Genomic DNA, 57,671 nt, shown 5'->3' with positions numbered 1-57,671 from the left:
CCGAGCTCGACATGGTACAGGTAATGTTTAAGGGTTCCTATGAGGCGGAAGCCAGCAAGATCAAATTTATACAGGCGCATTTTGACATTCCTGAAGTCATCGTGACCAAAGGTGAGTTTGGCGCCTCCTACTATAAGGGCGATGAAGCCCATCACATCTGGGGCAGCGAGATCAAGGTGACCGATACCATAGGCAGTGGTGATTCGTTCCTTGCAGCTTTCATTGCCAATCACAGCAAAGGTCTCCAGCCCAGGGAAATATTGAAGAACGCCGTAGCCATGGGAGGGTTTATTGCAACCAAAAAAGGAGGCTGTCCGCAATACCAGCTGTCTGAATACATCGAATTTAAAAACCAAATATTTAAACCATAATATAAACGATCATGAGAAAATTCTTCTTGTTATTTTACTTGCTGCTGCTGGCAGCAGGCGAGAGCTTTGGCCAGTCCAGGGTCATTAGCGGAAAGGTCACGGACAATGAATCTGTCCCGCTCGAGGCGGTGACGGTGATTGTGGAAGGCACGCAGAGATCCGTGCTTACCGACCAGAACGGTGGCTTCCGGATCAGTGCCGAAAACGGCCAGGTCCTGAAATTTGGCTATATGGGTGCTGCTCCATACAGCTATACCGTGACGGCAGATTCGCAGAATATCATCATTAAGCTGAATGTGGCCACCACCAGTCTGGACCAGATAGTAGTGACAGGTTATCAGAAAGAACGTAAAAAGGACATCACCGGCGCGGTGAATGTGGTAGATGTAAAAGCCATCAAGGACATTCCTACGGGAAATCCGGTGAAGGCTTTGCAGGGACGTGTGCCGGGGGTGTTCATCACCACCGATGGTTCGCCCTCAGGCGGTGCTACGGTAAGGATCAGGGGTATCGGAACATTGGGAAACAATGATCCGCTTTACGTGATAGACGGCGTGCCTACAAAAAGGGGCCTGCAGGAGCTGAACCCCAACGACATTGAGTCGATCCAGGTACTGAAAGACGCCTCTTCAGCTACCATCTATGGATCAAGGGCCGCAGCAGGCGTGATCATCGTCACGACCAAAAAAGGTAAGGCCGGCTATTCCAGGGTAGACGTGAATGTTTCAGGATCTCTACAGAATTATGCGACGAAACTGCAAACCCTGGATGCAGACGGAAGAGGCCGGGCCTACTGGCAGGCTTCAGTAAATGACAGGCTGAACCCCAATAACCACCAGATCTACCAGTTTGACTGGAACAACGATTTTAACAACCCATCGCTCAACAGCATCATTTATCCTGAATTTATTGATGCGGCAAAGACCATGAGACCTGCCAATACCTACTGGTATGACCTGATCTCTCAGAATTCAGTGATCCAGTCGTACGATGTAGCGGTAAGCAATGGCACAGAAAAGAGCAATTCGCTGTTTTCCCTGGGCTATTACCAAAACAAAGGTATCGTTAAATCTTCTAAAAACGACAAACTGACCAGCAGGATCAATTCGGACTACAACCTGCTCAATGCGAAGCTTAAGATTGGAGAAAACCTGACTGCAAGCTATATCAGGAATGCAATCCCGCCAATTAATGACATCCTGTTTACCTCATTGGTACAGCAGCCGATCGTTCCTGTACATACAGCAGACGGCGGTTGGGGCGGCCCTGCTTCGGGCATGACCGACAGGCAGAATCCCGTAAGGCTGATAGAAGACAACCGTCAGAATGCCAGTCATTTTTTTCGCGTACTCGGAAATGCATTTGCAGACTACAACATCATCCCGGGCCTGAACCTGAGGACAAGCGTGGGAATAGACTATGACGGAACGTATCAGCGGGTGCTGCGCAAGTCGTATACTTCAGGTTTCCTGTCGGACAAGACCAACCAGGTAACCAATAGTCAGGGCTATGGCGGAAATATCATCTGGCAGAATACGCTGAACTATAAGGTGACTGAAAAGAAACACCAGGTAGAGGCGCTTCTGGGGCATGAGCAGATCAAAAACATCAGCCAGGAATTCTCTGCCAGCAGGCAGGGCCTGGCACTGGAGAACATCGATTATGCTTACCAGAATGCAGGAACAACCAATATATTAAATGGCGGCAGCGGCTCGGGAAGTTCCCTGCTTTCTGTATTCGGAAAAGTAAACTATGTGTTTAACGACAGGTATATCGCTTCTGCCACACTGAGGCGGGATGGTTCATCCCGGTTCGGGCAGGACAACAGGTACGGAACATTCCCGGCATTTTCTGCGGGATGGCGGGTAAGCCAGGAGGAATTTATGAAAAAGATCTCCTTCATTTCTGATCTTAAATTGCGCTATGGCTGGGGAAAATCAGGCAACCAGGAGATTCCGGACAATGCCAACAGGGCTTTGTACCGGGCTATTTATGGCCTAGACCCTACCTGGGATTTCGATTCGGGAAGTGCGTACGACATCACCGGTGGCGGTTCGGGACAGCTTCCTTCAGGCTTTACCCTGATCCAAAGGGGCAACGATGCGCTGAAATGGGAATCACTTGAAGAGCAAAATATCGGTATAGATTTCGGCTTGTTTGCCAATAAGCTGACAGGATCATTTGATTATTTCATTAAGGAAACGTCAGATATATTGATCAGTCCAGCCTATCTGGCCGTGTTGGGTGACGGAGGTAATATTTACATCAATGGAGCAACCTTGAAAAATAAAGGATTTGATGCCTTGCTGTCTTACGACACTAAATTTTCTGAGGACTTCTCGATTAACCTGACCGGTAACTTTTCTAAATACCGCAATGAGGTAATTAAGCTGCCCAAAGAAGTACTCACCTCCTATCCGGGCAATGGTACGGACAAGAACATCCTGGGCAGACCGGTGAATTCATTCTTTGGTTATGTAGCAGATGGATTGTTCCAGGACCAGCAGGATGTGGATACACATGCTGAGCAACCGGGCAAGGGTATAGGACGGATCAGGTATAAAGACCTCAATGCGGATGGGCTGATCAATGATAAGGACAGGGATTATCTGGGTGATGCCGGGCCTAATTTTACAGCCGGTCTGAATGCCTCCTTTACTTATAAGAATTTTGATCTTAGCTTTTTTGTGCAGGCGATACAGGTTAAAGTAGTAAATGATTTTAAAACATATACTGACTTTTCTTCTTTGTGGACCGGAACAAACTGGGGCAGCAGGACTTTAGATGCCTGGACTCCGTCGAATTCTTCTTCAGACATTCCTGCATTGACACTGGTAGACAACAACAATGAAGGCCGGTTCTCCACTTATTTTATAGAGAATGGTTCCTACATTAAGCTGAGAAACCTGCAACTGGGTTACAACCTGAAAAACGTGTGGAAATCAAAGGTTCAGAACGCCCGGATCTTCCTGCAGGGCAGCAATTTACTAACCATTAAGCACAAGTCCTTTACAGGACCTGACCCTGAAATTCCAAATTATGGATTCCCGGTGCCGGTGATCGGAACGATCGGCTTGAACATAACCTTATAGACCAAATAAATAACAGAATATGAAACGATTAGTATATATACTGGCAATATTCCTTGTAGGCTTCAGCAGTTGCAAAAAGGCATTGGATGAACCTGGACAGGGTGTGATCTCGGGAGATGACCTGAACACACCTGAAAATGTAGACAAACTGGTTATTGCGGCCTATTCTTCTTTGGGCAATGACCATTATACCGCTCCTTACTCAAGTATGTGGCCTTATGGCAGCGTGCGTGGTGGCGACACTTACAAAGGTGGCGACGGGCCGGGTGATCTTTCGGAATTTCATTTGTTTGAAACCTTTACCGCAAACCGTGTAGACAATGGGCTGATTGACCAGCTATGGTTCAGGCTGTATGTGGGTGTAGGCAGGACCAATGAAGCGCTGCGACGGGTAAATGCCATTGCAGATGCAGATTATCCCAAAAAAGCGGAACGTCAGGCCGAATTAAGGTTCTTAAGGGGGCATTTTTATTTCCTGCTGAAGATCCTGTTTAAATATGTGCCTTATCTGGATGAAACTATTGCGAAGGAAGATTACCCCACGATATCGAACAAGGCCCTGAGCAATGAGGAACTCTGGACAAAGATCACCGAAGATTTTACGGCGGCAGCGGCAGCCCTGCCACCAAGCCAGACTGATGCAGGGAGACCGAACCAGTATGTGGCGAAAGCTTACCTGGCAAAGGCCCAGCTCTACCAGGCCTATGTACAGGACGAGAACAATGGGGTAACTTCGATTAACAACAACCTGCTGAACGAAGTACTGAAGCAGTGCGATGCCGTGATCGGTTCGGGTAAATATAGCCTGAGTGATGATTTTGCTGATAACTTCCTGTCGGCCAAAGAGAACGGCCCGGAGTCGGTCTTTGCCATACAGTACTCCAAAGACGATGGTACGCCAATGGGCAGGCTGGATTATGGCCATGTATTGAACTATCCGATGAACCAGGACTATGGCTGCTGCGGCTTTAACGTACCGAGTCATGACCTCATCAATTCATTTAAAACGGATGGAAGCGGCTTGCCCATGTTCAGCACCTACAACAATGCAGATGTTGCGGCTTCCCTGGATTTTAAAACCGGGACATTTGATCCTCGACTGGACCATACGGTAGCCAAACCAGGAGCTCCTTTTAAGTACAAGACCGACTTCATTTTTGAACGTTTCTGGGCCAGGGCACCAGCGGTATATGATGCTTTTGCCAGTTTGAAAGAAGCCGTGACACCGAATGATCCTGCATTTAAAAAAATCCCGCCCTTTATGTCGAGTTCAAAGAACTGGCAGATCATGCGCTATGCAGATGTCCTGCTTTGGAAGGCTGAGGCACTGATAGAGCTGGGCAGGCAACTGGAAGCAGTTCCCCTTATCAATCAATTAAGTGCGCGTTCAGACAAAAGCAAAGCCCTGCTGGTGATGGCAGACGGGAAACCGACTTCTAACTATAATGTGAAATTGTATGTACCCGGAGTGAATTGCGACTGGACCCAGGACTATGCACGAAAGGCCCTGAGGTTTGAAAGGAGGATTGAATTTGCTACCGAAGGTTACCACTTTTTCGATCTGGTACGCTGGGGTATTGCTGCTTCAACAATGAATGCCTACTTTAATATAGAAAAAACAAGGGCGACACATTTGTCGACCGCTAAGTTTACTGCTGCCCGTGATGAATATTTCCCAATTCCGCTAAATCAAGTTAACTTTAGCTCTGGGCTGTATGAACAAAACAAAGGCTGGTAATCTCTCCCTTTTTAATTAAAACACGAAAACTAATAGATAGCAAATGAAACCAACGATAAAAGTAATCCTGACCGCAGCACTGATATTATGCTGCAATATCGGCACCCAGGCGGCCGACATTACCATTAAAATCACCAAACGTTACCTTAATTTCCCGATATCCCAAAAGACAGACCGGAAGGTCATGAAGTTTGAGATTGGAGGGAAAGAAGCGCGTGAATTCAAAATAAGACTGGCCGGAGATACGCCAGAGTACTGGGTGTTTTCTGACATGACGGCCTATAAGGGAAAAACCATTAAGATCAGCTATGAGGGTGATGCTGCCGGACTGAGCAAGATCTATCAGGACGACAAGATTGCAGGACAGGATTCCCTGTACCAGGAACACAACCGTCCTCAATACCATTTTACTACAAGAAGGGGCTGGATCAATGACCCGAACGGGATGGTCTTTTATGAGGGTGAGTACCACTTGTTCTATCAGCACAACCCTTATGAAAGGGAATGGGAGAACATGTCATGGGGTCATGCGGTAAGCAAAGACCTGGTACACTGGGAGGAACTGCCCGTAGCATTGCACCCTGATAAAGTAGGCACTATGTTTTCGGGCTCGGCTGTGATCGACTATGACAATACTTCGGGATTTGGAAAACCTGGAAAACCTGCTATGGTAGCGCTTTATACTGCAGATAATCCCGACAGAGAGGTACAATGTGTAGCCTACAGCCTGGATAAGGGACGTACTTTTACCAAGTATAATGATGGTAAACCTGTAATTGATTCTAAGGAAAAATGGAACAGCAGAGACACCAGAGACCCGCGTGTGTTTTGGTATAAGCCGGGTAAACACTGGGTAATGGTACTGAATGAGCGCGACGGCCATTCCATTTATACCTCCGCAAACTTAAAAGAATGGAAATATGAAAGCCATACCACTGGATTTTGGGAATGCCCTGATCTGTTTGAGTTAACCATAGATGGAGATCAGAACAATAAAAAGTGGGTGATGTATGGTGCTTCAAACACTTACATGATCGGCTCCTTTGATGGGAAAACTTTTAAGCCGGAAAGTGGGAAGCATTATTTCTCATCCGGTACGCTTTATGCCGCCCAGACGTTTACAAACATACCTGACAGTGACGGCAGACGCATCCAGATTGGCTGGGGCAGAGTAGCACAGCCGGGCATGGCTTTCAATAACATGATGTTGCTGCCAACAGTCCTGACTTTACGCAGTACAAAAAATGGCCCCCGACTGTTCAGTGAGCCGGTCAAAGAAACGGCCCAGCTGTTTGAGCCGGCAAAGCAATGGAGCAACCTAAAATCAGATGATGCCAACCAAAAGCTAAAGGAATTTTATAACGCAGACCGCCTGCGCATCAAAACTACGTTTAAGTTATCGCACGCCACTGAGGCAGGGTTTAACCTTTTTGCACAGCGCATGGTGGGTTATGACATGAACTTCAACATGCTGAATGGCATGTTTTACTCGCCCGACGACATGACCAGCATGGAGATTACGGCTGATATCTACATCGACAGAACCTCTATCGAAGTGTTTATAGATGGCGGTGCTTTTTCCTATTCCATGGAACGTAAACCCGACCTTAATAATAAGGAAGGCTTCCACTTCTGGGGCAATAACATTGACATCAAAAATCTGGAAGTGTTTACCGTGAAATCTATTTGGAAATAACCTGTCCGGGATTTCCCGATGGGATCTTATAAAAAAGGAGGTATGATCATTGTCATACCTCCTTTTTTTATAGAATTCTTTTTAAGTACTATCCGCACTTAGAGGATCCGCAGTCCTTGCAAGTCAAACAGCCTTCCTGATAATGCAGGTTGGTAGAATTACAGTTTTGACATTGCTGCTTTTTGGCTTCGGTACCATCAGGCACATATCGTTTTAAAGCACGCGCCACCCCGTTCTTCCAGGTATTGATGGCTTCGTCCAGTTGGAGGCTGTTGATCAGATCTACCACTTTTTCTATCGCCATGCCATGTCTCAGCGTGCTTGAGATCAGCTTGGCATAGTTCCAGTATTCAGGGTTGAATTTATAGGAGAGTCCTTCAATGGTAGTTTTATGGCCACGTTTGTTCTTATACTGAAAATCATACCTTGAGCCGCCGTCAGCATCTCGGTTTTTGATGATCACACCGTCATTGACCCATCTGGGGATCAGGATTCCATCCTCGTCATCCGCAAATCCGGTAAATATCTCATAAGGCTTGCCTTCTATTAAGCCTATGAATGCAATCCATTTGTCCTTGCTATTTTGAAAACGGACTACGTCTGCTTCCAGTACCGTTGGCCTGGTAGTAGGAAAATCAAGCGTAGTGTTTTCGTCTTCCGCCTCTGGCTTGTTTTCGGTGTTTGCAATCAGCACCCCGGACCGTGATCCATCACGATATACTGTCACTCCTTTACAGCCGGATTTCCAGGCTTCCATATAAAGTTCACCTACCACTTCTTCGGTTACATCGGCAGGCATATTGATCGTTACGCTAATAGAATGGTCTATCCACTTTTGGATAGCACCCTGCATTTTTACCTTTTTGAGGTAATCAACGTCGTTGGATGTCGCTTTATAATACGGAGATAAGGCCACGAGTTCATCCAGCTCTTTCTGGGTATAATTTTTTGTTAGATCTTTACCATTTACTTCCATCCACTGTTTGAAACGGTGATGGAATACCACATATTCTTCCCATGAATCACCTACCTCATCCACAAAGTCTACACGAACCTCTTTATCGTTCGGATTTACCTTCCTTCTCCTTTTGTAAACAGGCAAAAACACCGGTTCGATCCCTGAACTGGTCTGGGACATAAGGCTGGTTGTTCCCGTAGGTGCTATAGTCAGCAAGGCAATGTTTCTCCTGCCATGCTCCAGCATTTCGTAATACAGTTTCGCATCTGCTTCTTTTAAGCGCAGGATGAAAGGATTGTTCTTTTCGCGCTCGGCATCAAAAATACTGAATGCGCCTCTTTCCTTTGCCATATTAACAGAAGCCCTGTAAGCCTCAATAGCAATGATCTTATGAATTTCAATAGCAAATTCCGAACCTTCGTCACTTCCGTACCTCAGCCCCATTGCCGCCAGCATATCCCCTTCGGCAGTGATGCCTATTCCTGTCCTTCTACCTTCGTTGGCTTTAGTCTGGATATTTAACCATAGGTTTTTCTCTGTACGTTTTAACTCCTCATCTTCAGGATCATCGGTGATTTTTTGAAGGATGGCATCTATCTTTTCCAGTTCCAGGTCGATGATATCGTCCATGATACGCTGTGCTGCGTGGATGTGCTTTTTAAAAAGCTCCCAGTTGAAGGAGGCCTTGGCAGTGAAAGGCTGGTCTACATAAGAGAACAGATTGATGGCCAAAAGGCGGCATGAATCGTAGGGACAAAGTGGTATCTCACCGCAGGGATTAGTGGAGACCGTCTTGTACCCAAGATCTGCATAGCAATCTGGCACCGACTCGCGGATAATTGTGTCCCAGAATAATATACCCGGCTCAGCAGAGCGCCAGGCGTTGTGTACAATTTTTTTCCAGAGAACGGAGGGGTCAATGTCTTTTTTATATAACGGATTGGCGCTTTCTATTGGATATTGTTGCTGGTAAGTTTTTCCGGCCTCTACAGCTTTCATAAACGCGTCGTCTATCCTGACAGAAACATTGGCACCTGTTACCTTGCCCTGCTCCATTTTTGCATCAATGAAATCTTCAGAGTCGGGATGCTTGATCGCTACAGAAAGCATGAGTGCGCCTCTTCTCCCATCCTGGGCTACTTCCCGTGTGGAATTGGAAAACCGCTCCATAAAGGGAACGATCCCTGTTGAGGTGAGCGCTGAATTTTTGACAGGAGATCCTTTAGGACGGATATGGGACAGGTCGTGACCCACACCTCCGCGCCGCTTCATCAGCTGCACCTGTTCCTGATCGATCTTCATGATCCCCCCATACGAATCAGAATCGCCATCATTACCAATTACAAAGCAATTGGAAAGTGAAGCGATCTGGTAAGGATTGCCAATACCGGTCATCGGGCTCCCTTGTGGGATAATATATTTAAAGTCTTTGATCAGTTCGAAAATTTCATCTTCTGATAATGGGTTGGCGTATCTCTGTTCAATGCTGGCCACCTCGCTGGCTATCCTCCGGTGCATGTCATCCGGGTTCTTTTCAAATATGCTCCCATAAGAATCTTTGAGTGCATATTTATTAACCCAGACCCTTGCGGCCAGATCGTCGCCTTTAAAATAAACCAATGATTCCTTATATGCCTCATCAGCAGTATAAGTAACCTGATTTTTAGATTGATTAATGATTTCCATAGTCAAAAGATGAATGAACCCAAATCTAATAATTTGTGAACTCTAAATGGTCATTAATAAATAAAGTTTACAGGAAATAAATACAACTAACTGATATTATGCATATTAAAATAAAAGTATTACTGAAAAGTTCACAAATTTTAAAATATTAAAAATGCTATATTATCATCATTATCCGTGTTTAAGCTGTGCAGCAGCGTTTTGTAAGCGGAAGATCTCTATTTGGGTATTTCGCAGTGAATGGCTATGTTTATGGAAATATAGCGATGCATAAAAAAGAAATTGAAACTTTTTGTCCGGCAAACCGGGAAGAGTGGAGGCAATGGTTAATAGAAAACCACGATTCGAGCCAGTCTGTTTGGCTGCTCCAGTATAAACAGAAATCCGCTAAACCAAGTTTATCCTGGAGTGACTCGGTAGATGAAGCGCTTTGCTTTGGATGGATTGACAGCACAAGAAAAACTGTCGATGCCGAAAGTTTCATACAATTCTTCGGGAAACGGAAGCCAAAGAGCAACTGGTCGAAGATCAACAAAGCAAAAGTTCAGCGGCTGATAGAAGAAGGATTGATGACAGAGGCAGGGTACAAGAGCATTGAGATAGCAAAGGAAAATGGTTCGTGGTCTATTCTGGACACAGTAGAAGAGTTATTCGTTCCGAAAGATCTCGAGAATGCATTTCATTTACATCCAGGTGCCAAAGATTATTTCGACAACCTGAGCAAGTCAGCAAAAAAAATGCTTCTTCATTGGGTTGTTGCAGCCAAAAGACCGGAAACCAGGGAAAAAAGAATTGCCGAAATAGCTGAGCTGGCAGGGCAGCGCCTAAAGCCAAAACAGTTTCGATAAATCGCTATCTTTGCGGGATGTCCGGCATCTACATACACATCCCGTTTTGCAAAAAGGCTTGTACTTATTGCGACTTTCATTTCAGTACTTCATTGAAGTATGTCGAGGAGATGACAGATGCAATTTGTAAAGAAATCATCCGCAAAAAAGACAGGATCACCGATCAGGTAGGAACCATTTATTTTGGCGGAGGAACCCCTTCGGTATTACCTGCAAAGCATTTTGAACGGATATTTGATACCATAACACATCATTTTTCCGTCGCCGAAAACGCGGAAATCACTATTGAGGCCAATCCAGACGACCTGGATGCAAAGAAGATAGCGGAGCTAAGGAAACTCCCAGTCAACCGCTTCAGCATCGGCATACAGTCTTTTTTTGAAGAAGACCTGCGCTGGATGAACCGGGCGCATACTGCGACAGAAGCCGAAGACTGCATCAAGCGGAGCCAGGATGCTGGCTTTGAAAACCTAAGCATAGATCTAATCTATGGCTACCCATTACTGACCGATACCAAATGGCTGCAAAACATAAATAAAGCTATTGAATTTCAAACACCGCACATCTCCGCTTATTCACTTACCGTAGAGCCACGGACGGCATTGGCCCATGCCATAAAAAAAGGCAAACAGGTTCCTGTAAATGATGAGCAAAGTGCTGCGCAGTTTATAATACTGACAGATAAATTTAAGGAAGGTGGCTTTGAGCATTATGAGATCTCTAATTTTGCAAGGCCCGGCAAGTATGCTGTGCACAATACCAACTACTGGCGCGGCGTGCCGTACCTGGGTATCGGACCTTCCGCACATGGATTTGACGGACAAACGCGCTATCTGAACATTGCCAATAATGCGGCTTACTTAAGTGATCTTCAAGAGGGCAGACTGGCGGAAACAATTGAAGAGCTGAGCCAGTACGATCGCTTTAATGAATATATCATGACTGCGCTGCGGACCATGTGGGGCGTTTCACTGGATAAGATCGGATCAGATTTCGGACAGGTTTTTTTAAAAGACACACTTAAAAACATGAAGATCTTTGTAGAAAGGAATTGGCTGACCAATGAAAACGGATATTTGATATTGACAATGGACGGTAAGCTTTTTGCCGATTATATCGCTTCTGAGCTATTTATTACAGAAGATGATTATCTTTAAGAAAAAAGACCATGAATTTTATATTAACATTGCTCATCAACGCAGGGATATTATTGGGAATGACCTACATACTCCCTTCTGTAATCATTAAGAATTATAAAACAGCTATTTTGGTGGCACTGGTAATCGGTCTGCTCAATGCTACGCTTGGCTGGATCATCCGTTTTCCGCTAAACATTGTTACTTTCGGATTGCTTTCTTTTATCATCCACTTGTTTGTGACGGCGGTGATGATCAAACTGGCCGACATCCTCTTCTCTGATTTTGAGATTAAAGGATTTGCCCCCGCCATCATCATCGCTCTAGTAATGACTATTGCAGGTGGTTTGCTTGCTATATTTTAGTTACGCAAACGTTTGTCCGCTTTTTAACCGCATATGTTTTTAAGTGTTTTTATATCTTCAATTAATCAAGACAATTAAAGATGAACAAACCTTTATACCTGCTAGCCATATGTTTTCTACTTAGCAGCATTTCGTATGCGAAAAAGAATTCCTCTGTAGAACCGGAAAGCATTACCATACCCCTTGGTGGAAATGCGTGGATAAACAATAATTCAAAGACCAGGATCAATAAAAATGGTGTCAGCAATTGGTCGGCCGACAGTGATGTGATTAGCATTTACTTCAGGACTGAAGCTGCCGGCAAAGCCCAACTCTCTCTCAGGCTCAGTGTCCCGGAAGGAAAGACTAAGATAAGTCTTACTGCTGGCGGAAAAACCCTGGAAAAAGAAGCAAGTAACATGGCTGCAGCTGTGGTAAATATCGGAGAAATTGACATCAGGCAAGCCGGTTATGTAAAAGTTGAGCTAAGAGGAATCTCAAAAACAGGAAATGTCTTTGCAGAGGTATCAGATCTTATCGTGGGTGGAACTTCGCTTTCAGCTGGCACTTCTTATGTAAAGAACAATGAAGGAAATTATTTCCATTGGGGCCGCAGGGGGCCGTCGGTACACCTGAACTACAAAATCCCCAAAGAAGCAGAAAATGTAGAATGGTTCTATAATGAGCTCATGGTACCGGAAGGTGAAGATAAACTGGGCACATACTTTATGGCAAATGGTTTTAGTGCCGGATACTTTGGAATGCAGGTAAACTCGCCTACCGAACGAAGAGTACTGTTTTCCATATGGAGCCCTTTTAACACGGACGATCCTAAAGCTATTCCCGACAGCCTGAAAATTATATTGAAGAAAAAAGGGAGTACCACAAGAACGGGCGAGTTTGGCAATGAGGGTTCAGGCGGACAAAGTTATCTTTTTTACCCATGGAAAGCAGGCAAAAGTTATGCCTTCCTGATCCGCGCGCAAGCAGAGGGAGAAAAAAGAACAACGGTATATACTGCTTATTTTAAAGATATAGAAAAAGGTGAGTGGCTGCTGGTAGCGAGTTTTGAGCGTCCGCAGTCGGGCATGTATTTAACAGGGCTACATTCTTTTCTGGAGAATTTTTCTCCCGCTACTGGCGACCAGTCCAGAAAGGGCACTTATACCAATCAATGGGCAGTCGACAACAAGGGTGTATGGCATGAAGTTACCGCAGCAACATTCACCGCAGACGCTACTGCCAGGATCAACTACAGAAAAGACTATGCAGGCGGGTCAGAAGGCACTTCATTCTTTTTAAAGAATTGTGGCTTCTTTAATGACTCTACGCCTATCCAAACGCTATTGGAACGCAAGTCTTCAGGCAGGAAGCATCCGGAGATAGATTTTAAGACCCTGCCATAACACCGATCGGCTTGCCATCCCAGTCGGGAAAAAGCACCTTGTCATTGTGGATATTCAAGTGCTTACCCGCCACTTCACTGAACACGCTTCTGAAGTCTGTGGTAACGGCCAGGTCACGGCCATCTTCCAGATTTTCCACGGCAAGGGGATTTACCAGGCCATGTACTTTGCCTCCGGTCACGCCATTACCAAGTATAAAATTGCAGGATGCCCTGCCATGATCTGTACCTCCAGAGCCATTCTGTTTCACCGTACGGCCAAATTCAGTCATGGTCATCACGGTTACATCATCTTGCAAAGTCCCCATATCAGCCCAGAAGGCCATGATGCTTTCACTAAGGTCATTGACATTCCTTGCAAATATGCCTGTATCGCGTCCCTGGTTGAAATGGGTATCCCAGCCACCCGACTCTGCAAAAGCCACCTCCATCCCTACATCCATCTTGATCAACTGGGCAATTTGCTTCAGTGAATTACCTAATGCGGTGTTTGGATAGATTGCATTGTTTGCTGGCTTATAGTTTTTGGTATCTGTTTTTTGAAGCATCTTGATGGCATCAAAGCTTTCCTTACCCGTTTCCTTCAGCAACCCCGAGGCAGTCTGATCATACAGGTCTTCAAAACTTTTGGCCGCCATATTGGCTCCTTTAAGATTGCCCTTCATCTGTATATTAAAATCCTGCAGATTACTGATTGCCACTGCGGGGTTGTCGCCATAAAAGGCCCGTGGCAGAGAAGAAGTAAGACTAACCCCCTGAAATGGGGTAGCGGCATCATGACCTAATAAGCCAACTGCTCGGTTTAACCAACCACTCTCCGTTCCTTTTCTGAATGGGGTGCCGGATTCCATATAGTCCTGGGCATCGAAGTGAGACCTCGTGCTGTTTGGAGATCCAATGCCATGTACAATGGCCATGCGTTTGTCTCTGAACACACTTTCAAAACCTGCCATAGAAGGATGCAGGCCAAAGCGCCCGTCCAGATCTATCAGCGATTTACCGCTCGTGTTTTTGGCGGCAGACATAAACAAGGTAGGTCTCGCTGCCTTCAGGTACTGATCGGTAAAAGGTGTAACGGCCATCAGGCCATCCATCGCACCGCGCTGAAAGATGCAGACCATGATCTTTCTTCTCTTGAATAATCCCAGTTTGTTGGTGCCTGCTACGGCGTCCATCAAAAATCCCGGTACCCCGCCCATTCCGATCCCAAATAAGGCCAGTCCGCCTGCTTTTATAAATCCTCTTCTTGAAGTCATGATGATCTCTATTTACGTTGAAATTCTGGTGATCCAATAATCACCCCTACTACCTGTGCCAGCATGGTATTATTGCCCGCTACTGCCTGCACACTTTGCTTTTCCATCTTGCCCTTTTTATTTTTACCAGGCATTTTCTTAACCTTTCCCAATGGATTCCTCATGTCTTCCATAGTCGTACCACCCATCATCACCTCTTCTTGTGAAGACATCTCGGTTTGCTTAGGTTGGGGGGCCGGGGTTTTCTCCGCAGCATTAGCTATTTTTTCTGTTAGCGAAGGATCGTTCAGCATGGGCTTCAAGCGTGCTACTGTTTTTGTGAGATCCCTTTCCGGCATTACCAGTTTGCTATAGGTAGTCAATGCCGCCTCTGCACTTTCCGGCTCGTGGTTGTTATTTAAGGCAATCAGGTTGATTTTTATCCCAGGTATCTTTTCAGCAGCAAGTGCCAACCCAAAGTTCATCCGGTTTAGCAGTGAACCTGTATTGATCCAGTATTGCCCCCTGTCTGGAAAACCTGTAGGTGCCTGATAAAAGTACATCTTTTGTCCCATTTTGTTGATCCAGGTGTACAACTGATAAGGTTGGCTGATGTCGGCATCCAGTCCCCGGACAGCACTAATCGCCAGTTCGAAAGGGGATTTTGTTTTTTCCCGCAAGGCTTCTTTCTGCCAGAACTCAGGTGCAGTAACCATACTGATCATCACTTCCTTAATGTTTCCGCCCGTAGTGCTAAACGTTTTTTCCATCCGCTCTACTAGTTTTGGAGAGGGCTGGTCATTTACAAACCTGACCGCAATCTTCCGCGATATAAATTTGGCTGCCGAAGGATGTTTTGCCAGCATCGTAAGCAGCGCAACCCCTTCTTCATAACCCCTGTTGGCCGCAAACTTCTTGCCCAGCACTGTTTTCTCTCCGTTGTCGTGACGGGTAGGTACAAAAAGAAAGTCTCCTTCCTGTACGAAGCCTCTTTTGGCGAGATTTTCCGGACTAACTTGATCAAGTATTTTCTTCATGCCCGAGCCATAACCGTCTTCTGCCATAGGCGCAAGTGTCCAGCCAGTAAGCACCCTGGCTGCCTGTGTCACGTCGCTCTGCGTATATCCTCCATCCACACCGAGGGTATGCAACTCCATTACTTCCCGCGCATAGTTCTCATTAAGGCCCCCTTTTTTATTTTGCAGGGCTTTCTTTACTTTGGGTCTTTTTGCGTCCATCATCATACCTGTATCTTCAGCGGAAGCAACCGGACTACCGGTGCTGTTAAAATTATCCAGATAGATCAGCATTGCTGGTGATTTGGCAGTTCCAAGTACCAGGTTTTCAAACTTTCCGGTCACATTCGGCCGGATCACATCTCTTTCAAAAGCCGGCACAAAAGAAGCACATTGCCCTTTAGTAAGTGATACATTAAAATGATTGAACCAAAAATCGGTAAGCAGTTCGCGCATCTGATTTTCAGTGTACGCTGCCCTGAGTATTTTTTGATTAATGAACTGACGGGTAAGCTCGGTCTGTGATTTCAGTCCTTTTTCGGCCATATAATTCCTAAGCTGCTGACGATAAAGCCTCTGATCGCCCTTGTTTACCGAATCCTTATTCACCGCACCATCCTTTATAGCCATCCGTACGATCTTTGCTTGCCTTGGATACTTGTTTTCTACTTCCGTATTGGTCAGGTTGATGTCGGGATACTCACTAAGCAATTTGTCAAGCTCATTGTCTGAATATTTCCCTTCCAATTGCCCGATAAACCATTTTTCAAGCCCAATCTTAAGCACCTTGTCCACCTCTCCAGGTCTGGCGCCATAGGTAAACCTGCTGAGCAAGTGGGCTGCCGCCTCCCGCTCAGTAAGCCCGGCCTGTTTAAACGGAAAAATGAGGCTGGCCAGACTTTCCTTCTGAAAAGAAGAGAACAGCAACGTCGCGCAAAAAAGGATAACGAACGATCTGATGATTTTGAGTGATGTATTCATAAACAGGGTATTTGAATATTTTTTGTACAGGTATGACAACCGAAGCAGGAAAAGGATTAATAACAGGGCTAACAATTTCCTGGCTAGGCTCAGATCCATCCAGCGTAGTTTACTGATTAATGAAAGTAAACTTCAGGGAAAAATATCAAGCACTGACAAGAGAAAAATTTATATCTTGCAATAACTAATAGATAAACCACTTATACCAGATATACATGAAACGCTCGTTTAGAATCTTTTGGGCTACCAAACTTATACTACTCATCTCGATCAGCTCCTTCGCTCAAATCAAGTATCAAAAAACGATTAAAGAAGCCCTGGAAAAAGCAAGTGCGGACAAAATGCTGGTATTTGTGCACGCTGGCATAAGCAGATGGATAATGGATATGAAGGTCAGTAGAATATCTGACCAGCCCAGAATTGCAAATTTCTATAATAAAAACTTCGTAAACTATCTGATAACGAGCGACAGCCCTGAATTTGCAGACTATCTGGCCCGATACCAAATAAACAGTTACCCGGCTTTGTTTTTTCTAAATGCTGAGGGCCAACTTGTCTTTAAAGCTCCCCGGGCAGCTATGTCTTCTGACGAGTTTATAGCGTATGGCCAGGAAGCGCTTGATGTTTTTAAGTCTGGCAAATCTCTTTCTGCATACGAGCAAAAGCACAAGGCAGGAAATCTAAGCATAGAAGAGTTGAAAGATTATGTACAAATGAGAATAAAGGCCGGCCTTTTTGATAATTCAGAACTGGCTGACCGCTATGTTGAGTCTTTAACCGTTGGTCAACTTGATAACTATAAAGAGGTACTTTTCATCCTACAGACCGGCCCACTGGCCTACGGCAAAGCTTATAAACTGGCTTATACCAATTTAAAAATCACGGATAGCATCTATAAGAATGAACCACCTCAGGAACGGATTGACATAAATAACCGGATCATTTCAAACACTTTCAACGCTGCAGTGGCAAAAAAAGATTACAACATGCTCAATAATCTAAACAACTTTATAAGAGCCATACACATCAGGAATTATAAGGAAGGCAGTGAACAGGCTACGCTTAAATCACTGGCTTTCTATAAGGCGGTAAATGATACCGCCAACTATTTTTCTACCGCTTCCTATCATTACGACCAGTCATATATGGGGCAAAATGTCGACTCCCTGAGAAAGCTTGCCCTTAAAAATCAGGAGGCCCGCGATGAAATGAATACGAGTATAAAAACCTCAAGAACCCTGGCGAATAAAAAGCCTGTCCGGACTCCACCCTCAGGCAAAAACGTAACCAGGGTCGTAACAAGGACGGTAACTATTAGCGGAACCAATAGCATGACTGCAAACGCGCTAAACAGCATAGCATGGGACTTTTATACCATGGGTACCCGAAATAAAAACTACCTGACAAAGGCAATGCATTGGAGCCTGCGTTCGATAGAAATAGATCCCGATCCTGCTTACTATGATACGCTGGCGCACATATTTTATAGGATGGGCTTGTTTGACGAGGCCATATTGAACCAGAATAAAGCGATTGCTTTGCTAATGAAAAATCCAGAGTACAAAAAGCCGCTGTCAGATGCAAGAACGGAATTAGTAAAAATGCAGGAAAGGAACCTTTAAAGCATTGTAAAGGCAGGAGCCATTCTGATCTTATAAAATCCATCTTTAGATTTAAATAAATTATTCCCGTATTACTCAAAAAGACTTAATCGAGTCCGGACTATACACGTATTCAGAACTCCATCGCACGTTACGTAACTGTTAAGATTTTAATTTACATTTGCTGATAAATAAGATCGGTTAACAGGCACGTAGCCGTTAACTAGGTATCTTATCAGAATATTATGAGCTTTATTTTAAAGCCGGTAGATACCGTGGAAAGCATCAGCCCTGCTGATTTTAAGAAAAACTATTTAGACGCAAGAAGACCTTTGATCATTAAGGGCCTTACCAAGTCATGGCCTGCCAGGGAAAAATGGACGACAGACTATTTAAAGCAGATAGCCGGTGATGTAAATGTAAGTCTGATGGACAATTCAAAAGCTGACCCGTCTAAGCCGATCAATGCTTCGGTAGCTAATATGCGCTTTGGGGATTACCTGGATCTGATCAAATCTAAGCCAACTGAACTTAGAATATTCTTCTTCAATCTGTTTAAGCACCATCCTGACTTGGTAAATGACATCTTGATCCCTAAAGACCTGATGGGCGGCTTTATTGAAAGCATGCCTGCAATGTTCTTTGGAGGCTCTAATTCTGTTACTTTTTTACACTACGACATAGACCTTCCCCACTTGTTCCACACCCATTTTGGCGGAAGAAAGCACATCATATTGTTCGACAATAAATGGAAAAAACGCTTGTATTGTATCCCGAATGCTACCTATGCACTGGAAGATTATGATGTGGCCAATCCCGACTTTGAGAAATTCCCTGCACTGAAAGGTGTAGAAGGATATGAGGTTTTTCTGGAACATGGCGACACCCTTTTTATGCCAACCGGTATGTGGCACTGGATGAAATACCTGGACGGTTCTTTCTCACTAAGTCTCAGGGCATGGGATGCATCGCTTGGCAGGAAGATACAAAGTGTATTCAACCTGGCTATCAAAGGTGGTCTGGACAGTGTATTGAAAATGGCTTTCAAAGCGCCTTATGCCCAATGGAGGGAGCGACTTGCTGTACGCCGGGCCAACAGGGCACTGGCACAGGGCGACCCTAAATAAGGAGCTTTATTTGACAGGGGGATAACATTACTCAGCTCCCAAACTTTTAACTTCGATAATTCGTTTATCATGAATATATGAGGGGTTTCCAATTTTCCAATTACCTGCCTGATGATCTGCCGAAAGGCGGATTTGATGAGATGCTAAAGCTTTTCACCCAACTGCTGAATTATACAGCCGGTGACGCGGGAGAGGCTTTATCATGGATGAATGAACTGGACAAAAAATATAAGTTCAGCACCAATGACTACGGCATGGGCAATTTTATTGATGACCTGAAAGAAAAAGGGTACATCAAAGAAAATGAGCGTGGCGAGACAAGCATCACTGCCAAAACGGAACAGACCATACGTAAGTCGGCTTTAGAAGAAATCTTTGGTCAGCTTAAAAAGGCTGGTAGGGGTAATCACAATACCAATATTTCGGGAGTAGGGGAAGAAAAGAATGCGGACCGGAGGGAATTTGCTTTTGGCGACAGTCTGGACCAGATAGACATCACTGCATCTATACAAAATGCGCAGATCAATCACGGGATCAATAATTTTACCCTGACAGAGCGCGACCTGGAAGTGGAAGAAAAGGATTATAAAACCCTTACTTCTACAGTATTGATGATAGACATATCCCATTCTATGATCCTGTATGGGGAAGACCGCATCACACCGGCAAAAAAAGTCGCTATGGCATTGGCTGAACTGATAAAAACACGTTATCCTAAAGATACGCTTGACATTGTGGTATTTGGCAATGATGCCTGGCCCATTACCATTAAAGACCTTCCCTATCTGCAGGTTGGACCTTATCATACCAACACTTTCGCCGGACTGGAACTCGCGGCTGACCTGCTACGCCGCAGAAAGACACATAACAAACAAATCTTTATGATCACTGACGGCAAGCCTACCTGCCTCAAAGAACCCAATGGCACCTATTATAAAAACAGCATGGGGCTAGACAGAAAAGTGATCAACAAAACACTTAACATGGCTGCGCAATGCAAACGCCTCAATATCCCGATCACTACTTTTATGATTGCACAGGACCCATACCTGCAGCAATTTGTAAGGGAATTTACTCAGATAAATGGAGGAAGAGCATTTTATAGCTCTCTGACTGGATTAGGAGAATATATTTTTGAAGATTACATTAAGAACCGAAGGAAAACCGTAAGATAATACATGGATCACATCAACATAAAAACAATTGGCGAGTTAAAAGCGGCCAACTATACCTCGCTTTCGGTAAAAGAAGAGCTTAGAAAAAACCTGATCATACAACTGCAAAACAAGGATGCAGGCTTTGATGGTATCCTGGGTTATGACGAAACAGTGATACCTGAACTGCAAACTGCCATTTTATCCCGTCACAATATACTCTTACTCGGGCTGCGCGGGCAGGCAAAAACACGGATTGCAAGACTAATGGTGAACCTGCTGGATGAATATATCCCGTACGTAAGCGGAAGCGAAATCTTTGATGATCCACTCAACCCGATCTCCTGGTATGCAAAACAGGAGATAAACATTCATGGCGACAATACCCCGATAAGCTGGCAGCACCGCTCTGAAAGATATACGGAGAAGCTTGCCACACCTGATGTGACAGTGGCCGATCTGATAGGTGATGTGGACCCTATTAAGGCTGCTACACTAAAACTGACCTATAACGATGAAAGAGTGATCCATTTCGGACTGATCCCGCGTGCGCACCGCAGCATCTTTGTGATCAACGAACTTCCCGATCTGCAAGCACGGATACAGGTAGCACTTTTCAATATGCTCCAGGAAAAAGATATCCAGATCAGGGGTTTTAAACTACGCCTTCCCTTGGATGTGCAGTTTGTTTTTACAGCCAATCCTGAAGACTATACCAACAGGGGATCTATCGTAACGCCGCTAAAAGACCGTATAGAAAGCCAAATCCTGACCCACTATCCTAAGACCATTGAGATTTCCAGAAAGATCACTTTTCAGGAAGCACGGATTACTGAAGATCAGCGGGAAAATATCGAAGTAGATGGTCTTTTGAAAGACCTGGTAGAGCAGGTAGCTTTTGAGGCAAGGAAAAGTGAATACATAGACCAGAAATCCGGTGTTTCAGCAAGACTGACGATTTCTGCTTATGAGAATTTGGTAAGCACAGCAGAAAGGCGCATGCTGATCAACAGGGAGAAAACTACATTTGTGAGGCTTTCAGACCTGGCGGGGATCATTCCGGCGATAACAGGTAAAATTGAACTGGTGTATGAGGGTGAACTGGAAGGGCCGGCCAACGTAGCGGGCACCTTAATCGGTAAGGCCATCAAAACCTTGTTCTCCCGCTATTTCCCAGATCCTGAAAAAGCTAAAAAAAGTAAATCTGCCAATCCTTATACAGCTATTGCGGATTGGTTCACAGAAGGAAATACACTTGATCTTTCTGATTCTCTGACAGCGGCAAAATATAAAAAAGCACTTATGCAGGTGACAGGGCTGTACGACCTGATCAAGAAGTTTCACCCTAAACTAAGTGAAAACCAAACACTGGTACTCATGGAATTCGTGCTGCACGGACTGGCAGAATATTCGCAGCTGAGTAAGAAGTACCTTCAGTCGGGATTTGGGTTTTCAGATATGTTTGACAGTCTATTTAGCGCAAGCCTGGATGATGACGATGATGACTTTGACCTCCGATAAACCACATAAAAACTCGATTAAATGGGCCGATTACCCTTACTGATACTCCTTTCTGTTTTTCTTTTAGCTTTTGATTATTATTGCTTCAGGGCTATTTTAAGTGTTTTTAAGAACTGGAAACCCAATACCAAAAAATGGTTTGCAGTTTTGTGGTGGGGGTATACGCTGTTGCTTGTTATAGGTGTATTTACTGCTATTTATGCAAACCTGTTCCTGAGCCTGCGTTCAGTGATCCTGGTGGCCTTCTTCTTAACCGTTACCTGCAAGATCGTCATGCTTCCGTTTTTACTGATCGACGACTTGAGGCGATTGTTCATTTTATTGACTACCGGCAGGAAAAAACAAGTTCTTACTAAAGTGTCAGGAAATCAACAAGTCCAGACTGCAGCGCCAATAAGCCGTTCTGCTTTTATCATTAAAGCCGGACTGATCACTGCTGCTGTCCCATTGACTTCATTGTCATGGGGTATTGCAAGTGGTGCTTACGACTACAGAGTAAAGCGAAGAACATTGGTACTGCCTAACTTGCCTGCGGCTTTTGAGGGCATCAAACTGGGACAGATAACCGATGTTCATTCGGGAAGCTTCTACAACCAGAAAGCGGTGCTTGGAGGAATAGAAATGCTATTGGGGGAAAAGCCTGACCTGATCTTCTTTACCGGCGACCTGGTGAATAACCTCGCCAATGAAATGCGTGATTATCAGGATATCTTTGCTAAGGTAAAAGCCCCGTTGGGGGTATACTCCGTATTGGGCAACCATGACTACGGGGATTACTATTTTGGCGGGGAATCTTCGCCTGCTAAAGTAAAAAACCTTCAGGATCTGATCAGCACGCATAAACGGATGGGCTGGGACCTGCTGATCAATGAGAACAGACGCATTAAAATCGGTAATGAAGAGATAGGTATACTCGGTATCGAGAACTGGGGCATGGGCCGTTTCCCTAAATATGGCAAAATGGAAGAAGCTGTAAAAAACACGGATGACCTACCTGTCAAATTACTGCTCTCACATGACCCTTCCCATTGGCGCGGAGAGGTATTGGAAAAATACCCACAGATAGATGCCATGTTCAGTGGCCATACCCATGGAATGCAGTTTGGCGTAAGGACAGAAAACTTCCAGTGGAGCCCGGTCCAGTATATTTACAAAGAATGGGCGGGATTGTACACTGAACAAAACCAGCAGCTGTATATAAATGTGGGATATGGATTTTTAGGCTATCCGGGGCGTGTTGGAATATTACCGGAAATCACGATATTTGAATTAAAGCGGGCTTAAATATCCGCTGCTGCCAATGCTAAAAAAAGTATTGCTCTCTATTCTGGATTTTCTGCTTTTCAGCAACCTGTTTATTGCTATCTGTGCGGTAGCACAATGTCTGGTTACTTACCATTTACTGCACGTCGAACCCGATAGATATGTATTGGCCTTTACTTTTTTTGCTACGATTGGCCTGTACAACTTTAGCATGCTGCTTGCTAAGCCAAAAAACCCTGAAAACTCACCTTATATACGCGTAAGGTGGATCTTTTCCCACCATAGGCTGATTATTTCAATTACGCTGATCTCCATATTTTGCCTTATTCCGCTCGGATTGTGGTATTTGAGTATCGAATCGCAGTTTTTGATGGCATTTACCGGATTGATCGCCATAGGATATAATGTACCCTTCCTCACATTGAACCAGCAAAAGATAGGACTTAGAAACATCCCAGGCATTAAACTATTCCTGATTGCAATGGTATGGTCTGTAAGTTGCGTGTTACTTCCTATAGTCGAACTGGAACGCAGCTATCAGATCCACATCTCATCTGCCGAAACACTATTGCTGGTGGCCAAACGCTTCCTGTTTGTAGCCGCCATTACTGTACCTTTTGACATCAGGGACCTTTTTCAGGACAAACTGTATGCCCTGAAGACCATCCCGGTGATGCTTGGAGAGAAAAAGGCATATTTATTTTGCCAGCTTTTGCTGATAGGCTATTTCGTATTGCTGCTACTGTTCAGACAAGCCACTAATCAGGATATATTGGCGCTCACAATTACCCTGATCCTATCAGGATGGCTGATCTTTAAATCAACCATCAAAAAGAATGAGTATTATTACTTCCTCTACCTTGATGGTACGATGCTGTTGCAATACCTGGTCCTGATCCTGTTTAGCCTGGGTTAAAACGATAACCAATTCCCCTTACAGTTTGCAGAAGCTGAGGATTATCCGGGTTCAGCTCAATCTTTTTACGTAGGCGCACAATGTGCATATCCAGTGTTCTAGTATTTACGTCAGAGTTGTATCCCCATACTACCAGCATCAGTTCATCGCGGTTGATTACTTTGTTCGGGTTCCTTAAGAAATAAAGTAAAATCCTATTTTCCAGAATGGTCAGTTCTATCTTTTTACCTTCTCTGAACAGGGTATGTATGTTGGGGTGATGCTCCATATTTGCAAAGCGGTGAATCTCAGAACGGTCACTGTTCTGGATAAACTTAACTTTGTTATCAAGCATGGCTACCAGTACATCCATATTAAACGGTTTGGTCACATAATCTGACACCCCAAAATTGTAGGCATCGATCTTGTCTACGTCCTGGGCTTTGGCAGTCATCATGATAATTAAATTATCGAAGCCCTGCTTGCGAACTGCCTCACAGACCTCTGCACCCTGCTTGCCGGGCAGCATCCAGTCCAAAAGTACAATGTCAGGCTTTTCAGTCATTATTGTCTTTTCCGCAGTTTCACCGTCACTTACTTCCAATATTTCGTAACCTTCAGACTTTAAGCGATGAACAACTAAAAAACGTAAGTTCTCATCATCCTCAACGATCAATATTTTTATTCCTTTAGACATAATTAATCAGTATATGGTAGTACAATTTTAAATTCTGTTCCTTTATTTACCTTACTCTTCACCGTGATTTCACCGTTCATAAAGTTAACCAGTTCCTTGCAGAAAGCCAAACCCAGGCCTACGCTTCCATTTTGGTTATACTGATTTTGTATGCGAAAAAACTTCTTAAAGATATTATTAATTTCCGATGCCGGAATTCCGATTCCTTGATCTGTAAATCTGAATACCACTTTCCCTTTTATCAGCCTGGCACTGATGTGCAGGTTTTTGCGGTCTGCCGGAGAATACTTGTAGGCATTCTCTACCAGGTTGTCAAATAAACTGCCCAGCAGCACAGGATCTGTGATAAATGAATTAAAGCCAGAAACCTCATAGCTGAACTTGAAATCGGGATGTTTCAAGGTATGTGATTCTACTGTACTTTCAATAAAATCTTCCATATTTATCTGATCGCGGTTGAGCTGAATGGCCTTGTTCTCTATCTGGGTAAAGGCCAGCAGTTTATTCATTAAGCCATTTAACTTATCGGCCTCTTCATCCAGTATTTTGCCATAAAGCTTTAATTCCCTGTCAGTAAGTCCGGTAGCGCTCCTGATATTATTGCCTGCTATTTTGATCACACTCACCGGGGTCTTAAACTCATGGGTCAGGTTGTTCATAAAATCATATTGCAGCTTAAACATCTTCTGGTTAATATTCAGATTTCGGTATATTAAAAACGCAACCAGGACTACGATACTATAGAACACTAAAATTGCCAGGGCTATTGGCCAAAAATAACTCAGGATCTCTTTATCGACAAAAGACCGGGAAGAAATGAAATAGAGTTTATAATCTGAAAATGGCCCGGGAAGCGTGATCTCAGTAGTAAAGTAGGACGATGAGGTATCTAAAGGATCGTAGGTAAGCGGTTCAATTTTAATGTACTGATATAACCTTGGCCTGGTATTCGTAATCTTTATTTTGTAAGGGTCAAGGTGGAAGGAAAGCATATCCTGCTGGTAAACAGGCTGTGGTTTCAAATCTTTGCGCATCATGCGTTTGTAAGTCTTTAAGTCCTCTATCCGGGGTATATTGAGATAGGTGATCTTATTGGACCTTACATTGCTGAAATTGCTGAAAAGCTCGTCCTGGGCGGGTGTACTACTGGTATCAAGGCTGGCTATATAAGAAGCCAGCTTTATGGCCAGTGCATTAAAATCATCGCCAACTACAAAATTATGTGTATTTGCGATGGTAAACAGCTCAACTGAATCCTGGGGCACGAAGCTGCCAAACTGGTAAATACTTTTGGGACCAAAAGAGAATTTACCGGTATTGAGCCCATCACTCACCGGTGTGTTCCGAACTTCAGAATCATAAAATATTACTTTTGACACAAAGGGATATTCCAGCAGCACGGTGTCTACAAAACGCGAAGCAGTAGCAGAGTCAAGGTAACCATTGTAGTAGGAAACCTCCGGTAATTTTTTCTGAAAGAAATCATTATATGGCTCTATACTCTGCTCCAGCACATTAACTTTTTCAGACACAAATTCATTCTCTATAAACTTGGTACTGAACCTGTATGCCAAAAGCAGTGACAGGACAAAAAGTACCAGCATCAGACTGATGAAAGTAAGGATTAAAGAAAAATTCTTGCGGTAACCACTTTTCTTCTCTGAAGGCATGAGCTTGAATTTACTTCTTTTTGAGATTAACCTCTAAAAATTCCGCCAGAGCGAGGTAGAATTTCTGTCGGCTATCATCATTTTTACTATAAAAGGTGTCCCCATCAGTTTCCAGGTACGTTACTTTTACATTCCTTTTCTGAAGATTTTTAACAAACTGAATGGTCTCTCCTGAATTGATATTCGGATCTTTTATATTCTGCGCAATTAAGACCGGGGAATTGATATTGTTTGCCTGGAACAATGGGGATGACTGCCGCATCCGGTCTACATCCGTTAGCGGGTTGCCTATCACTTCATAAAACATCTGCAGATTTGGTTTCATGTAGGGAGGTACAGACTTCAGATAGGTAAAAAGATTGATCACTCCCGAATTGGAGGCAGCACAAACATACATGCCTTTTCCTGAAGAAATCCCGTTCAATGCAATGAATCCGCCAAAGCCCTTACCATAGATGGCGATTCGTTTAGGATCGGCAATCTTTTTTGCGATCAGCCATTTTACACCATCCTGGATGTCCTGCTGAACTTTACAGTTCCATTGTTTAAATCCTGAGGCAACAAAAGCCTTACCATAGCCTGAAGAGCCCCTGTAGTTGACCTGAAAAACGGCATAGCCCCTGTTGGCCAGAAACTGAACCTCAGGATTGTAACCCCAAAAGTCCCTTCCTACCGGACCATTATGCGGCAAAACAACAACTGGTAAATTTTCGGGGTTTTTATTTAACGGAAGTGTCAGATAGCCCTGGATAGTAATGCTGTCTCTTGTTGTATAGCTTACAGGTTTCATCTCGCACATTTCAGCTTCCTTAATGGCCGAATTAAAATCGCTCAGTTTCCGGATCTCCTGTTTCTCGGCAAAATAAAGATAATATGAACCCGGATTGCGGTCTGTAAAAGTCCTGACCAGGTATACGTTTTCAGCCTTATCCCTGTCGATGATCCTTGTTTCGGTCTTTGGGAGAAGTTTGTCAAGATTATTGTACAGCAGCTTTATAGAATCATCCAGGTAGTGCTTCTCCTTCTTCCAGGTCTCGTAAACCACAAACGACATCCGCTGCTTTTTACGCGAATACTGCGCATCCGTTACATTAATGGTATCGTTGCCGTACAGCACCTTTATTTCTTTTCCTGTGCTGCAATCTATCTCTACCAGGGCTGCCTTATCACGGTTTACATCAGAAATAGCAAAAATAACATTAGATTTAATATGGGAAAAAGCTATCGGCCTCAATGTGGTCTTAAAATTATTGGTCATGATCGGCCTGAATGGTAAGCTCTCCCTTTCTCTGTATAAAAGTGTCGAATTTACACCATCGCTGGTAGTAGCCAGCCGCAGCTTACCTTCTGAATCCGTTATCCAGTCCGTAATATTCCCGGGGTTCTTGGCTGCCATATCCATCGCACCATTACGGACGTTCAGCCTGTAAACGTCAAAAACTGTTGAATCTCTTTTATTTGATGATACCAGCAAAAATTTATCGTCAATCAGCTGATCCTGCAATACCCTTATGCTGCTTTTCTCGTTATTGGTCAGCTGTCTTTCATTCTCCCCCTCTTTATTGATGATAAAGATATCGGCTAATCTATGAACCGGATCCGTCTCTTTATAATAAACCAGTTCCGTGTCACTTACCCAAAAGTAAAAAATAATGTTCTTTTCTTTCAGCTCGGTTATTCTTTTACCTTTTCCGCTTTCAATAAGCTCTACATACAGGTTCTGGTTTTTGCCTTCCTTTCTTAAATACGAAAGGTTCTTTCCGTCTGGAGAAATCCGGTACGCAGTCCTGTCCTGAGATTTAAAAAAATCATCAATCGGCATGATCCGTACCCCTTGTTTTTGCGAACAGGCAAAAACAAATGAAAGCAGAAAAAGGAATATATATTTTTTGTATGCAGTCATATTTCTCTCCAGTTTACAAAGCTACGCAACATGTAGAGTGTAAATTGTGAATTAAGGTAACATTTAAAATACGACAGTGTATTTATCTTGTGGCAAATTGTGGCAAAATAAATAAAATCTACTTCTAAAACGTTATTTTAGAGGCTCCTTTGATCCATGCCGATGAAGAAATTATTTTTAATCATCTCCTTATGCTGTTCGCAACTGGCGGGCTTTGCCCAGACTGATGCAGATAATGCACTGGCATTTCAGTATTTTCAGCAGGGCAAATACCTGGAGGCGGCTACCCTGTTTGGGCAATTATTTGACAAAACAAAAAGTGACACCTATTTTGACCTTTATTACACCTCACTGATCAAAATCGGGAAATTTGATGAGGCAGAGAAGCTGGTAAAAAAACTGGTCAGGCAGTTCCCTCAAAACCAGCATTACAAAATGGCACTGGCAAGGATCTACCAGGAACGGGGGCAAACAGATGCCGCCAATAAAATGTACCTGGAAACGATCAATAGCTTACCAAAGGATGAATTTAAGATCAGGGAAATCGCCAATACCTTTTATAGCTTTCAGGCCTATGACCTTGCAGTGGCCACTTTCGTCCAGGCCAGGAAGATCTTTAATGATGAAAAACTGTTTACCTACGAACTGCTGAGCATCTACCGCTTTAAAAAAGACAAAAACCTATTGGTCCAGGAATACATGAATGCTTTGGGAGGAATGCCTGAGCTGTTGCCTCAGGCAGAAAATGTACTTTCCAATATCCTGGAAGACAAATCGGATTACCAGATCTTGCAGGGTGCCTTACTAAAAAAAATACAGAAGGAACCTCAGAATGAAATTTACAACAAGCTGCTGATCTGGCAATACCTGCAGCAAAAGGAATATGAAATTGCATTGAGGCAACTGATAGCACAGGATAAACGGACTAAAGACGACGGGGCTGTATTATTTAATGCCGCCAATACCTTCCTTGCCAATGAGGCATATACTACAGCCATTAAAGCTTTTGAATACCTGATCAGCAAAGGCAAAGAGGGACCGTATTTTTTGCCAGCCAAGGTTGAGCTGATCGATGCAAAATACCAGCTGGTCATTGCCGGTCAGATCGATAAAGCTGCCATTACAGATCTGGCTGCCCAGTATTATGCACTGATTGAGGAGTATGGCAAAACACCGCAAACCGTGTTTGCCTTAAAAAAATGGGCAAACCTGCAGGCCTATTACCTCAATGACCCCCTAAAGGCAGAAAAAGCACTGGAAGAAGCAGTTAAAATACCAGGTATCTCCGGTAAAGACATCGGTGAAATAAAACTGGAACTTGGTGACATCTACATCCTGACACAGCAGCCCTGGGAAGCTTTCCTGATCTATGAGCAGGTTGCAAGGCAATTTGAAGCTCAGCCTGTAGGCAATGAAGCCCATTACCGCTCTGCGAAACTTTCATTTTACCAGGGTAATTTTAGCTATGCCAAATCACAGGCTGATGTACTAAAGGCCTCTACCTCTCAGCTGATTGCCAATGATGCCCTCAACTTAAGTTTACTGATCTCCGATAATCTGCAATCCACCCTGGACAGCAATGCACTAAAAATGTATGCGGATGCCGAAATGCTCGAATTCAGGAAGCAGCCGCTCAAAGCCCTTGCAAAACTGGACAGCATCGCGATCGCCTTTCCCGGCAACAGCCTGGATGATGATGTCCTGATTGCAAAATCAAAGATCTATATCAACAGCAATGATATCGACAATGCAGTAAAAGCCCTGAAGGCCCTGGTAGACCAGCAAGCAGCTGGCGTCTGGACCGATGACGCCATGTTTATCCTGGCAGACATTTATGAAAACAAACTGAAGGACGAGGAACAGGCCAAAATATTGTACCAGCGGTTGATCAATGAGCATCCTGGCAGTATGCATACGACGGAGGCGCGTAAACGTTTCAGAAAACTCCGCGGAGACATTATTGGCACTTAGTTCCTATATTTGCAATATGTTATTATACAACGTTACCCTAATAATTGAAGATGCCGCCGCCGAACGCTGGCTTGAATGGATGCAGGAAGTCCATATTCCTAAAGTAATGGCTACCGGAAAGTTCGTGTCAAACCGCTTACTTAAAGTACTGGATTCCCCAAATGAAGGAGTCACCTTCTGTGCACAGTACATTGCGGAAAACATAGGTGAATACCAGGAATACCAAGAGCGATTCGCTCCTGCGTTACAGGCTGAACTCAATGAAGCATTTGAAAATCAGTTCGTTGCATTCCGAACGTTAATGGAATATATTGATTAGCAGCTACTGCTTGATCAGATCGTACAGTTCATCCAGTTTTGGTGATAGCACGATCTCAATTCTGCGGTTTTTACTTCTGCCATCTGCAGTTGTATTCGCATCGAGGGGTTGAAATTCGCCCTTTCCGGTAGCGGTCATGCGCACACTTTCTACTTTGCTGATCTCCGTCAGGTACCTGACTACAGAGGTGGAGCGCAATACACTCAGGTCCCAGTTGTCCTTGATCTGACCAAGATTGGTGATCTTTTGTGAATCGGTATGTCCTTCTACTGCTATATTAATCTCGGGTTGTTGTTTTAGCACCTCTGCCAGTTGGGTAAGGGCCTGTTTTCCCTTTTCATCTATAATGATACTACCTGAAGGGAACAGCAACTTGTCGGTAAGTGACACATATACTTTACCATTTTTGATCTCTACAGTCAGCCCATTCTTTGTAAATCCAAGCAGTGCCTGTTGCAATTTCTCTTTGAGCTGATTGGTGGCCTCATCACGTTTCCGCAAGATCTCTTCCACCTCTTTCAGACGCTGCTCGCGCTTTTGAAGGTCACTGGAAAGCTTATTGATCTCTGACGAGCTATTGCTCCTTAATTTTGTATAGTTATTATCCATGTCAGCATACCGGGCCCGCAGGTCATTCAAGGCGCTGCTTAGGCCAGTAGTATCTTTTCTTAAGTTGGAGATCAACTGTTCCAGTCCTTCGTTTTTCAACTGAGATTCAGTCCATCCTTTGCTTAGCGAATCTTGTTTGGCAAGCAGGGCTTTATATTTCTTTGGAGACAACACCACACATGAACTGAATGCACTGGCAAGGAGTCCAACAAACAGAAAAAAAACTGTATTCTTCATATTACGCAATTTACGGGGTTATTAACCATGCCCCACGGCATTTCTTAAAAATAGTACAAACGGATGGATAATTTTAAAAGCAGTTATCAACTTATTAACGATTGCTGCGTCAAAAAATTCTTTATCTTCCAATTTATAGATGGCTATAAAGCTTTTCAATTTTAAAAACTCAATTTGCGGATGGTCAGTTTCATACCCTTTTGGGGCATTTTTCAGTTTGTCTTCTTCACTTAATGTAAAGATTTTTTCAAAGTCCTTTGCATGAATGATCTCCAGAAATTCAGTGGCATTATAGTCTATCTCTTCCCTTATCTTTTTCAGCACTGCGGGTTCAGGCATCCAAAATCCTACCCCCAGAAAACTCTTTCCGGGCTGGATGTGGAGGTAATAATCCGGGGTAGTAATACCCCTTCCTTTTACATCAAATGAAATTCCGTAATTACTTTTATAGGGATTCTTATTTTTGCTAAAGCGCACATCTCTGTAGATCCGCATCAGGCATTTCTTTGCAGGGGTATCCAGCGGGAAAGCAGGATCTATGGCGGCCAGTTCAGGGACCAACTGCTCAATAAATGCAAAAATATCTGCTCTTGCAGTTTCATACCTGGGTTTGTTTTCTGCAAACCATTCCCTGTCATTATTTTCAGCTACATCTTTTATGAAATCAAGAGTTTCCTGTTTAATCATGGCTTATCGTAATAAGGGTTGTACTTTATTTTAGGAGATAGCCAATGTAGCAAAATCACGCGGGAATACCGATAGTTGAACGGTGCTAAAAGTAGACAGCCTGTAAAAATTACGGTGAGGTACAGCCATAGCGATTCAAATTCAAGATTGCCACCCGAGAGTACATACGTGGCTACACCTAAAGTGATCATTTCGGAGCAGTTCATGGCATAACTGACATACATCGCGGCATAAAAATATCCCGGTTCTATCTCAAAGCGCTGTGCACAATGTGGGCAGACCGTATTGGTTCGCTGCACATTAAAGCCGTACAGGCTGCCAGTAAAGATATCGCCTCTTCTGCACTGTGGGCATTTGCCTTGCACCAGTGCATATAGCTTAGCTGTTTTCTGCATAGTCAGCCGGTTTTTTACGGTATTTTAAATACCACAATGCTCCCACTCCTGTGATCAGGAGATATGGAATGGCCAATAGATACAGAATTCCTGAGTTTAAACCCTTACCTTGGGTATTGCCGTTTTTCACACTCTGTTCTGCATTCACGGAACACATCGCACATTGCGCATCGGCTGTATGGATGGAAGAACCCATCAATGCAATGACAAAAAGGAAGACAAAAGCTATCTTTTTCATAGTGCAAAGCTAGCTAAAAACAGGCAGCATTATGAACAGAAGTCAAAATAATACACAAAACTGATATTTTTTGACCTCCGCACCTATGCCAGGTAAATACAACTCCAGACTATTTTTGGGCGGGAGTAAAATTAATCATCCACTGTATCCCAAACTTATCTAAGAAACTACCAAAATAGTCACCCCAGAACATATCTTCCATAGGCATTTCAATTATGCCGCCTTCAGATAAACCATTGAATAACTTGTCAGCCTCTTCACGGCTATCCGTCGCCACATTAATATACATATTGTTGCCCACTTTAAGTACATGACCCGCAGAAGGCATACAATCAGAAGCCATAAGAATGGTATGCTCATTGATAGGCAAAGCAACATGCATCACGCGATTTTTCTCATTTTCAGGTACCTGATCAGCATCTGGCATATCACTAAATTTCATAAGAGCGGCAAACTCTCCTCCAAATACCGATTTGTAAAAAATAAATGCTTCTTCGGCCTGGCCGTCAAAGTTTAAATAAGGGTGCATTGCAGGCATAACTTTTTATGTTTTGTTTATGCTAAGTTAAGTAATCCACTAATTGCAGATGGGGTGCAACTGCGACAAAATAAAGGCATTTAATCACTTCAAAGCCTTCGCGCCCTCACTAAACCTAACACTGCCGGAGGCAAAACCACCTAACACCTTTACAAAAAACCCAGCCCCCGCAGGAATCACCATATTCGGATCATCACTCACCACATAAGTCCCATTTAGCGGATCAAACAACCACACAAAAGGCCCCACATTCACCTTATCCAAAGCGCCCCATTTAATAGGCGAAGCATAGGGATTGCCCAATAAATTAAACCCGGCACCTTCCCCACCAGCATTCCTGTTGAAAACGGGTACGGTCAGGTCGCCAACAAATAATTTCCCTTTATAAATCAGGGTATAAGGAGCAGGATTAGAAAAAGGCTGCTCCTGCAGCTGATCACGGTAAGCGTTCGCCTGCAGCTTACTACCTCTCGAAAACAAATAAAACCCCTTCCCCAGCTGCACAGCTGTATTCATATTCGGAATTGCCACATACTTCTTCGACAAAGTACCAGCTAAAGCCTGATCATGTGTGTAAACCGTCGCCCCGTTATTTGGAGAAGCATCAAAACCATTAACAGCCCCATCCTTTCCAGTAATGAACACAGTACTTTTAATATCCTGAAAACCGTATTGATAGTTCCCTTCTTCACCGGAATGGATAACGGGAGAACTCAGTAAACGCCAGCCCCGACCGGAGGACGGACTGGGAAAAGATCCGTCTATAAAGGACTGAACATTTACATCGCCAGCTATAGAAGTCACATTACCATCCGGTATGGGCAATAATGCCGCAGTATTGCTGTGTGAAAACGACAACAAAGTCAGCTTACCATTTGCATTCAGCAATCCCTTACTGAGCTTTAAATAGTTTGAAACATTTACCTCAGCATCCAAAAACACCTCGGAAGAAGCACTGCTGGCATTAACTTCTAATTCTGCTGTATTGATCGTTCCTGCTCCCGACAAATTAAGACCATTACCAGATAGCGTCAGTTTCTTACCCATATCCATGTTCAATACAGCCCCGGCCCCGAATTTAGCATTGCAGTTCAGTTGCACATTTACACCTGAAGACAAAGTAGCTCCAGGTTCCAGAAATAAAGCTCCGAAAACAACATCTGCACCAGTAATACGGCCAGTCTTACCTGCCGAAATGCGCACCCTACTACCTACAACCGGCTTAACTGAATTCAACCAATTTGCGGTAGTGCTCCAACTGCTGCTCGCTGCGCCAGTAAAAGTAACCCAGGAAGAATTGGACTCTTCCGCACCAATACTGTAAAATGATGACGGATCATTTTGATTTTGGTATTCATTCTTCAACCAATAAGTTGGTTTTGCCACTTTAAAAATTCGCAATTCATCAATCGCACCGTTAAAGTGCTGGCTTCCGTCCTTATTCCTCCCGACAGCCATATAACCACCCGCGCCAAGTTTTAATCCCGCACCACCTGAACCACCTGCCGGGCTCCCATTCAGAAGAGTAGTCACTCCGCTATTGTTAGCCCCATTGACAAAATAGTAACAGACCACATGCGTCCACACACCAGCAGCTACTGCATAAGCAGAAGTCATAGACCAAAACACACCTGAAGTCTTATAGGTACTCATCTCAATTTTACCTTGCGCATTGATGCCTACCCTCCAGCCCGTTCTTCCCGAACCAATACTGTCGGTGCCCGCTATAGTCTGGCTACCAGTTCCCCCATTCCATTTGATCCAGGCCATAAAGGTAAAGGCACCATTTCCATGTCCTGAGGTATGCAGATATTGGTCTTCCCCATCCAGTTCAACTGCATCGCCAATTTTGCCGGGAATCTTGTCTTCCGCAACAAACCCATGTCCGGTTAAACTTTCGGCCGCCAGCCCAGTTTTTACATTCCTGCTGCCAAAGTCCGAATTTTCTCCGTTCATATGCCAAACTCCACTGTATTCCCCATTCCAGGTACTTAGCCCGGCTATTGAATAACTATCATGCAAAGCAGAACCTCCATAATAAAAATAGATTGCTGTGGCAGGGGTACCTGTCTTAGCAGAAGCTAAAGAAGGAATTCTAATCCAACACCGGTATTTCCCCAAAACAGGATCATAACTTTCAATCTGAAAACTCAACTTAACAAGGGGGGCCGCAACTGTGGCAAAAGCTATATTCCTACCTTCCGGATCATAAACAATATCTTCACATGACGTAGCAGCATGATACTTAAATGCCTCATCCTGCAGCTCTACCAGAACTGGAAAATCCGCTACGTCCAGCTCTATCCTTGGAGATGAGCCAGTAAAATCACCTTCAATTTTACTCTTATCAAAAGTAATCTTCCTTCGAAATTCATACCCGGGCATCCAGTTTTGGGCAGACGAACTAAGACAACCAAATAACAAAACAACAAATAAACAACATTTAAATAAATCAGTCATTCCTATAAAATCCAATCAAAAACAAGACAATCATAAAAAGAATAATTAACAAAAAGAAATATATTTTCTTATTTAAAATTGAATGTAGTTTTTTAAAGAAAAAATATTGTATTAAATCTCAATCATTTGAGAAATATCACAATAAATTGAAACGATGATCATGGTTAGTTATGTATAATTAATTAAACCATTTTGTAATATTTGTGCCATGCTATCACCCATTTATTGCTTCCCTCCCAATAATTTTAGTATTTTAACAGAACATCCAATAATTTAATTAAGCCCGAATTTGATGAAGAAAGAATTACAACTGCCATTATGGACCATCATATCTCCAATTGTAGCCTGGCTGGCTTACTTTGGTGTCTCACTGGATTTAGGAATCTTTTATACCTTTTTTCTGGCTGGTGTATTGATTGCTGCCGTGCTTGCCGCAGTTCATCACGCCGAAGTGGTGGCACACAGAGTGGGGGAACCATTTGGTACTTTACTGCTCGCACTGGCCATTACCGTAATTGAAGTAGCATTAATTGTCTCTTTGATGTTAACTGGCGGCCCTGATACCGGAGCGCTGGCCAGAGACACTGTACTGGCCGCTGTAATGATCATTTTAACGGGAATTATTGGCCTTTGTCTGTTGGTTGGCGGAGCAAGGTTTAAAGAGCAGGTATTTAGCCTGCCAGGTGTGAGTGCTGCTGTGGTTACGCTTACGGCAATACTGGTACTTACGCTGATCTTGCCAAACTATACCACCAGTAAAGCGGGCCCTGAATATACGCAGGCCCAATTAATTTTTGTAGCAGTAGTGTGTTTGATACTATATGGGACATTTGTAATGGTGCAGACCATCAGGCACCGCGACTATTTTCTACCTCCTGATGCGGATGGAAATGAAGAAACACATGCCGAGCCCCCTACTAAAAAAGTAGCGCTGGTCAGTACGTTTTTATTGTTGTTATGCCTGGGCATTGTAGTGCTGCTGGCTAAAGCTTTAGCTCCGGATATAGAGCTTGCTGTGATGAATTTCGGCGCACCAAAATCATTGGTGGGCGTGATCATAGCTGCTGTCGTTTTACTTCCTGAAGGGCTTGCAGCTTACCGTGCAGCTAAAAAGAACCGCTTGCAAACCAGCCTTAACCTGGCGCTGGGTTCGGCACTTGCCAGTATCGGCCTCACCATTCCTGCCGTAGCCATTGTTTCTATCGTAACGGGAATGACCATCACATTAGGCATTGACATGAAAGCCACCGTATTGCTCCTGTTGGCTCAGTTCACCATCATGCTTTCGCTGGCGACCGGCCGAACCAATATCCTGCAGGGTGTAGTGCTGCTGGTGATATTTATGGTTTATCTTTTTACTATTATAGCTCCTTAATTAATAATTTTTACACCACCATTCCCATTGCAGGATCTGTCACAGAGGCAGCCCCTGTTTCAACATGACCCGCATATTCCCGGATAGTATCAGGATTGCCTTGTACCTGTACTTTAATATCATACCAATGATGCGATTTAGACAGATCTAGTACTACGCTGTCTTTACTTTTTGCCGCAACCGTTTTCTTTACTTCAGCCATCTTATAGCTCTTATCTGTCAGTACAAAAGTTTGTGGTTTGGGATCATTATTTGTCAGATTAATCCGTAGGTTGCCGCTAAGCTTTGCCTTGTTCAGCCGGTTGCTTTCATAAGCTACAGATACCAACTGCCCCGCACTCTTGACATCACCCACAAACTCCCTGTAAAAACCATTGGGCCCATGTACCCTCAAGTGGTAAAGCTCATTTTCAAATGCATCGAGTGGCCAGCTATAGCTGAACTTGTCTCCTGCCTTAACTGCAAAAGACCAGTTCCTGCAGATTTCGTCTTTACTGTCTTTGTCGCTGTACTTCACCGGTGCATACACGCTAAATGGTGCTCCTGCCGCCAGCTCATCAAATACTACATTGCCTGCAGCAAATTCAACTTCAAAGCTTTTGCCATCAGCACTCAGTCTGCCGTCTACATACAGTTCATACGGCAGTGCACAGGCCTTCCTTGTTCCTTTTTCCTGTAGTGCCAGTATGGATGGTTTTTCAGATATCCTTGCAATCTCGGCCTCCGACAGTTTTTTAAATCCGGAAGGTTCTTCCTTAAACTTCGCATTATAGATCGTCTCTACATTTTTATTCCTGTCCAGAAAAGGAATCTTTTCCAGCTCTTTTTCATTATATGGACTAAAAGCGGATGTCAGGTCGCCGCAGATTGTCCTGCGCCAATCGCTGATATTGTTCAAACGTATATTTTTCTGGTATTTTTTATTCACAAAGCCTTCAAGAAACTGAAGGGTCGACGTATGATCAAACAATTCAGAGCAGACCCGCCCACCCCTGCTCCATGGCGAAGCGATCAGCATTGGCACCCTAAATCCCAGTCCGACAGGTGCCTCTCTGGCCTGATTTTTTGGAATACCCTGTTTTAGTTCATTTTCCAGCCGCACATGCTCTATTTCAGTGGCAATTCCGGCACTTACCTTTCCGGTTCCGGGAATTTTCTCATCAGGGATTGAGAATGGCGGGATATGGTCATAGTAACCATCATTTTCATCATAGGTTACTATAAAGATCGTCTTTTTCCACACCTCAGGATTTTTAGTCAGGATTTCCAGGATTTCAGAAACAAACCATGCACCATACCAGGGGGCACTTGGATGGTCAGAAAAATTCTGGGGCGGGCTCAGCCAGGACACCAGGGGCAGCTTGCCCTCGTTCACATCCTTTCTAAACTGGTACATCAGATCGCCTTTAGGCACAGTGAGTTTGCGCTCCGCTCCGCCATCGGTATAGGTCAGCTCCGTAATGCTTCTAAAGTCAGGATCACCAGAATTAACTACAAAAGCACTGCGATAGAGCGTCTTTTCAAGGTCTGACAACTTATCGTAACTTTCCTTGTTCCAGGCGGTCAGCTCCGAGCGCGCATTGTCCAGCACCGCTTGTTTGGCCCGTATGCTTTCCTGTACTTTCTTTGCATCCGCATCGCTCGATGGAGTTCTTTCCTTCAGTTTATTGATTTCTCCGGGCAGGGTTTCAACTTGGTTTTGAAGACCCAAAACATAGCGCTCAGAGAACTTAACATTGTATTTTTTAAAGAACTCCAGCAGGTTACAACCAAAGTTGGCCAGCCATGAACGCTCCTCCTTCACAAAGCCACCACCGCAACTTAAATCGTTCTGATAAAACTTCCAGGGAAGGTTATTTTGTGTCAGTAACTCCGGAAAGGTTTCCCATTCCATTTTTCCAGAGCCATAATCGGTATTCCTGATGTTGGCTTTAGCGATACCCTCTTCTTCATGAGTGATCTTTCCAGTCCAGAAAAAGGAGCGGTTGGGCGTTGTACTCGTCATAGCCGAACAAAAATTCTGATCGCATACCGTAAAGGCATCGGCCATGGCATAGTTGAACGGAAGGTCCTCCCTTGTGTAATAACCGAGCGTAAGCGGCATATCTGCATACTTAGCATTTCCCGACCGCTTGGCAGGAAGCCACTTATCGTATTTGCCAAAGTTATTCGCATCAACCTGGCTGGCCCTTGAATGTGGCAGATCACCCATCCAGGTTACTTTAGAATCTTTAATATTCAGTCTGAAAGGAGAATAAGTATTTCCTAAAGCGTCTGTCTGCAACCATACCGGCTTTTTATCCGGCAATTGCACGGCTCTTGGATCATTAAATCCCCTTACCCCCTGCAATGAACCGAAGCAATGGTCAAAAGAACGGTTTTCCTGCATCAGGATCACTATGTGTTCTGCATCCTGATAGGTACTGCCTGGGGCAGGATTGATGGCCATAGCTTTTTGTATAGCGCCAGGCAATAAGTTCATCATTGCTGCGCCGCCGGAAAATAATGCAGCCTGCTTTAAAAAATCTCTCCTTGAATTCATTTGGTCAAATCTCTGTGCTTATCTCAAAGTTAAGGTTACCATAATATTAATTTGGGAGGAGCGGCGTATTAAACTTGTTACATCTTTGCCTCTTTGATCAATATTAACACTACCTTACCCTTTATGTATACAACTTCATTTATCGTAGCAGGATTTAATATAGGTTTATCCGAGATCATGCTAATGATTTTAGGGCTATTTGTATTATTCCTTATCATTAGAAACATCATCCTCTATCAGATACGGCCACAGGCCAAATAGTTATCCTTTATTAAATTTTCTAAACAATATGTTTTGCGGTGTGTTATTTTTCCAAAACCTATGATTATGAAATACGAAAAACTAATGGCAAACATATTTGCCCACAACACTAAAAACAATACTACAGTTGCCTTTGCCGTTATTGCAGGATTAGCAGTAGGTGCAGTACTGGGCGTTCTGTTTGCTCCTGAAAGTGGGGCTGATGTTCGCAAAAATGTGAGAAACAGAATAACCGGTTCCGATCCTTCGGAACAATCATTTGCTGAACAGAGAGAACAGCCGCTAACGCATGCTCCTGCCAAAAGGCCAAAATCAGACATTAAAGAACTGATACACGAAGCCCATGTCAACGGAATCCATACCGAACAGAGCCTGAACTAAATACATTATCGTATCTTTATTGGATGATCCGTTTAAATCAAGAGACTCCGTCAGAAATTCTTCAGGAGGTAAAAAAGGGCGACCTGGTGACTGATACTTTCAGTAAAACCGGGCTGGTTGAAGCAATTGACATTAGTGACGACGGGCTCTACAGGATCTATGAGTTTAGCCTCGTAACCGGTAGGACCATCGTCATAAAAATATAGTAAACAGCCAGTCTAAGAATATTCATGGAAGCTAAAAACAATAATACTGCTGTAATTACCATGACAGAGCTTAGTACTCCACTCGGGCCCATGCTTGCCGGTGCTACCTCACAAGGTGTCTGCCTCCTGGAATTTAATAATAGGATCAGGTTAGAAAAGGAATTTGCTGAATTAAAAAAGATGCTCTGCGCCGAAATGAAGCCTGGAAGAAATCAGCACCTGGATCAACTGGAAGAGGAACTTACTGAGTACTTTGATGGCACACGAAAAACGTTTTCAGTGGCACTTCATACTCCGGGAAATGAATTTTCACAAACAGTCTGGCAGTCCTTACTGGATATTCCATATGGCAAGACCATCTCTTATAAAGAACAGGCTACACTGATGAAAAACCCAAAGGCAATCCGTGCCATTGCCACCACCAACGGCCGCAACCGGCTGGCCATTATCATACCCTGTCATCGCGTAATTGGAAGCAATGGAACAATGACAGGGTATGCTGCTGGTGTGGATAAAAAGAAATGGTTGCTAAAATTTGAAAGAGACCATTCTGCAATCGCAGATGGATGCCTTTTTTAAATTTAAAAATTATAGTACGGGGAGATCATCAGGTAAACAACAACACCCGTAACCGCCACATACAACCAAAGCGGAAAAGTAATCTTTGCAATCTTCTTATGTTTATCAAAACGTTCGGCCAAAGCCCGTACATAGGTGATGAGTACCAAAGGAATGATTACAATAGAAAGCAGGATATGCGTCAATAATATAAAATAGTAAACATATTTAATATTACCTTCTCCTCCAAACTTAGTAGAAGGACTGGTCATGTGGTAAGCAACATACATCACAAGGAAGAGCAGCGAACAGCCGATGGCAATTTTCATTAAGTTCTCGTGCAACTTAAGTTTTCCTTTCTTAACCGCCATCACCGCAAGCACTAATAAAACAGCCGTCACGCCATTTATCGTTGCATATATCGGGGGCAAAAAGGTGAGTGGTGTAGCATTGGGTATCTTCACAAAAAACAATACTGCTACTGCTAACGGTATGATTATGGATAGTAAAACGATCCATAAGCTATATTTTTTCTCAATTGTATTCTTGTCGTTCGTCATAATATGTGGATTATCGTCCGTCTCTGGTATTTCTCAGCACCTCAGCTATTAATACCTTAATCTCATCGTCCAGTTTCGATATCGTCTCCTGGTTATACGCTTCATAAAAACCACGTATCCTGTGTTGGGGATCAACCAAGATAAAATAATTGCTATAAGAATATTTCTTTATTCCAGTGTCAGTATATGCTTGATTTGCATCTAGTAAAAGCTGGTCATTTATAAAGCTAAACTGCTTAGTGCTATCCCCGGTAAGCAGGCTCCATTTATCCGGCCCTGCAGACAAAGAGTCGGCATAACGCGAAAGTACCTCAGGAGTATCATAACCAGGATCTATCGTCATACTCACAAAATGGATCAGGTCGTTCTTGGCATAAGCAGCTTTCAGCAGCTGCATGGACTTGTTTGCCGCAATTACCGAAAACTTATCCCCTGACTGAGTATAGAATAATCCGAATATAAGGACCTTATTTTTATAATTTTCCCAGGTAACCGTCTTACCTTTCTGGTTTAAAAATTCAAATCCTTTAATTTCATGATAAATGGTATCTGGTATCTGCTCCCCCCGTACAGCGTGAAAGGTTGAAGCTACCTCTTTAGGCCCATAAAAAGGCAAAGGTTTGTACCTGTTCTTACCCTGGCTCTGAAGCAAATAATACAAAAATCCTGGTACCGCTAATATGGTGACCAGGATTAAGATCTTCTTTATGGAAACTTCTTTCATTTAAAAGGCATGTGAACATGCAAATAATCACCTTCAATCAGCATCAGTACGATAAAGTAAATGATAAAAATAAAAGAAAGTGTCAATGCAAGCTGCAGCCCTACCTTCTCATATTTAAGGTGCATAAAATAAGCTACGATATAATAAGCCTTCAGCAATGTTAAAGCAATGTATATAAAGTTACCAACGCCATGTGACATATAGCCTTTAGGCAATACCCATAATGCGATAAAAAACTCTATTACAGTGATCACCAACAGGATTGCAAAAACCTGCCATATCTTCTTTTTATCTAAACCAGCATGTTCCTCGTGTGCATGCCCCTCGTGTCCGTGTTCAGTATGTATTTCTGACATAATAATATTATTGAATAATTAAACCAAGTAGAAGAATGTAAATACGAATACCCAAACAAGATCAACAAAGTGCCAGTAAAGACCAACTTTCTCAATCATCAGGTAATGTCCGCGTTTCTCAAATGTGCCGTTAATGGTCATGCATAAAATGATGATGTTAATGATCACACCACTGAATACGTGGAATCCGTGAAAGCCTGTTATTGTAAAGAACAGGTTTGAAAACTGCAATGCAGATACCGTAGATACCTCTCCTGTAAATAGATGGTGCAGTGTTTCCATAGGAGGGATTTTGCCCCAACCAAAGCCTTCATGGAATAAGTGTGTCCATTCCGCTGCCTGACAGCCTAAGAACATCAGACCACCGATAATAGTAGCCACCATCCACCAGACAACTTCCTTCTTTGACCGTCTGTGCCCTGCTTCTACAGCAAGTACCATCGTAACGGAACTCATGATCAGGATAAACGTCATCAAACCAACGAATACCAATGGTGCACCACTGTCCGTTATACCGGGAATAGACTGGAACACCAAATCCGGATCAGGCCAAGTGAATTTAGAAAAACGCTGCGCCCCATAATAGATCAGTAATGACGAAAATGTGAATGCATCAGAAACCAGAAAAAACCACATCATTACTTTGCCGTACTCTAGTGACCACGGCGAGCGACCTCCGCTCCATGGAGTGGTTTTTACCTGATCTAATTGTGATAATGAATCCATTTTGTAAATAGTAATAGTTTGTTAAAAAATCTAACTGTTCAAAAGTAAAAAAACATACAGATATATCCATAATATATCTATAAAATGCCAAAATATTGAAGCGATTTCCATCCGGAACTTCTGTCTTTCGGGACTAATCTTAAGATAAGTACCACCAATGGCATTTATGAGGAAGCAAACCCCTGCAAATATGTGTATCAGGTGGAATCCGGATACCACATAAACCATGGAAATTGCGGCATTGTTATTAGAGAAAAATGCACCTGTACTCACCATCACTGACCAGGCTTGAATCTGCATATAACCAAACACAAGGCCAAGCGCCAGGGTAGACCACAATAACGTCCGCTGCAAACTGATGTTGCCGGATTTTAAAGCCCTGGATGCAAGAAACAGGCAAAGGCTGCTGATCAAAAGTACCAGCGTGCTATAAATGAACAGATCTGGCAACACCAGTCCGTGTCCCTTCCCTTTAGAGGCTGAGAATACAATATAGTAACTTGTAAACCCCCCAAACATGATCATCGATGAAACAATAAACAACCATACCACAAACTTTTTAGGCTTCAGGTTATGTTGCATTTCATGATTTACATCATTTTTATCTAATGTATGTACCATATCAACTTATTTACTTATAAAATCAAACAATAAAACCAATTGCACCAGCGGCAGATAAAAGAAAGAGCAAAACATCACTTTTCTCGCACTAGCCAGGTCCATATTCATCCACATTTTAAACGCCAGCCAAGCAAATACCAAACCTGCCAGTATAGATACCCCTGCGATATAATAACCGCCAAAACCATAAAAAGTAGGCAATAAGCTTACCGGGATCAATATCAGTGTACTCAAAAAAGTAATCAATGCGCTGGCTTTATCTCTTTTGGTAGTGGGCAACAGCCTGAAACCTGCTTTTTTATAGTCATCGTCCAGCACCCATGCAATAGACCAAAAGTGTGGAAACTGCCATACAAACTGCACTAAAAATAAGATCACTGCTATCTGATCTATCTTCCCATGAGCAGCTACATATCCGATTAGTGGGGGTAAAGCACCCGGTATAGCTCCTACAAATACTGCAATAGGGGATTTCCTTTTCAATGGGGTATAGGCAAATGCGTAAAGGAAGATCGAAAATACAGAAAGCAGACCCGTTTCTATATTCAGTTTTCCAAGCAACCAAGTACCCAGCATTCCCATTACCAGGCCCGACACCAGGCCCTGGCCCGTGGTCATATGACCGGCAGGCATAGGACGGTCTTTAGTCCTGGTCATCAGCTTATCAAGGTCTACTTCTATCACCTCATTAAAACAGTTCGCCGCTGAAGTAACAAGAAAACCACCTACGATCAGAATGATCCAGTTCGTCCAGTCTATGCCCGGTACCACACCGTTTATTGGAACCTGAGAACCAATTAAAAAGGTAACCGACGCAGAAAACACGACCAGAAAAGTTAGTCTGAATTTAATGAGCTTGGAGAAATCTTTTAAAAACTGTTTCAAATTATATACTTATTAATGCCCCTGCTGGTAGGTCTCCGTTCTATAAACCAATAGATACAGATAATATTGCAGGGTAAATAAAACTGTTGAAAATAAAATGTGCAATGCTTGTGCATAAGGTGGTAAAGCAAAATTAGACAACAAAAGCCCTGTTACGATCTGAATGATCAGGACAATGCCCACTCCGTTAGCTATTGTTAAAGCACCGGCTTTACCGCTAAACTTATCTTTAACCATCTTATAAACAAAAATATTAAAAACAAGCACCAATACAGCCACATCTCTGTGGTAAGAAAAGACATTTCCGACCTTTTCTACCCAACGCTCTCTCCCGGCATACATCAGCTGTTTAGCTATCGCATCTATTTCTTCCCTTACTTCCGTACCTAAAACAATCTGAATAATGCTGGCCACTATAGCCAGAAAGATCAGCAATTTCAAATAACTAAGCCTGGCCATTACGACCGTAGGCTGCTGATACAGCTGCTGTGCATAATAATAGGTATAAACCAGGATAGCAAGGATTACCAGTGCCAGCAACATATGTACGGTCACGATCCATGGCATCAAATTGGTGGACACTACGATCGAACCGAGCCATCCCTGATAGGCAACCACAATCAGGTTCAATACACTCAGTACTACAATCCTCTTTGCTGTTTTTCTGTAGGCAAATGAATAAACCGTGAGGATCAGCAATAAGAAGCCTGTCAATGCCCCCATCAACCTGTTCAGATATTCCGTCCAGGTCTTAGCTACATTGAAAGTTTCAGGCATCAGTATCGACGCATCATGTCTGATGCTGTCGGCCAGATGTGCCTTGCCCATTTTCTCCAGTGTCTTCGCAAACCTTTCATTCTTGGCCACACGTTCAGCTACATATTTCTCTTTATAATCTGCAGGCAGCTGTGAAACAGATGTTGGCGGTACATACTGGTCAAAACACTTTGGCCAGTCCGGGCAGCCCATACCAGAGCCTGTACTGCGTACAATCCCACCTGCAAGGATCAGCAATAAGGTTACAACTATTGTTATAAGGTTTAGCCTGATAAATCTCTTTTCAGATTTAGGAACCATGGTATGTATTAGGTTTAAAAAAAAGAGGTATCTGTTGTAAGTACTTACCTACTGCAGATACCCCATTTTATCATAAACTATATGCTAGTCTAATTTTGTTTCTTTTGTTGCCTCCAGTGCTTCCCATTCTTTCTGGATACGCTCAGATTCTGCATTTCCTTCAAAATCATGAGGCATATTTGAGCTCATTGTCTGAGAGAAAGGAACGGTTTGCGGGATAAAATCCTGCTCAGCTCCAGGTTTGCTGTAGTCATATGGCCAACGGTAAACAGTTGGGATCTCTCCCGGCCAGTTACCATGCAAACGCTCTACAGGAGTAGTCCATTCAAGTGTATTTGCCTCCCATGGATTTTGAGAAGATACTTTACCTTTAAAGATAGAATAGAAGAAGTTGAACAAAAATGCTACCTGTGCCAGTGCTGCTACAATGGCCGACCAAGTTACCAATACGTTAACGGTCACCCATTTCTGCATAAACTCAAATTCAGTAAATGCATAGTAACGGCGCGGAACCCCATCAAGACCCAGGAAGTGAAGCGGGAAAAACACCAGGTAAGCACATGCAAATGTGATCCAGAAATGCAGGTATCCAAGCTTATTGCTCATTAACCTTCCAAACATCTTAGGGAAGTAGTGATAAACCCCGGCAAGCATACCAAATATCGCCGCCGAACCCATCACCAGGTGGAAGTGGGCCACTACAAAATACGTATCGTGCAAGTTGATATCCAAAGATGCGTTACCTAAGAAGATACCTGTCAGACCACCGGAAATAAAGAATGAAACCAGTCCGATGGCAAATAACATTGCTGGAGTAAACCTGATATTACCTCTCCACAAGGTAGCCAGCCAGTTAAACGTCTTAACCGCCGAAGGAACCGCAATGATCAGCGTAGTGATCATAAACACCCCACCAAGCAGCGGGTTCATACCCGTCACAAACATATGGTGCCCCCAAACGATGAATGACAATATCGTAATACCGATCAATGAATAGATCATCGCATGATAACCAAATATCGGTTTCCTTGCGTTTACAGACATGATCTCTGAAGACAATCCCATCGCAGGCATGATTACAATATATACCTCCGGGTGACCTAAGAACCAAAATAAATGCTGCCATAAGATCGGTGATCCACCCTCATTAGGCAATACCTGCGTTCCCATTACTATATCAGATAAATAGAAACTTGTACCAAAACTACGGTCAAATATCAACAATACTACCCCTGCTACCAATACCGGGAAAGATAAGATACCCAACACAGCGGTCAGGAAGAATGCCCAGATCGTCAATGGCATTTTCCAAAGGTCCATACCTTTAGTACGCATGTTCAGGATGGTACTCACATAGTTGATACCGCCCATTAAAGAGGAAGCCACAAAAAGCACCATACTGATCAGCCATAGCGTCATACCCAGTCCGGATCCGCTAATCGCCGTTGGCAATGCAGATAAGGGAGGATAGATTGTCCAGCCCGCACTGGCAGGGCCTGTCTGTATGAAAAATGAGCTCATCATGATCACACAAGCGGAGAAGAAGAACCAGTAAGAAAGCATGTTCAGGAACGGCGAAGCCATATCCCTTGCACCCAACTGAAGCGGGATCAATAAATTACTAAAAGTCCCGCTCAATCCAGCCGTCAAAACGAAGAATACCATGATGGTACCGTGAATGGTAACCAGTGCAAGGTAAAAGTCGGGTTTGATCCTGCCACCTTCAGCCCATTTTCCTAAAAATGTTTCCAACAGAGGAAAGCTCTTATCAGGCCATGCTAGTTGAATACGAAACAAGATAGATAAGCACATTGCTATTACAGCCATGATAATACCTGTTATCAAAAACTGCTTGGCAATCATCTTATGATCCTGACTAAAGACATATTTTGTTAAAAAAGTCTCTTTGTGATGCCCATGATCATCATGGCTATCGTGGTTATGTGTATCGTGTAATGATATAGTTGACATAATATCCTATTCCAGTATTTCTATTTATTTAAAGCTGTTTGGTTTGTGGTAACTGCAGCAGTATCTTTTGATACAGTATCAGCTGCGGCCGGAGCCGGAGCAGCGTCAGCTACAGGCATTTTAAATGCTTTCCTTAAATCATCGGTTAAATAAGTTCCCTGTTCAGCAACCCATTCATCATATTCCTGCTGCGATACTACCCGCACCGGTTTTTGCATTTTGTAGTGACCGTCTCCGCAAATTTTGTTGCACAGGAACAAGTACTGAAACTTAGGGTCCGCGGTCTTAGCTTTCATTTCCTCCGTTGTAATGGTCGGAGTAAATTCGAAGTAAGAAGTCATACCCGGTACAGTGTTTAGCTGAACCCTGAAATGCGGCATGTAAAAACTATGGATTACATCCTTACTGGTAAGGATCAGACGAACCGGCTTGTTTACAGGAATCACCATTTCATCAGCAATCTGGTCATCCAGATTCTTTTTATCATTAAAATCAATACCCAGCGCATTCTCTGAAGTGATTAGCTTGTAGTTTTTCTGTCCCACAACGCCGTCAGCTCCCGGATAGCGGATTGCCCAGGCAAACTGAGATGAGGTAATCTCTATGCTTAAAGGCTTATTGTTCGGATCTTCAATCTTGTAAAAGATAGACCTCCAGGTAAGGAATCCCATCAGTACCAACACCGTCAATACCAATGCAGGGATAATTGTCCAAATGCGTTCTAAGGTATTGTTATGTGGGTAATAGTAAGCCTTTCTGGTTCCTTTATGTCTATAGATATAAGCAAAAAGAAATAAAGCAATATGCGTAAGTATAAATACAATGGTAGTTATGATCAGCGTGATGTTAAACATGCTGTCGATCTTTTTACCATGCTCAGAAGCTGCTTCTGGAAGGATCATCTTTCCATGAACAGTATATTCCCAGTATACACCATACAGCCCTACAATCAGGAACAATGCAAAGATTATCCCGTTTACGTTGTCCCAGTTGATGCCTTTAGGTTTATCCTGGGCCTCACGGGTCAGTTCGTATACTTTAAGCGCTTTACCAAGGATTGCTATAAATAAGCAAATCAGTAAAAATGCCATCGTATAGAATATTGCCGATTTGTAAACCGGGCCCATGTCTACAGGTTTCTCTGCTGTTGACGCAGCGGCAGCTTGTGCAAATGCGCTTGTATTTGCAAATGCAGTTACAATCACAGCTAGTGCCGCTATTGTTTTATTACTTATAAATTTTCTTAAACTCATTTCCTTAAAAGTAGTAACACTGTACTTCTATTATACTATTATTTATTATATGCAATCCCGCTCACCCGTTAAAGATGGTGATTTAAACTCTCTTGTAAAAACGGATGGTTCTTTGCGATCAAAGGTTTCTTACTTAAGCTGCTTAAAACGGTAAAGGTAAACAAACCTACAAAACCTAGTGCAATTCCAATCTCAATAAAACCAAATGCATGATGCTCCGCTACTGTACCAGGCATGATCATCTGATAATAATCTACCCAGTGACCAATCAATACCACTATTGATACCGCCAGTAAAGTATTTTCCTGTCTTTTATTGTCCCTGTCCATCAACAGCAATACCGGCGCAAGGAAGTTCAGGATCAGGTTCAGGTAAAACCAGAACTCATAATGCTCAAACCTGATGTAGAAATATACTGTTTCCTCCGGCATGTTGGCATAGTAGATCAACAGGAACTGTGCAAACCATACATACGTCCAGAAGATAGAGAAACCAAAGATAAACTGTCCAAGGTTGTGCAGGTGGCTATTGTTAACCCAGCTCATGTATCCCGATTTCCTCAAAAGGATGATGATGATCGCTATAGTAGCCAGACTGCTTACCCACATGGCGGCAAAGTTGTACCAGCCAAACATAGTAGAGAACCAGTGTGCTTCCAATGACATCACCGTATCAAATGCAAATATTGGTGTCGTAAATCCGTAGATCACTAAAAATATACAAGAGTATTTAAAGCTCTTTCTGTAAGAATTAAGGCCGCCATGCAAATCCTCATTGTTAGATAGTTTTGCCAGCAATAAAGCGAAAATACTATATACACCCAGGAAGATCACCTGACGGGCCATAAAGAAAGGCACATTTAAAAATGCTGACTTACCGTCTATTAGTTTATCGTAGTTTGGACTGCTTGGATCAGTAAGGCCGTCAGCATGCCAGTGGTGATACAAGTTATGTGTATATAACCCCAATCCCATCACTACGATCAGGATCACTACGGCAATTGGCAATACCTTTGCCATCGCCTGAGGCACGCGAAGTATAGAAGCAGACCATCCTGCCTGTGCTACAAACTGAACAGCTAAAAAGAATGCGCCCGACATGCAAACACAAGCGAAGTAATAAGCCATTAGTAACAGGTTAGCAAAAGTACGCTCATGAAGCGCCTCTGCAGAAAAGCCATACCCTATCGCAGCAATCCCTACCACGATAGCGATGATGCTTAAAGTTTTTGCCTTACCTGTAAACTCAAACTGCTCGGTTAAATTATAATTATGAGTTCCCATTTATTTCTTCTTTACTATTTTGCTTTTTGTAATTCCTGAACATACAATACCACTTTCCATCTTTCTTCCGGTGTCAATTGAGAAGCATAAGAGCCCATCATGTTTACCCCATATTTAATGGTATGATAGATCTTTCCGGCGCTCAGGTCTTTCATCAACCCACCTCTTGAAGAAGCTTTTTCAGGATCGTGAAACGAAGGAACACCACTGAATTTTTCAATTTTTACCAGGTGACCTTGTCCGTCACCTTCCATTCCATGACAAGGACTGCACATTACCTTAAATAAGTGCTTTCCCTCAAGGAGATTCTTTTCCGTCAGTTGCAGGCTGTTTACCAGGTTTATTCCTGCTGCTTCATATCCTTCCTTTGTGTTCGGATAAATGTCATCCTCTACAAATCCAACCGGAGCCGTATTTTTAGGAGGCGTCTGCGCAGTCTGTCCGTTCGCAAAGTTTTTATTTGGTTGATCCGGATTGTAAGCAATCGGATCGTACATATTCCTTGCATATTCTAAACCTGTACTTTGCTTATCCCTGCATGCCGAAAATACAACAGCACTTGCTAGGATACAAAATGAGGCTAAAACAACTTTATTCTTATTCATAGCTAACATACTTCCTTTCATTATACTTTACTTCTAAAGCACCGGCTTCTTTTAATAAATCATCAATTTTACTATGCTCGGCATTCTCTTTTGCATCTATAGCAATAATAAACCTGTCATTTGTAGCCCTTAGGTCCATCACCCTTGGTGCTCTTCCCGGAAACAAATGCGTTGATGCATAATAAGAACCTACCAGACCAAAAGCACAAAACAAGATGGTCAACTCAAACGTGATCGGTATAAAATCCGGCAAAGCAAAGTGTGGCTTACCACCAATATTTATTGGCCAGTCGTACGCAGCTGCGAAATATACAAACGAAAGCATGGTACAGGTCCCGGTTATCCCAAAAAAGAATGCCGCTATATCCAGTCTTGAACGCTTAACCCCAAGTTTTGCTTCTATTCCGTGAATAGGCATCGGTGTATAAACATCATGTATCTTAATGTTATTTTCCTGCAATTTATCGATGCCATGCATCATTTCATCAGGATCACCAAAACTGCCTAAAATATATTTGATATTATTCATTGTTATATTTTTGCGTATTCTTCTTGTTTAACACTATCAAATTTCTCAAGAGACTCAACGTATTCCGCTACCTGCTCTTTATCTAAATGACCTTCCTTAATCTGCTCCATTTTAGACTGCTCACTTGCACTCTTCAGTAATAGTTTTACCTCCGCTATTGCAATTGAAGGCAACACCCTCAAAAACAACAGGAACAAAGTAAAAAACACACCGATCGAACCAACAAACACACTCACGTCCACCCACGATGGATAGAACATCGCCCAACTCGAAGGAAGGTAATCACGGTGAAGTGAAGTTACGATGATTACAAAACGCTCAAACCACATCCCGATGTTTACTACGATAGATAAAATCCAGGTAGCTGCGATGCTGGTACGGATCTTTTTAAACCACAGCAATTGCGGAGAGATCACGTTACAGGTCATCATCATCCAGTATGCCCACCAGTATGGACCGGTAGAACGGTTGATAAATGCGTACTGCTCATATTCTGAACCTGAATACCAGGCAATGAAAAACTCAGTTATATAAGCCACACCGACAATAGATCCGGTTAAGATAATGATTTTGTTCATCGACTCAATGTGGAACATCGTGATGTAGTTCTCCAGTCCCAAAACTTTACGTGCTACCAATAATAAGGTAAGTACCATCGCAAATCCTGAGAAGATCGCCCCTGCCACGAAATAAGGAGGGAAGATCGTAGTATGCCATCCCGGGATTACCGAGGTAGCAAAGTCCATAGATACAATCGTGTGTACCGAAAGTACCAATGGGGTAGAAATACCGGCAAGAATTAAGGACACTGCCTCAAAACGCTGCCATGTTTTAACGTTACCAGCCCATCCGAATGATAATACTGAATAAATTCTTCTTCTCACACCTGTAGCGCGGTCACGTATGGTAGCAATATCAGGCAATAAACCTGTATACCAGAATAACAAGGAAACAGAAAAGTAAGTCGAGATCGCAAACATATCCCAAACCAATGGGGAGTTAAAGTTAACCCATAGGGATCCGAACTGATTCGGCAATGGAAGTACCCAGTAGGCCAACCATGGACGACCCATATGGGATACTACATACGTAGCGGCACAGATAACGGCAAAGATCGTCATTGCCTCTGCAGACCTGTTGATGGAGTTCCTCCAGTTCTGACGGAAGAGTAAAAGTACTGCAGAGATCAGCGTTCCGGCGTGACCTATACCTACCCACCATACGAAGCCGGTGATGTCCCATGCCCAGCCTACGGTCTTGTTCAGTCCCCATGCCCCGATACCAAACCAAAAGGTATAGCTTACGGCTACTACCCAAAGTGTAGCTCCGCAAAGTGAAATGATAAATCCTATCCACCATGCCCTGTTTGGCTTATTCTCTACCGGCAGCAGGATATCATTCGTAATCTTTGCATACGTGATATCTTTACCGGTGATTAATGGCTCTCTTAATATTGATTCCTTATGTCCTGACATAATGTATTTTTCTTTTAATATCAGCTATCTGCTTACGCGTGCACTGTTGTATCTGTGTTTCTAATTTTTGTCATATAACCTATACCCGGCTGTACGTTGATCTCTTCCAGTACGTAGTAGATACGCTCACTACGCAATGCTTTTGATACTTCCGAATCAGGATCGTTGCCATCTCCAAATATGATCGCGTTGGCAGAACAAGCCTGCTGACAAGCCATTTTGATATCGCCATCTTTCAACGGACGTTTCTCCAGTTTTGCCTGCAGTTTACCACCCTGGATCCTTTGGATACACATAGAACATTTCTCCATCACCCCTCTTGAACGCACAGTTACGTCAGGGTTCAGCATCAACTGAGTAAACTCATTGTTCAGGTAGTTGTCAAAACGTGAATCATTCCAGTAGTTGAACCAGTTGAAACGACGTACTTTATACGGACAGTTGTTCGCACAGTAACGGGTACCTACGCAACGGTTATAAGCCATGTGGTTTAAGCCGTCAGACGAGTGTACCGTTGCCAGTACCGGACATACTGTTTCACAAGGTGCGTGGTCGCAATGCTGACAAAGCATCGGCTGGTGCACTACTGAAACATTGTCCATCTGATTAGCTTCCAAATGTGCAATCTCTTTTTCTTTAGTTACCGCATTAATGCCATTACCATGTGCGTGTGCCCCATGTTCTGCTTCTGCGCCCGCTTCCTGGTTAAAGCTGTAATAACGGTCGATACGTAACCAGTGCATTTCTCTGCGCTTGCGAACTTCATCTTTACCTACTACAGGGATGTTGTTCTCCACATTACAGGCAACGATACATGAGCCACAACCTGTACAAGCGTTCAGGTCAATTGCCATTACCCAGTTATTTCCTGGTTTTTCAAATTTATCCCACAGATCGTAGGTTTTATGCTTCGCGTGCTCATTACCTGATCCCGCTGCAGGGTTCTTTTTATATTCTGTAAAAGTAGATTCGCGGACGATGTTCCTTCCTTCAAAAGAATGGTGCGTTTGTGTTTGCGCCAGTTCTTCACGTTTTCCGGTACCTTCCAGTTTCACAGTAGTGGTATATTTAGAAGTACCATTGCTAAAGCTTACAAAAGGATAAGCATTTTTACCCACATCGTTTCCAGCTTTACCTGCCTTGGTACGTCCATATCCCAAAGCAATAGAAGCCGTACCCTTAGCTTGTCCAGGCTGGATCAGCACAGGCAATTCAATGGTATAACCTTTATCGTCTTTGATCGATACAATATCAAATTCTTTATAACCCAGTTCCTCAGCGAATTTCGGTCCAAGGGCAATGTAATTGTCCCATGTAACTTTAGAAACAGGATCAGGAAGTTCTTGTAAGAATGCGTTGTTAGCATGACGGCCATCACGCATCGGGATGCTTTCATACACCTGCAATTCGATGTCTTTAGCCAGTGCTTTGCTGCTATTGATCACAGAAGGAATCACTGCTGCAAGCGACAAGCCGAAAGTATACGTTCCTGCCGGTTTCTGAACACCTGCAAAAACACCCGTCTGCAATACATCTTTCCATGTTTTACCAAGTGATGGTAAAATATTGACTTCCCAGTTATTGCGTACATACTGATAGTATTCTTTAACCGGGCCGTTAGACCAGATCAGCAAGCTTTCCTCAGCCTGACGTGAGTTAAACACCGGATTGATGGTAGGCTGTACGATAGAGTAGTAACCTTCGTATGCATTTGCATCACCCCATGATTCCAGGTAGTTATTATTAATAGCGATCACATCACATAGTGATGAGGTCTCGTCTTTTCTGTCAGAGAAAGATACTTTCAGGCCAACTTTCGCCAGTCCGTCAGTAAATGCTTTATTGTTGGCTACATCATAGCCAGGATTGCTGTTCAGGAAGAATACCGCTGCTACCTCACCTCTGTTCATCTCATTGATGAATTCAGCAAATTCTGCATCATTACCTGCATAGCGTTTGCTAGAATTGTCAAGGTCTATGGTAGTACCGTAACTGCCTATTGCCGAGTTGATCGCGTTTACCAAAATCTGTGTAGACACATCATTTGAACCTGAAACAACCAATGCTTTTCCTTTATTCTGTACTAATTCTTTACCTACCAGCTTTAGTGCCTTGTCTGCAGTCACATTATTTCCTAATGTACCACCGGCTAAACCAGCACCTGTAATGGCATTGTATAAAGTGATCAGCGCAGGCCCTTCTTCCGAAAGCTTTATTGGCACACGTGTATCAGCGTTTGTTCCTGTAAGGCTCATTCCGGCCTCAAACTGAAAATGGCGGGACATTTTACCAGCTTTCAGTGATTTAGCGTCCCTGTTGGAAACATACTGCGAAGTAAACTCTTCACCGCTGATCCAGGTACCTAAGAAATCTGCTCCAAAACTAACAATCAGGTCAGCTTTGTCAAAGTTGTATTTTGGAACTACCGGCTTACCAAAGCTGTTTTCATTGGCTTTAATGATACCAGTATAAGAAATTGCATCGTATTGTATGTGCTTAGTATTTGGATAAGCAACCGTAAAGTCAGCGATTACAGCCTTTGCAGAAGGGCTGCTTACCGAAGATGAAACGATCCTGATTTTTTTGCCCGAAGCCTGAGCTTTATTCAACTCTCCTGTTACAAACTCATCTACTTTAGCCCAGTTGGCCTCCGCATCTTTAATTACAGGAGCTTTAAGTTTGGAAACATCATAAAGATCTAACACCGAAGCCTGCGCCTGTGCATCCGTACCACGGAAAAACGAGCCTGCATTTGGATTAGGTTCTATCTTGATAGGTCGTCCTTCTCTGGTCTTAACCAATACACTTTGACCATTGAAGCTGGATACATAGTAGTTCGGTATTCCCGGAACTATTTCTTCTGGCTTGATCAGGTAAGGTATTGATTTATGAACAGGAGCTGTCTGACAAGCTGCCAGCGTAACCGCACCCAGACCAAAGCCTAAAGCTTTTAAAAAGTCGCGGCGGGGAGTTACTGTACTTAACCCTGCTTCATTTAAAACATCTTCTATTGGAAGTGGCTCAGCAAATTCGTTTTTGTTGTTTTCAACAAAATCCGGAGTGTTTTTATACTCTTCTAAGCCTTTCCAGTATTTCTTATTGCTTTCCATTTAAGCTATATTACTGTTTATCGAACGTTCTTACTATTAAACTCTTATTAATAATGACACTTACCGCACTCTAAACCACCCAGTGCAGCCGGTGTAATTTTCTCGCCTTTTTTAATTTTCTCATGCGCTTCAATGATCTTGTCATAGAATGCATTTCCTTTTACTTCCAGCTGGGTATCTTTGTGACAGTTAACACACCATTTCATGGTCAGCGGAGAGTACTGATAGATCTCTTCCATGGTGTCTACCGGACCATGACAAGCGAAACAAACAGGCTCTTCAGGTTTCAGTCCTTTTTCTTTTCTGATGGCTTCTTCACCCACTACTACGTGCTGAGAGTGGTTAAAGTAAGCGAAATCAGGTAGGTTGTGTACACGGACCCATTCAATCGGCTTCTCTTTAGTTTTATCATAGGTCATCGACGCAGGGTCATAACCAAGTGCATTATAGATCTTTTGAATCTCAGGAGAGATCTCTCCATCATATTTTTCTGTAGCCTGAACCGACTTGTGACAGTTCATACAAACATTTGCTGATGGTATAGTTGAATTTTTTGATTTAAAGGCACCTGAGTGACAGAACTGACAATCAATCTTATTGGTTCCCGCATGCAGTTCATGAGAAAACTTGATCGGCTGCACAGGCTGATAACCTGTATGAACACCCGTATTCCACATGCCCATCCAGCCAAATGAACCCAGGCTGATGATCACACACAAGATAAAGAAAAATACAAATTTCTTGTTTTTGAACAGCCTTTTAATACCTGTTCCGAACGAAACGTTTTCTTCCTCTACCAGCACTACTCCTTGTTTTTGAAGGATCAGGCGCTCCAGTAATTTGATGGCGCGACCCAAAACGACCAATACAATGATCGAAACAATGATAATGGCAATGATACCCGCTAGAGAGAAATCAGAAATACCTTCTGAAGCAGTTGGGGCACCCGCAGCTGCCTCGCCTTCTTTCTTAGGCTCACCCGCTTTAGCATAAGCGATGATGTTTTTAATCTGATCATCTGTCAAACGCGTAAATGCAGTCATCTCCGCAGGAGAGAACTTTGCAGCTTCTACCGCCTGAGGATCACCTGATTTGATCAAAGCCGGCGCATTTTTAATCCACTTAAGCGCATAAGCTTCGTCCAGCTCAGTTAATTTAGGTGTCAATGCAGGCCCCGTACTATTGCGGTCCAAAGTATGGCAGGACGCACAATTGTCCTTAAATAATTTCCTGCCCTCTACTACATCTTGTGCCTGTGTTGCAGAAACAGTTAAAACAGATAGGGCCGCAAATAAAAATGCCGACTTCCAAACTCTTTTAACGATCAATGAGATATTCCTCATAATGAGTATTTTATGCTTTATTTTAAAAAACTTATAAAA

48 protein-coding genes (1 of these 48 cut by a window edge) are annotated in these 57,671 nt (G+C 43.3%); 20 read left to right on the top strand and 28 right to left on the bottom strand.

What is annotated here, in order from left to right:
* The 4 genes in view from EZ437_RS05810 to EZ437_RS05795 are tightly spaced (at most 43 nt apart) and all read left to right on the top strand, a layout consistent with a single transcriptional unit that may run on beyond the window.
* Positions 1–371 carry the 3' end of a carbohydrate kinase family protein gene (locus tag EZ437_RS05810; protein WP_131594152.1) on the top strand. The gene continues 526 nt to the left of window position 1, outside the view, so 371 of the gene's 897 nt are visible here — the last part of the coding sequence; its start codon lies beyond the left edge, outside the window; its stop codon occupies positions 369–371.
* An 11-nt stretch (positions 372–382) separates the two neighbouring features.
* Positions 383–3,463: a SusC/RagA family TonB-linked outer membrane protein gene (locus EZ437_RS05805; protein ID WP_131594150.1), complete on the top strand. Its 3,081-nt coding sequence runs from the start codon at positions 383–385 to the stop codon at positions 3,461–3,463.
* 19 nt (positions 3,464–3,482) lie between these two features.
* Positions 3,483–5,201, top strand: coding sequence for a RagB/SusD family nutrient uptake outer membrane protein (locus EZ437_RS05800; RefSeq protein ID WP_131594147.1), 1,719 nt, complete (start codon positions 3,483–3,485; stop codon positions 5,199–5,201).
* 43 nt (positions 5,202–5,244) lie between these two features.
* Entirely contained in the window at positions 5,245–6,897 is a 1,653-nt protein-coding gene (locus tag EZ437_RS05795) for a glycoside hydrolase family 32 protein (protein WP_131594145.1), read from the top strand.
* 88 nt (positions 6,898–6,985) lie between these two features.
* On the opposite strand, the gene EZ437_RS05790 is transcribed toward EZ437_RS05795, so the two are convergent.
* Positions 6,986–9,541, bottom strand: coding sequence for an adenosylcobalamin-dependent ribonucleoside-diphosphate reductase (locus EZ437_RS05790; RefSeq protein WP_131594143.1), 2,556 nt, complete (start codon positions 9,539–9,541; stop codon positions 6,986–6,988).
* 188 nt (positions 9,542–9,729) lie between these two features.
* On the opposite strand from EZ437_RS05790, the gene EZ437_RS05785 reads away from it, so the two are divergent.
* The 4 genes from EZ437_RS05785 to EZ437_RS05770 all read left to right on the top strand — a co-directional run bounded on the left by EZ437_RS05785 (position 9,730) and on the right by EZ437_RS05770 (position 13,275).
* Positions 9,730–10,389, top strand: a complete 660-nt coding sequence (locus EZ437_RS05785) for a YdeI/OmpD-associated family protein (RefSeq protein WP_225869504.1) — start codon at positions 9,730–9,732, stop codon at positions 10,387–10,389.
* 17 nt (positions 10,390–10,406) lie between these two features.
* Positions 10,407–11,546: a radical SAM family heme chaperone HemW gene (gene hemW / locus EZ437_RS05780; RefSeq protein ID WP_131594141.1), complete on the top strand. Its 1,140-nt coding sequence runs from the start codon at positions 10,407–10,409 to the stop codon at positions 11,544–11,546.
* An 11-nt stretch (positions 11,547–11,557) separates the two neighbouring features.
* The gene (locus EZ437_RS05775) at positions 11,558–11,890 is read left to right on the top strand and encodes a phage holin family protein (RefSeq protein WP_131594139.1); all 333 of its coding nucleotides are present in this window, start codon (positions 11,558–11,560) and stop codon (positions 11,888–11,890) included.
* An 80-nt stretch (positions 11,891–11,970) separates the two neighbouring features.
* Positions 11,971–13,275 (top strand): DUF3472 domain-containing protein, encoded by a 1,305-nt coding sequence (locus tag EZ437_RS05770; RefSeq protein ID WP_131594137.1) that lies wholly within the window; start codon positions 11,971–11,973, stop codon positions 13,273–13,275.
* Here EZ437_RS05770 and EZ437_RS05765 read toward each other — a convergent pair.
* Positions 13,259–14,530, bottom strand: coding sequence for a DUF1501 domain-containing protein (locus EZ437_RS05765; RefSeq protein WP_131594134.1), 1,272 nt, complete (start codon positions 14,528–14,530; stop codon positions 13,259–13,261). The two genes, EZ437_RS05770 and EZ437_RS05765, sit on opposite strands and share 17 nt — an antisense overlap.
* Positions 14,531–14,538: 8 nt before the next feature.
* Positions 14,539–16,506 (bottom strand): DUF1800 domain-containing protein, encoded by a 1,968-nt coding sequence (locus EZ437_RS05760; RefSeq protein ID WP_131594132.1) that lies wholly within the window; start codon positions 16,504–16,506, stop codon positions 14,539–14,541.
* Positions 16,507–16,721: 215 nt separating this feature from the next.
* On the opposite strand from EZ437_RS05760, the gene EZ437_RS05755 reads away from it, so the two are divergent.
* From EZ437_RS05755 to EZ437_RS05730, 6 genes are all read left to right on the top strand, one after another.
* Positions 16,722–18,128 carry a hypothetical protein gene (locus tag EZ437_RS05755; RefSeq protein ID WP_131594130.1) on the top strand — a complete coding sequence of 469 codons (1,407 nt, stop codon included), beginning with the start codon at positions 16,722–16,724 and terminating at the stop codon, positions 18,126–18,128.
* A gap of 224 nt (positions 18,129–18,352) precedes the next feature.
* A complete protein-coding gene (locus tag EZ437_RS05750) occupies positions 18,353–19,234 on the top strand; it encodes a cupin-like domain-containing protein (protein WP_131594128.1) in 882 nt (293 codons plus the stop codon).
* Positions 19,235–19,311: 77 nt separating this feature from the next.
* On the top strand, positions 19,312–20,409 hold the full coding sequence (locus EZ437_RS05745) for a vWA domain-containing protein (protein WP_131594126.1): 1,098 nt from the start codon (positions 19,312–19,314) through the stop codon (positions 20,407–20,409).
* A gap of 3 nt (positions 20,410–20,412) precedes the next feature.
* Entirely contained in the window at positions 20,413–21,909 is a 1,497-nt protein-coding gene (locus EZ437_RS05740; protein WP_131594124.1) for a sigma 54-interacting transcriptional regulator, read from the top strand.
* A gap of 21 nt (positions 21,910–21,930) precedes the next feature.
* Complete coding sequence (locus EZ437_RS05735) at positions 21,931–23,193, top strand: metallophosphoesterase (protein ID WP_131594122.1); 1,263 nt, start codon at positions 21,931–21,933, stop codon at positions 23,191–23,193.
* Positions 23,194–23,209: 16 nt separating this feature from the next.
* On the top strand, positions 23,210–24,088 hold the full coding sequence (locus EZ437_RS05730; protein WP_131594120.1) for a UbiA prenyltransferase family protein: 879 nt from the start codon (positions 23,210–23,212) through the stop codon (positions 24,086–24,088).
* On the opposite strand, the gene EZ437_RS05725 is transcribed toward EZ437_RS05730, so the two are convergent.
* Genes EZ437_RS05725 through EZ437_RS05715 form a run of 3 tightly spaced genes read right to left on the bottom strand, consistent with a single transcriptional unit; the run spans position 24,075 to position 28,337 of the window.
* Positions 24,075–24,764, bottom strand: a complete 690-nt coding sequence (locus tag EZ437_RS05725) for a response regulator transcription factor (RefSeq protein ID WP_131594118.1) — start codon at positions 24,762–24,764, stop codon at positions 24,075–24,077. The two genes, EZ437_RS05730 and EZ437_RS05725, sit on opposite strands and share 14 nt — an antisense overlap.
* 2 nt (positions 24,765–24,766) lie before the next feature.
* A complete protein-coding gene (locus EZ437_RS05720; protein ID WP_131594116.1) occupies positions 24,767–26,434 on the bottom strand; it encodes a sensor histidine kinase in 1,668 nt (555 codons plus the stop codon).
* A gap of 10 nt (positions 26,435–26,444) precedes the next feature.
* A complete protein-coding gene (locus tag EZ437_RS05715) occupies positions 26,445–28,337 on the bottom strand; it encodes a S9 family peptidase (RefSeq protein WP_131594114.1) in 1,893 nt (630 codons plus the stop codon).
* 162 nt (positions 28,338–28,499) lie between these two features.
* Between EZ437_RS05715 and EZ437_RS05710 the strand changes: the two genes are divergently transcribed.
* The gene (locus EZ437_RS05710; protein WP_131594112.1) at positions 28,500–30,308 is read left to right on the top strand and encodes a tetratricopeptide repeat protein; all 1,809 of its coding nucleotides are present in this window, start codon (positions 28,500–28,502) and stop codon (positions 30,306–30,308) included.
* Between the two features lie 16 nt (positions 30,309–30,324).
* Complete coding sequence (locus tag EZ437_RS05705; protein ID WP_131594110.1) at positions 30,325–30,627, top strand: DUF4286 family protein; 303 nt, start codon at positions 30,325–30,327, stop codon at positions 30,625–30,627.
* Positions 30,628–30,630: 3 nt separating this feature from the next.
* Here the strand turns inward: EZ437_RS05705 and EZ437_RS05700 are convergent, their stop codons facing one another.
* The 6 genes from EZ437_RS05700 to EZ437_RS05675 form a co-directional block, all read right to left on the bottom strand.
* Positions 30,631–31,473, bottom strand: a complete 843-nt coding sequence (locus tag EZ437_RS05700) for an OmpA/MotB family protein (protein WP_131594108.1) — start codon at positions 31,471–31,473, stop codon at positions 30,631–30,633.
* 21 nt (positions 31,474–31,494) lie between these two features.
* Entirely contained in the window at positions 31,495–32,160 is a 666-nt protein-coding gene (locus EZ437_RS05695; protein WP_131594106.1) for a DUF2461 domain-containing protein, read from the bottom strand.
* Positions 32,157–32,555 carry a DUF983 domain-containing protein gene (locus EZ437_RS05690; RefSeq protein WP_131594103.1) on the bottom strand — a complete coding sequence of 133 codons (399 nt, stop codon included), beginning with the start codon at positions 32,553–32,555 and terminating at the stop codon, positions 32,157–32,159. Before EZ437_RS05690 ends, EZ437_RS05695 begins: the two co-directional genes overlap by 4 nt.
* Positions 32,539–32,793, bottom strand: a complete 255-nt coding sequence (locus EZ437_RS05685) for a hypothetical protein (protein WP_131594101.1) — start codon at positions 32,791–32,793, stop codon at positions 32,539–32,541. The genes EZ437_RS05690 and EZ437_RS05685 overlap by 17 nt, the downstream gene beginning before the upstream one ends.
* A gap of 109 nt (positions 32,794–32,902) precedes the next feature.
* Positions 32,903–33,331 (bottom strand): VOC family protein, encoded by a 429-nt coding sequence (locus tag EZ437_RS05680; RefSeq protein ID WP_131594099.1) that lies wholly within the window; start codon positions 33,329–33,331, stop codon positions 32,903–32,905.
* 84 nt (positions 33,332–33,415) lie between these two features.
* Positions 33,416–35,755, bottom strand: coding sequence for a LamG domain-containing protein (locus tag EZ437_RS05675; protein WP_205942646.1), 2,340 nt, complete (start codon positions 35,753–35,755; stop codon positions 33,416–33,418).
* A gap of 328 nt (positions 35,756–36,083) precedes the next feature.
* Here EZ437_RS05675 and EZ437_RS05670 point away from each other — a divergent pair, with 328 nt between their 5' ends.
* Positions 36,084–37,166 (top strand): calcium:proton antiporter, encoded by a 1,083-nt coding sequence (locus tag EZ437_RS05670; protein WP_131594095.1) that lies wholly within the window; start codon positions 36,084–36,086, stop codon positions 37,164–37,166.
* A gap of 10 nt (positions 37,167–37,176) precedes the next feature.
* On the opposite strand, the gene EZ437_RS05665 is transcribed toward EZ437_RS05670, so the two are convergent.
* A complete protein-coding gene (locus EZ437_RS05665) occupies positions 37,177–39,708 on the bottom strand; it encodes a phosphocholine-specific phospholipase C (RefSeq protein WP_131594093.1) in 2,532 nt (843 codons plus the stop codon).
* 327 nt (positions 39,709–40,035) lie between these two features.
* On the opposite strand from EZ437_RS05665, the gene EZ437_RS05660 reads away from it, so the two are divergent.
* Genes EZ437_RS05660 through EZ437_RS05650 form a run of 3 tightly spaced genes read left to right on the top strand, consistent with a single transcriptional unit; the run spans position 40,036 to position 41,135 of the window.
* Entirely contained in the window at positions 40,036–40,350 is a 315-nt protein-coding gene (locus tag EZ437_RS05660; RefSeq protein ID WP_225869503.1) for a YtxH domain-containing protein, read from the top strand.
* A 23-nt stretch (positions 40,351–40,373) separates the two neighbouring features.
* On the top strand, positions 40,374–40,556 hold the full coding sequence (locus EZ437_RS05655) for a hypothetical protein (protein ID WP_131594091.1): 183 nt from the start codon (positions 40,374–40,376) through the stop codon (positions 40,554–40,556).
* A 24-nt stretch (positions 40,557–40,580) separates the two neighbouring features.
* Positions 40,581–41,135, top strand: coding sequence for a methylated-DNA--[protein]-cysteine S-methyltransferase (locus EZ437_RS05650; protein WP_131594089.1), 555 nt, complete (start codon positions 40,581–40,583; stop codon positions 41,133–41,135).
* Between the two features lie 2 nt (positions 41,136–41,137).
* Here the strand turns inward: EZ437_RS05650 and EZ437_RS05645 are convergent, their stop codons facing one another.
* The 15 genes from EZ437_RS05645 to EZ437_RS05575 form a co-directional block, all read right to left on the bottom strand.
* A complete protein-coding gene (locus EZ437_RS05645) occupies positions 41,138–41,674 on the bottom strand; it encodes a DUF420 domain-containing protein (RefSeq protein ID WP_131594087.1) in 537 nt (178 codons plus the stop codon).
* Positions 41,675–41,684: 10 nt separating this feature from the next.
* Positions 41,685–42,398 carry an SCO family protein gene (locus tag EZ437_RS05640; protein WP_131594085.1) on the bottom strand — a complete coding sequence of 238 codons (714 nt, stop codon included), beginning with the start codon at positions 42,396–42,398 and terminating at the stop codon, positions 41,685–41,687.
* On the bottom strand, positions 42,395–42,754 hold the full coding sequence (locus EZ437_RS05635) for a cytochrome C oxidase subunit IV family protein (protein ID WP_131594083.1): 360 nt from the start codon (positions 42,752–42,754) through the stop codon (positions 42,395–42,397). The genes EZ437_RS05640 and EZ437_RS05635 overlap by 4 nt, the downstream gene beginning before the upstream one ends.
* Positions 42,755–42,772: 18 nt before the next feature.
* The gene (locus EZ437_RS05630) at positions 42,773–43,480 is read right to left on the bottom strand and encodes a cytochrome c oxidase subunit 3 (protein ID WP_131594081.1); all 708 of its coding nucleotides are present in this window, start codon (positions 43,478–43,480) and stop codon (positions 42,773–42,775) included.
* Positions 43,481–43,510: 30 nt separating this feature from the next.
* The gene (locus EZ437_RS05625) at positions 43,511–44,101 is read right to left on the bottom strand and encodes a cytochrome c oxidase subunit 3 (protein ID WP_131594079.1); all 591 of its coding nucleotides are present in this window, start codon (positions 44,099–44,101) and stop codon (positions 43,511–43,513) included.
* A gap of 6 nt (positions 44,102–44,107) precedes the next feature.
* Positions 44,108–44,986 (bottom strand): heme o synthase, encoded by an 879-nt coding sequence (cyoE, locus tag EZ437_RS05620; RefSeq protein WP_131594078.1) that lies wholly within the window; start codon positions 44,984–44,986, stop codon positions 44,108–44,110.
* A 12-nt stretch (positions 44,987–44,998) separates the two neighbouring features.
* Entirely contained in the window at positions 44,999–46,063 is a 1,065-nt protein-coding gene (locus EZ437_RS05615) for a COX15/CtaA family protein (protein ID WP_131594076.1), read from the bottom strand.
* Between the two features lie 84 nt (positions 46,064–46,147).
* Entirely contained in the window at positions 46,148–48,034 is a 1,887-nt protein-coding gene (locus tag EZ437_RS05610; RefSeq protein WP_205942645.1) for a cytochrome c oxidase subunit I, read from the bottom strand.
* A gap of 20 nt (positions 48,035–48,054) precedes the next feature.
* Positions 48,055–49,287 carry a cytochrome c oxidase subunit II gene (locus EZ437_RS05605; protein WP_131594074.1) on the bottom strand — a complete coding sequence of 411 codons (1,233 nt, stop codon included), beginning with the start codon at positions 49,285–49,287 and terminating at the stop codon, positions 48,055–48,057.
* Positions 49,288–49,355: 68 nt separating this feature from the next.
* A complete protein-coding gene (locus EZ437_RS05600) occupies positions 49,356–50,570 on the bottom strand; it encodes a quinol:cytochrome C oxidoreductase (protein WP_131594072.1) in 1,215 nt (404 codons plus the stop codon).
* Positions 50,571–50,584: 14 nt separating this feature from the next.
* Positions 50,585–51,175: a c-type cytochrome gene (locus tag EZ437_RS05595; RefSeq protein WP_394343163.1), complete on the bottom strand. Its 591-nt coding sequence runs from the start codon at positions 51,173–51,175 to the stop codon at positions 50,585–50,587.
* Complete coding sequence (locus EZ437_RS05590) at positions 51,168–51,704, bottom strand: DUF3341 domain-containing protein (RefSeq protein WP_131594068.1); 537 nt, start codon at positions 51,702–51,704, stop codon at positions 51,168–51,170. Before EZ437_RS05590 ends, EZ437_RS05595 begins: the two co-directional genes overlap by 8 nt.
* Before the next feature lie 2 nt (positions 51,705–51,706).
* The gene (gene nrfD, locus EZ437_RS05585) at positions 51,707–53,179 is read right to left on the bottom strand and encodes an NrfD/PsrC family molybdoenzyme membrane anchor subunit (RefSeq protein ID WP_131594066.1); all 1,473 of its coding nucleotides are present in this window, start codon (positions 53,177–53,179) and stop codon (positions 51,707–51,709) included.
* Positions 53,180–53,211: 32 nt separating this feature from the next.
* A complete protein-coding gene (locus EZ437_RS05580) occupies positions 53,212–56,289 on the bottom strand; it encodes a TAT-variant-translocated molybdopterin oxidoreductase (RefSeq protein WP_131594064.1) in 3,078 nt (1,025 codons plus the stop codon).
* Between the two features lie 47 nt (positions 56,290–56,336).
* The gene (locus tag EZ437_RS05575; protein ID WP_131594062.1) at positions 56,337–57,632 is read right to left on the bottom strand and encodes a c-type cytochrome; all 1,296 of its coding nucleotides are present in this window, start codon (positions 57,630–57,632) and stop codon (positions 56,337–56,339) included.
* Positions 57,633–57,671: the final 39 nt, after the last annotated feature.

Origin of the sequence: Pedobacter psychroterrae, from assembly GCF_004331695.1 — a bacterium.
GTDB lineage: Bacteria > Bacteroidota > Bacteroidia > Sphingobacteriales > Sphingobacteriaceae > Pedobacter > Pedobacter psychroterrae.
The sequence above is the reverse complement of the archived record's forward strand: the minus strand, read 5'-3'. Positions and strand labels throughout refer to the sequence as shown.

Coding starts and splice junctions, on each gene's coding strand:
- EZ437_RS05625 (WP_131594079.1), bottom strand. CDS start 44,101: ATGGTACATACATTAGATAAAAATGATGTAAATCATGAAATGCAACAT.
- EZ437_RS05680 (WP_131594099.1), bottom strand. CDS start 33,331: ATGCCTGCAATGCACCCTTATTTAAACTTTGACGGCCAGGCCGAAGAA.
- EZ437_RS05645 (WP_131594087.1), bottom strand. CDS start 41,674: ATGACGAACGACAAGAATACAATTGAGAAAAAATATAGCTTATGGATC.
- EZ437_RS05710 (WP_131594112.1), top strand. CDS start 28,500: ATGAAGAAATTATTTTTAATCATCTCCTTATGCTGTTCGCAACTGGCG.
- EZ437_RS05760 (WP_131594132.1), bottom strand. CDS start 16,506: ATGAATACATCACTCAAAATCATCAGATCGTTCGTTATCCTTTTTTGC.
- EZ437_RS05715 (WP_131594114.1), bottom strand. CDS start 28,337: ATGACTGCATACAAAAAATATATATTCCTTTTTCTGCTTTCATTTGTT.
- hemW (WP_131594141.1), top strand. CDS start 10,407: ATGTCCGGCATCTACATACACATCCCGTTTTGCAAAAAGGCTTGTACT.
- EZ437_RS05795 (WP_131594145.1), top strand. CDS start 5,245: ATGAAACCAACGATAAAAGTAATCCTGACCGCAGCACTGATATTATGC.
- EZ437_RS05700 (WP_131594108.1), bottom strand. CDS start 31,473: ATGAAGAATACAGTTTTTTTTCTGTTTGTTGGACTCCTTGCCAGTGCA.
- EZ437_RS05725 (WP_131594118.1), bottom strand. CDS start 24,764: ATGTCTAAAGGAATAAAAATATTGATCGTTGAGGATGATGAGAACTTA.
- EZ437_RS05755 (WP_131594130.1), top strand. CDS start 16,722: ATGAAACGCTCGTTTAGAATCTTTTGGGCTACCAAACTTATACTACTC.
- EZ437_RS05605 (WP_131594074.1), bottom strand. CDS start 49,287: ATGAGTTTAAGAAAATTTATAAGTAATAAAACAATAGCGGCACTAGCT.
- EZ437_RS05575 (WP_131594062.1), bottom strand. CDS start 57,632: ATGAGGAATATCTCATTGATCGTTAAAAGAGTTTGGAAGTCGGCATTT.
- EZ437_RS05670 (WP_131594095.1), top strand. CDS start 36,084: ATGAAGAAAGAATTACAACTGCCATTATGGACCATCATATCTCCAATT.
- EZ437_RS05695 (WP_131594106.1), bottom strand. CDS start 32,160: ATGATTAAACAGGAAACTCTTGATTTCATAAAAGATGTAGCTGAAAAT.
- EZ437_RS05590 (WP_131594068.1), bottom strand. CDS start 51,704: ATGAATAATATCAAATATATTTTAGGCAGTTTTGGTGATCCTGATGAA.
- EZ437_RS05690 (WP_131594103.1), bottom strand. CDS start 32,555: ATGCAGAAAACAGCTAAGCTATATGCACTGGTGCAAGGCAAATGCCCA.
- EZ437_RS05750 (WP_131594128.1), top strand. CDS start 18,353: ATGAGCTTTATTTTAAAGCCGGTAGATACCGTGGAAAGCATCAGCCCT.
- EZ437_RS05775 (WP_131594139.1), top strand. CDS start 11,558: ATGAATTTTATATTAACATTGCTCATCAACGCAGGGATATTATTGGGA.
- EZ437_RS05630 (WP_131594081.1), bottom strand. CDS start 43,480: ATGGATTCATTATCACAATTAGATCAGGTAAAAACCACTCCATGGAGC.
- EZ437_RS05600 (WP_131594072.1), bottom strand. CDS start 50,570: ATGGGAACTCATAATTATAATTTAACCGAGCAGTTTGAGTTTACAGGT.
- EZ437_RS05790 (WP_131594143.1), bottom strand. CDS start 9,541: ATGGAAATCATTAATCAATCTAAAAATCAGGTTACTTATACTGCTGAT.
- EZ437_RS05730 (WP_131594120.1), top strand. CDS start 23,210: ATGCTAAAAAAAGTATTGCTCTCTATTCTGGATTTTCTGCTTTTCAGC.
- EZ437_RS05765 (WP_131594134.1), bottom strand. CDS start 14,530: ATGACTTCAAGAAGAGGATTTATAAAAGCAGGCGGACTGGCCTTATTT.
- EZ437_RS05640 (WP_131594085.1), bottom strand. CDS start 42,398: ATGAAAGAAGTTTCCATAAAGAAGATCTTAATCCTGGTCACCATATTA.
- EZ437_RS05660 (WP_225869503.1), top strand. CDS start 40,036: ATGAAATACGAAAAACTAATGGCAAACATATTTGCCCACAACACTAAA.
- EZ437_RS05635 (WP_131594083.1), bottom strand. CDS start 42,754: ATGTCAGAAATACATACTGAACACGGACACGAGGGGCATGCACACGAG.
- EZ437_RS05805 (WP_131594150.1), top strand. CDS start 383: ATGAGAAAATTCTTCTTGTTATTTTACTTGCTGCTGCTGGCAGCAGGC.
- EZ437_RS05665 (WP_131594093.1), bottom strand. CDS start 39,708: ATGAATTCAAGGAGAGATTTTTTAAAGCAGGCTGCATTATTTTCCGGC.
- EZ437_RS05745 (WP_131594126.1), top strand. CDS start 19,312: ATGAGGGGTTTCCAATTTTCCAATTACCTGCCTGATGATCTGCCGAAA.
- EZ437_RS05685 (WP_131594101.1), bottom strand. CDS start 32,793: ATGAAAAAGATAGCTTTTGTCTTCCTTTTTGTCATTGCATTGATGGGT.
- EZ437_RS05595 (WP_394343163.1), bottom strand. CDS start 51,175: ATGAATAAGAATAAAGTTGTTTTAGCCTCATTTTGTATCCTAGCAAGT.
- EZ437_RS05615 (WP_131594076.1), bottom strand. CDS start 46,063: ATGGTTCCTAAATCTGAAAAGAGATTTATCAGGCTAAACCTTATAACA.
- EZ437_RS05580 (WP_131594064.1), bottom strand. CDS start 56,289: ATGGAAAGCAATAAGAAATACTGGAAAGGCTTAGAAGAGTATAAAAAC.
- EZ437_RS05720 (WP_131594116.1), bottom strand. CDS start 26,434: ATGCCTTCAGAGAAGAAAAGTGGTTACCGCAAGAATTTTTCTTTAATC.
- EZ437_RS05735 (WP_131594122.1), top strand. CDS start 21,931: ATGGGCCGATTACCCTTACTGATACTCCTTTCTGTTTTTCTTTTAGCT.
- EZ437_RS05800 (WP_131594147.1), top strand. CDS start 3,483: ATGAAACGATTAGTATATATACTGGCAATATTCCTTGTAGGCTTCAGC.
- EZ437_RS05655 (WP_131594091.1), top strand. CDS start 40,374: ATGATCCGTTTAAATCAAGAGACTCCGTCAGAAATTCTTCAGGAGGTA.
- EZ437_RS05740 (WP_131594124.1), top strand. CDS start 20,413: ATGGATCACATCAACATAAAAACAATTGGCGAGTTAAAAGCGGCCAAC.
- nrfD (WP_131594066.1), bottom strand. CDS start 53,179: ATGTCAGGACATAAGGAATCAATATTAAGAGAGCCATTAATCACCGGT.
- EZ437_RS05650 (WP_131594089.1), top strand. CDS start 40,581: ATGGAAGCTAAAAACAATAATACTGCTGTAATTACCATGACAGAGCTT.
- EZ437_RS05610 (WP_205942645.1), bottom strand. CDS start 48,034: ATGTCAACTATATCATTACACGATACACATAACCACGATAGCCATGAT.
- EZ437_RS05770 (WP_131594137.1), top strand. CDS start 11,971: ATGAACAAACCTTTATACCTGCTAGCCATATGTTTTCTACTTAGCAGC.
- EZ437_RS05705 (WP_131594110.1), top strand. CDS start 30,325: ATGTTATTATACAACGTTACCCTAATAATTGAAGATGCCGCCGCCGAA.